The 57,671-nt window shown below is 70.8% G+C and carries 46 protein-coding genes (2 of these 46 running past the window's edge); 17 read left to right on the forward strand and 29 right to left on the reverse strand.

Going from position 1 to position 57,671, the window contains the following annotated elements; genetic code table 11:
* Nucleotides 1-1,533, reverse strand: the 5' portion of a protein-coding gene (locus tag V5F53_RS21275; RefSeq protein WP_393995644.1) for a propionyl-CoA synthetase. The gene continues 378 nt to the left of window position 1, outside the view; the window shows 1,533 of its 1,911 coding nt (coding positions 1-1,533); its start codon is at nt 1,531-1,533; its stop codon lies off the left edge, out of view.
* A gap of 239 nt (nt 1,534-1,772) precedes the next feature.
* Here V5F53_RS21275 and V5F53_RS21280 point away from each other — a divergent pair, with 239 nt between their 5' ends.
* From V5F53_RS21280 to V5F53_RS21290, 3 genes are all read left to right on the forward strand, one after another.
* Nucleotides 1,773-3,401, forward strand: coding sequence for an acyl-CoA synthetase (locus tag V5F53_RS21280; RefSeq protein WP_393995945.1), 1,629 nt, complete (start codon nt 1,773-1,775; stop codon nt 3,399-3,401).
* A 1-nt stretch (nt 3,402) separates the two neighbouring features.
* Nucleotides 3,403-3,615: an alkylphosphonate utilization protein gene (locus V5F53_RS21285; RefSeq protein WP_393995645.1), complete on the forward strand. Its 213-nt coding sequence runs from the start codon at nt 3,403-3,405 to the stop codon at nt 3,613-3,615.
* Nucleotides 3,616-4,339: 724 nt separating this feature from the next.
* The gene (locus tag V5F53_RS21290; protein ID WP_393995646.1) at nt 4,340-6,097 is read left to right on the forward strand and encodes an ABC transporter ATP-binding protein/permease; all 1,758 of its coding nucleotides are present in this window, start codon (nt 4,340-4,342) and stop codon (nt 6,095-6,097) included.
* A gap of 14 nt (nt 6,098-6,111) precedes the next feature.
* On the opposite strand, the gene V5F53_RS21295 is transcribed toward V5F53_RS21290, so the two are convergent.
* On the reverse strand, nt 6,112-6,822 hold the full coding sequence (locus tag V5F53_RS21295; protein ID WP_393995647.1) for a LytR/AlgR family response regulator transcription factor: 711 nt from the start codon (nt 6,820-6,822) through the stop codon (nt 6,112-6,114).
* Complete coding sequence (locus V5F53_RS21300) at nt 6,807-7,904, reverse strand: sensor histidine kinase (RefSeq protein ID WP_393995946.1); 1,098 nt, start codon at nt 7,902-7,904, stop codon at nt 6,807-6,809. Before V5F53_RS21300 ends, V5F53_RS21295 begins: the two co-directional genes overlap by 16 nt.
* A 298-nt stretch (nt 7,905-8,202) precedes the next feature.
* Here V5F53_RS21300 and V5F53_RS21305 point away from each other — a divergent pair, with 298 nt between their 5' ends.
* From V5F53_RS21305 to V5F53_RS21315, 3 genes are all read left to right on the forward strand, one after another.
* Nucleotides 8,203-13,137, forward strand: coding sequence for a Calx-beta domain-containing protein (locus V5F53_RS21305; RefSeq protein ID WP_393995648.1), 4,935 nt, complete (start codon nt 8,203-8,205; stop codon nt 13,135-13,137).
* A gap of 83 nt (nt 13,138-13,220) precedes the next feature.
* A complete protein-coding gene (locus V5F53_RS21310; RefSeq protein WP_393995649.1) occupies nt 13,221-14,957 on the forward strand; it encodes a type I secretion system permease/ATPase in 1,737 nt (578 codons plus the stop codon).
* The gene (locus V5F53_RS21315; protein ID WP_393995650.1) at nt 14,954-16,288 is read left to right on the forward strand and encodes an HlyD family type I secretion periplasmic adaptor subunit; all 1,335 of its coding nucleotides are present in this window, start codon (nt 14,954-14,956) and stop codon (nt 16,286-16,288) included. The genes V5F53_RS21310 and V5F53_RS21315 overlap by 4 nt, the downstream gene beginning before the upstream one ends.
* A 161-nt stretch (nt 16,289-16,449) precedes the next feature.
* Here the strand turns inward: V5F53_RS21315 and V5F53_RS21320 are convergent, their stop codons facing one another.
* The 8 genes from V5F53_RS21320 to V5F53_RS21355 all read right to left on the reverse strand — a co-directional run bounded on the left by V5F53_RS21320 (nt 16,450) and on the right by V5F53_RS21355 (nt 23,834).
* The gene (locus V5F53_RS21320) at nt 16,450-17,325 is read right to left on the reverse strand and encodes an ABC transporter permease (protein ID WP_393995651.1); all 876 of its coding nucleotides are present in this window, start codon (nt 17,323-17,325) and stop codon (nt 16,450-16,452) included.
* Nucleotides 17,318-18,136: an ABC transporter ATP-binding protein gene (locus V5F53_RS21325; protein WP_393995652.1), complete on the reverse strand. Its 819-nt coding sequence runs from the start codon at nt 18,134-18,136 to the stop codon at nt 17,318-17,320. The genes V5F53_RS21320 and V5F53_RS21325 overlap by 8 nt, the downstream gene beginning before the upstream one ends.
* Before the next feature lie 10 nt (nt 18,137-18,146).
* Nucleotides 18,147-19,157: an ABC transporter substrate-binding protein gene (locus V5F53_RS21330; protein ID WP_393995653.1), complete on the reverse strand. Its 1,011-nt coding sequence runs from the start codon at nt 19,155-19,157 to the stop codon at nt 18,147-18,149.
* A gap of 23 nt (nt 19,158-19,180) precedes the next feature.
* On the reverse strand, nt 19,181-20,353 hold the full coding sequence (ssuD, locus tag V5F53_RS21335) for an FMNH2-dependent alkanesulfonate monooxygenase (RefSeq protein ID WP_393995654.1): 1,173 nt from the start codon (nt 20,351-20,353) through the stop codon (nt 19,181-19,183).
* Between the two features lie 146 nt (nt 20,354-20,499).
* Complete coding sequence (locus tag V5F53_RS21340; RefSeq protein ID WP_393995655.1) at nt 20,500-20,889, reverse strand: tetratricopeptide repeat protein; 390 nt, start codon at nt 20,887-20,889, stop codon at nt 20,500-20,502.
* 101 nt (nt 20,890-20,990) lie between these two features.
* Nucleotides 20,991-21,779, reverse strand: a complete 789-nt coding sequence (locus V5F53_RS21345) for an ABC transporter ATP-binding protein (protein WP_393995656.1) — start codon at nt 21,777-21,779, stop codon at nt 20,991-20,993.
* A 31-nt stretch (nt 21,780-21,810) separates the two neighbouring features.
* Nucleotides 21,811-22,656, reverse strand: a complete 846-nt coding sequence (locus tag V5F53_RS21350) for an ABC transporter permease (protein WP_393995657.1) — start codon at nt 22,654-22,656, stop codon at nt 21,811-21,813.
* A 95-nt stretch (nt 22,657-22,751) separates the two neighbouring features.
* Nucleotides 22,752-23,834, reverse strand: a complete 1,083-nt coding sequence (locus V5F53_RS21355) for an ABC transporter substrate-binding protein (RefSeq protein ID WP_393995658.1) — start codon at nt 23,832-23,834, stop codon at nt 22,752-22,754.
* 496 nt (nt 23,835-24,330) lie between these two features.
* Between V5F53_RS21355 and V5F53_RS21360 the strand changes: the two genes are divergently transcribed.
* From V5F53_RS21360 to V5F53_RS21390, 7 genes are all read left to right on the forward strand, one after another.
* A complete protein-coding gene (locus tag V5F53_RS21360) occupies nt 24,331-24,981 on the forward strand; it encodes a transporter substrate-binding domain-containing protein (RefSeq protein WP_393995659.1) in 651 nt (216 codons plus the stop codon).
* 47 nt (nt 24,982-25,028) lie between these two features.
* On the forward strand, nt 25,029-26,141 hold the full coding sequence (locus V5F53_RS21365) for a cytochrome-c peroxidase (protein WP_393995660.1): 1,113 nt from the start codon (nt 25,029-25,031) through the stop codon (nt 26,139-26,141).
* 80 nt (nt 26,142-26,221) lie between these two features.
* Entirely contained in the window at nt 26,222-27,352 is a 1,131-nt protein-coding gene (locus V5F53_RS21370; protein ID WP_393995661.1) for an LLM class flavin-dependent oxidoreductase, read from the forward strand.
* A 1-nt stretch (nt 27,353) separates the two neighbouring features.
* On the forward strand, nt 27,354-28,238 hold the full coding sequence (locus V5F53_RS21375; protein ID WP_393995662.1) for an ABC transporter permease subunit: 885 nt from the start codon (nt 27,354-27,356) through the stop codon (nt 28,236-28,238).
* Entirely contained in the window at nt 28,235-28,957 is a 723-nt protein-coding gene (locus V5F53_RS21380) for an ABC transporter ATP-binding protein (protein WP_393995663.1), read from the forward strand. Before V5F53_RS21375 ends, V5F53_RS21380 begins: the two co-directional genes overlap by 4 nt.
* Before the next feature lie 90 nt (nt 28,958-29,047).
* On the forward strand, nt 29,048-30,040 hold the full coding sequence (locus tag V5F53_RS21385) for an NrtA/SsuA/CpmA family ABC transporter substrate-binding protein (protein ID WP_393995664.1): 993 nt from the start codon (nt 29,048-29,050) through the stop codon (nt 30,038-30,040).
* Nucleotides 30,041-30,081: 41 nt separating this feature from the next.
* Nucleotides 30,082-31,308, forward strand: a complete 1,227-nt coding sequence (locus V5F53_RS21390; protein ID WP_393995665.1) for an acyl-CoA dehydrogenase family protein — start codon at nt 30,082-30,084, stop codon at nt 31,306-31,308.
* A 798-nt stretch (nt 31,309-32,106) separates the two neighbouring features.
* Here V5F53_RS21390 and V5F53_RS21395 read toward each other — a convergent pair.
* From V5F53_RS21395 to cysE, 6 genes are all read right to left on the reverse strand, one after another.
* Nucleotides 32,107-32,967, reverse strand: a complete 861-nt coding sequence (locus V5F53_RS21395) for an NADPH-dependent oxidoreductase (protein ID WP_393995666.1) — start codon at nt 32,965-32,967, stop codon at nt 32,107-32,109.
* Between the two features lie 35 nt (nt 32,968-33,002).
* Nucleotides 33,003-34,406, reverse strand: coding sequence for an LLM class flavin-dependent oxidoreductase (locus V5F53_RS21400; protein ID WP_393995667.1), 1,404 nt, complete (start codon nt 34,404-34,406; stop codon nt 33,003-33,005).
* A 62-nt stretch (nt 34,407-34,468) separates the two neighbouring features.
* On the reverse strand, nt 34,469-35,683 hold the full coding sequence (locus tag V5F53_RS21405; protein WP_393995668.1) for an acyl-CoA dehydrogenase family protein: 1,215 nt from the start codon (nt 35,681-35,683) through the stop codon (nt 34,469-34,471).
* Between the two features lie 41 nt (nt 35,684-35,724).
* Nucleotides 35,725-36,564, reverse strand: coding sequence for a MetQ/NlpA family ABC transporter substrate-binding protein (locus tag V5F53_RS21410; protein ID WP_393995669.1), 840 nt, complete (start codon nt 36,562-36,564; stop codon nt 35,725-35,727).
* Between the two features lie 210 nt (nt 36,565-36,774).
* On the reverse strand, nt 36,775-37,317 hold the full coding sequence (locus tag V5F53_RS21415) for a rhodanese-like domain-containing protein (protein WP_393995670.1): 543 nt from the start codon (nt 37,315-37,317) through the stop codon (nt 36,775-36,777).
* Between the two features lie 172 nt (nt 37,318-37,489).
* The gene (cysE, locus tag V5F53_RS21420; protein ID WP_393995671.1) at nt 37,490-38,305 is read right to left on the reverse strand and encodes a serine O-acetyltransferase; all 816 of its coding nucleotides are present in this window, start codon (nt 38,303-38,305) and stop codon (nt 37,490-37,492) included.
* Nucleotides 38,306-38,588: 283 nt separating this feature from the next.
* Between cysE and V5F53_RS21425 the strand changes: the two genes are divergently transcribed.
* Nucleotides 38,589-39,995: a rhodanese-like domain-containing protein gene (locus V5F53_RS21425; protein ID WP_393995672.1), complete on the forward strand. Its 1,407-nt coding sequence runs from the start codon at nt 38,589-38,591 to the stop codon at nt 39,993-39,995.
* Between the two features lie 314 nt (nt 39,996-40,309).
* On the opposite strand, the gene V5F53_RS21430 is transcribed toward V5F53_RS21425, so the two are convergent.
* The 5 genes from V5F53_RS21430 to V5F53_RS21450 all read right to left on the reverse strand — a co-directional run bounded on the left by V5F53_RS21430 (nt 40,310) and on the right by V5F53_RS21450 (nt 46,070).
* A complete protein-coding gene (locus tag V5F53_RS21430) occupies nt 40,310-41,773 on the reverse strand; it encodes an FAD-dependent oxidoreductase (protein WP_393995673.1) in 1,464 nt (487 codons plus the stop codon).
* A 40-nt stretch (nt 41,774-41,813) separates the two neighbouring features.
* A complete protein-coding gene (locus V5F53_RS21435; protein ID WP_393995674.1) occupies nt 41,814-43,223 on the reverse strand; it encodes an MmgE/PrpD family protein in 1,410 nt (469 codons plus the stop codon).
* Nucleotides 43,224-43,263: 40 nt separating this feature from the next.
* Nucleotides 43,264-44,268 carry an ABC transporter substrate-binding protein gene (locus tag V5F53_RS21440; RefSeq protein WP_393995675.1) on the reverse strand — a complete coding sequence of 335 codons (1,005 nt, stop codon included), beginning with the start codon at nt 44,266-44,268 and terminating at the stop codon, nt 43,264-43,266.
* Nucleotides 44,269-44,296: 28 nt separating this feature from the next.
* Nucleotides 44,297-45,037 carry an ABC transporter ATP-binding protein gene (locus V5F53_RS21445; RefSeq protein ID WP_393995947.1) on the reverse strand — a complete coding sequence of 247 codons (741 nt, stop codon included), beginning with the start codon at nt 45,035-45,037 and terminating at the stop codon, nt 44,297-44,299.
* Between the two features lie 97 nt (nt 45,038-45,134).
* Nucleotides 45,135-46,070: an ABC transporter permease gene (locus V5F53_RS21450; protein WP_393995676.1), complete on the reverse strand. Its 936-nt coding sequence runs from the start codon at nt 46,068-46,070 to the stop codon at nt 45,135-45,137.
* Between the two features lie 247 nt (nt 46,071-46,317).
* On the opposite strand from V5F53_RS21450, the gene V5F53_RS21455 reads away from it, so the two are divergent.
* Both V5F53_RS21455 and V5F53_RS21460 read left to right on the forward strand, forming a co-directional pair.
* The gene (locus V5F53_RS21455) at nt 46,318-47,970 is read left to right on the forward strand and encodes a rhodanese-like domain-containing protein (protein WP_393995677.1); all 1,653 of its coding nucleotides are present in this window, start codon (nt 46,318-46,320) and stop codon (nt 47,968-47,970) included.
* 298 nt (nt 47,971-48,268) lie between these two features.
* Nucleotides 48,269-49,270 (forward strand): glycosyltransferase family 61 protein, encoded by a 1,002-nt coding sequence (locus V5F53_RS21460; protein WP_393995678.1) that lies wholly within the window; start codon nt 48,269-48,271, stop codon nt 49,268-49,270.
* Nucleotides 49,271-49,386: 116 nt separating this feature from the next.
* Here V5F53_RS21460 and V5F53_RS21465 read toward each other — a convergent pair whose 3' ends face one another.
* From V5F53_RS21465 to V5F53_RS21475, 3 genes are read right to left on the reverse strand one after another with little or no spacing between them, the layout of a single operon-like run.
* A complete protein-coding gene (locus tag V5F53_RS21465) occupies nt 49,387-50,232 on the reverse strand; it encodes an ABC transporter ATP-binding protein (protein ID WP_393995679.1) in 846 nt (281 codons plus the stop codon).
* Nucleotides 50,229-51,050, reverse strand: coding sequence for an ABC transporter permease (locus V5F53_RS21470; RefSeq protein WP_393995680.1), 822 nt, complete (start codon nt 51,048-51,050; stop codon nt 50,229-50,231). The genes V5F53_RS21465 and V5F53_RS21470 overlap by 4 nt, the downstream gene beginning before the upstream one ends.
* 15 nt (nt 51,051-51,065) lie before the next feature.
* Nucleotides 51,066-52,478: an ABC transporter substrate-binding protein gene (locus tag V5F53_RS21475; protein ID WP_393995681.1), complete on the reverse strand. Its 1,413-nt coding sequence runs from the start codon at nt 52,476-52,478 to the stop codon at nt 51,066-51,068.
* A gap of 248 nt (nt 52,479-52,726) precedes the next feature.
* Between V5F53_RS21475 and V5F53_RS21480 the strand changes: the two genes are divergently transcribed.
* A complete protein-coding gene (locus tag V5F53_RS21480; protein WP_393995682.1) occupies nt 52,727-53,530 on the forward strand; it encodes a Crp/Fnr family transcriptional regulator in 804 nt (267 codons plus the stop codon).
* A 104-nt stretch (nt 53,531-53,634) separates the two neighbouring features.
* Here V5F53_RS21480 and V5F53_RS21485 read toward each other — a convergent pair whose 3' ends face one another.
* The 4 genes from V5F53_RS21485 to V5F53_RS21500 form a co-directional block, all read right to left on the reverse strand.
* The gene (locus tag V5F53_RS21485; RefSeq protein ID WP_393995683.1) at nt 53,635-54,591 is read right to left on the reverse strand and encodes a HEAT repeat domain-containing protein; all 957 of its coding nucleotides are present in this window, start codon (nt 54,589-54,591) and stop codon (nt 53,635-53,637) included.
* 10 nt (nt 54,592-54,601) lie between these two features.
* Nucleotides 54,602-54,835 (reverse strand): 4Fe-4S dicluster domain-containing protein, encoded by a 234-nt coding sequence (locus V5F53_RS21490; RefSeq protein ID WP_393995684.1) that lies wholly within the window; start codon nt 54,833-54,835, stop codon nt 54,602-54,604.
* 9 nt (nt 54,836-54,844) lie between these two features.
* The gene (locus tag V5F53_RS21495; RefSeq protein ID WP_393995685.1) at nt 54,845-56,581 is read right to left on the reverse strand and encodes a fumarate reductase/succinate dehydrogenase flavoprotein subunit; all 1,737 of its coding nucleotides are present in this window, start codon (nt 56,579-56,581) and stop codon (nt 54,845-54,847) included.
* A 186-nt stretch (nt 56,582-56,767) separates the two neighbouring features.
* On the reverse strand, nt 56,768-57,671 hold the 3' portion of the coding sequence (locus tag V5F53_RS21500; protein WP_393995686.1) for an amidase. The gene runs 512 nt beyond the window's last position; only the last 904 of its 1,416 coding nucleotides appear in the window; the start codon falls outside the window, past its right edge; the stop codon is at nt 56,768-56,770.

Genomic DNA, 57,671 nt, shown 5'->3' on the forward strand with positions numbered 1-57,671 from the left:
GTGGCCGGCGACATTGATGATGTCGTCGGTGCGGCCCATGACGAAGACATAGCCGTCATCGTCGATATAGCCGGCATCGGCGGTCTTGTAGTAGCCGGGATAGTCGGCGAGGTAGCTTTCCTTGAAGCGCTCGTCCTGCTGCCACAGGGTGGGCAGGCAGCCGGGAGGCAGCGGCAGCTTGATGACGATGGACCCCATGGTGCCGGCCGGCACCGGCTTGGCTGCCTCGTCCACGATCTGCACGTCGTAGCCCGGCATGGGCACGGTGGGCGAGCCGAGCTTGGTGGGCAGAAGGCCGAGGCCCACCGGATTGGCGGCGATAGCCCAGCCGGTCTCGGTCTGCCACCAGTGGTCCACCACCGGCACGCCGAGCTGGTCCTGCGCCCACTGCACGGTATCGGGATCAGCACGCTCGCCGGCCAGGAACAGGGTGCGGAAGTGGGAGAGGTCGTGCCCGGCCTTATAGGCGCACTCGGGGTCTTCCTTCTTGATGGCGCGCAGGGCAGTGGGGGCGGTGAACAGCGCCACCACCTTGTGCTCCGCGATCACCCGCCAGAACGCGCCGGGGTCCGGCGTGCCCACCGGCTTGCCCTCGTAGACCAGGGTGGTGCTGCCGGCCAGCAGCGGCGCGTAGACGATGTAGGAGTGCCCGACCACCCAGCCGATGTCCGAGGCCGCCCAGAACACCTCACCCGGCTTGACGCCGTAGAGATTCTCCATGGTCCAGGTGAGCGCCACCATGTGGCCGCCGGTGTCGCGCACCACGCCCTTGGGCTTGCCGGTGGTGCCGGAAGTATAAAGGATATAGAGCGGGTCGGTGGCGGCCACATCCACGCAGGGCGCGGCCTTGCCGGCGGCGGCCGCCGCGGCGGTGGCTGCGGCCCAGTCGATGTCGCGGCCCTCCGCGAGGGTGCCGGGGCCTTCCGGGCGCTGCAGCACGATGCAGGCTTCGGGCTTCACCGCCGACATGGAGATGGCGAGGTCCAGCAGCGGCTTGTAGGGCACCACGCGGTTGGGCTCGATGCCGCAGGAGGCGGCCAGGATCAGCTTCGGCTCGGCATCCTCGATGCGGGTGGCGAGTTCCTTGGCCGCGAAGCCGCCGAACACCACCGAATGGATGGCGCCGATGCGGGCGCAGGCCAGCATGCCCACCAGGGCCTCCGGCACCATGGGCATGTAGACCAGCACCCGGTCGCCCTTGGTCACGCCCAGGTCCTGGAGCACGGCGGCCAGCGTCGCCACCTCGTGCTTCAGCTCGGCATAGGTGAGGGTGCGCTTGGAGCCGGTGACCGGGCTGTCGTAGATGATGGCGGCCTGCGCGCCGCGGCCGGCGGCGACGTGGCGATCGACCGCATTGAAGCAGGTGTTGCCGGTGGCGCCCTCGAACCAGCGGCCATAGACGCCGGCATCGGGATCGAAAACGGTGGTGGGCGGCGTGGTCCAGTCGATCTTGCTGGCCGCCTCGCCCCAGAAGGCGGACGGATCGTCGCGCCAGCGGGCATAGGTTGCGCCGTAGCTGCTTGTCTCACCCATGGACGTCTCCCTTGTCGGCATATCTTTGGTTTGGTTAGTGCCGATGCCCCCGGCGGGGAGCAAGTACGCACTACTGCGTACGACCTTGGTTGGATGGATAAAGGCGTTGTTCTATCATGCCCGCTGATTGCGCCGCCCCTGGCCCCTGGCTAGGTTGCGGCCCTCGCGCGACGCGCGCCGTTCGAAGTTCCTTCTCTCCCACGCGCGCCGCGGGGGCGAAGAGGCAGATGGGGGATACCATGGCGGGCAGCATCTACGACCTGCATCTCGACCGCAATCAGGCCAATTATCAGCCTCTGACCCCGCTCGGTTTCCTGGAGCGCGCCGCCAGTGTGTTTCCGGACCACACCGCCATCATCCACGGCGCCCTGCGTCGCACCTATCGCGACTTTTACGCCCGCAGCCGGCGCCTCGCCTCGGCGCTGGCCAAGCTCGGCATCGGCAAGGGCGACACCGTAGCGGTGATGCTCACCAATACCCCCGCCATGCTGGAGGCCCACTACGGCGTGCCCATGACGGGCGCGGTGCTGAACTCGCTCAACACCCGGCTCGACGCCGCCATCCTCGCCTTCACCATTGATCATGGCGAGGCCAAGGTGCTCATCACCGACCGCGAATATTCGCCGGTGATGAAGGCGGCGCTCGCCATGGCGGTGCGCAAGCCCATCGTCATCGACTATGACGACCCGGAGTTCACCGGCAAGGGCGAGCGCATTGGCACGCTCGAATACGAGGCCTTCCTTGAGACCGGGGACCCGGCGTTCGAGTGGAAGGGCCCCGACGACGAGTGGGACGCCATCGCCCTCAACTATACCTCCGGCACCACCGGCGACCCCAAGGGCGTCGTCTATCACCATCGCGGGGCGCACCTGCTGGCGGTGGGCAATGTGGTGACCTGCGCCCTGGGCAAGCACCCGGTCTATCTGTGGACGCTGCCCATGTTCCACTGCAACGGCTGGTGCTTCCCCTGGTCGGTGACGCTGGTGGCCGGCACCCATGTGTGCCTGCGCCAGGTGCGCGCCAAGCCCATCTTCGACGCCATCGCGGACTACGGCGTCACCCACATGTGCGGCGCGCCCATCGTCATGTCGTCCCTGCTCGGCGCGCCCGAGGCCGACAAGCGGGCGCTGCCCGGCAAGGTGGAGTTCATCACCGCCGCCGCGCCGCCGCCCGAGGCGGTGCTGGCCGCCATGCAGGAGGCGGGTTTCAACGTGGTGCACGTCTACGGCCTCACCGAGGTCTACGGCCCGTCGGTAGTGAACGACTGGCATTCCGAGTGGGACGCGCTGCCCGCAGCGGAGCGCGCCGTGAAAAAGGCCCGCCAGGGCGTGCGCTATGCCGCCATGGATGCGGTGGACGTGCTCGATCCCGAGACCATGCAGGTGGTCCCGTCCGACGGCACCACCCTGGGCGAGGTCATGTTCCGCGGCAACGTGGTGATGAAGGGCTACCTCAAGAACCCCACCGCCACCGATGCCGCCTTCGCCGGCGGGTGGTTCCACTCGGGCGACCTCGGGGTGAAGCACCCCGACGGCTACATCCAGCTCAAGGACCGCTCCAAGGACATCATCATCTCCGGCGGCGAGAACATCTCCTCCATCGAGGTGGAGGACGCCCTCTACAAGCACCCGGCGGTGAGCGCGGCGGCGGTGGTGGCCAAGCCCGACGAGAAATGGGGCGAGACCCCGGTGGCGTTCGTGGAGCTGCGCGACGGCGCCAGCGCCACGGCGGAAGAGCTGCTGGCCCACTGCAAGACCCATCTCGCCAGCTACAAGTGCCCGCGTCACATCGTGTTCGAGCCGATCCCGAAGACCTCCACCGGCAAGATCCAGAAGTTCCGCCTGCGCGAGCTGGCGAAGGAGGTCTGAGGTGGAGGTCAAGGACGCCAACGGCGCGGTTCTGAAGGACGGGGACAACGTCACCCTCGTCAAGGACCTCAAGGTGAAGGGCACTTCGGTGACCCTGAAGCGCGGCACGCTGGTGAAGGGCATCCGCCTCACCGACGATCCGGAGGAGATCGACTGCAAGGTCGAGAAGGTGAAGGGCCTGGTGCTGCGCACCGAGTTCGTGAAGAAGGCCTGAGCGCCGGCTTCACGGCCGGCGCCACCTTCGGGCCGGACGAGCCGTGCGCGGCCCGTCCGGCCGCGGCGGGCGCCGGGCAGCCGGGCGCGACACCGCCCCGGGGGGCGGATGCGCTGGAGCCGGACCCGCCGCCGGGGCTGGCGCGCTGATAGCTGGCGTCCGCACGGCAGCTCTCCCCCAGGGCCCTCAGGATAGTCTCAACGGGGTTCCAGTGGGGCGGGGGGCGTCAGGCGCCGCCTTGCGGTGCAGGCGGCGCCTCCGGACGTGCGGTGGCCGGGTGGCGCATGGGGGCGATGGCCGGGCGCGCAGGCGTGTGGGGCGGGCCGGCGCTGTGCCACACGGACCGCCGGCCGGATGTTGCGTCAAGGGCCCGGCAGGTGCCTGCCCGATGTCGCGCCAAGTGTCGGCGGACTGCCTGTCAAGTGCCCGCCAAGTGCCTGCCAAGTGTCGGCGGACTGCCTGTCAAGTGCCCGCCAAGTGCCTGCCACCTCCGTCAGGCGCCCTTCGGATGCCCCGCCCGTGGCGGGGCCGAGCCTGTGAGAGGGGCGCGGCTGCAAGGGCCGCGGCTGCAAGGGGGGCGGGTGTTGCGGCGGTGCGCCGCGGCCACCGGTGCCGATCGCTTGGCCCTCGGGTTCCCCTGCGCCACCTTTCCAATCCTTCATTCGCCCGCCATGGTGCGGTCAGGTTGGCGGCGACACAACACCGGCGGCCCCCTTTTGCGGAGATGAACCCGGTGCGTGCGCTCCTGTCCCTTCTTGCCGACATCCGCCGGCTCGCCTTGCCTTATTTCCGGAGCGAGGAGCGATGGGTGGCGCTCGGCCTGCTCGGCGCGGTGGTGGCGCTGGAACTGGCATGGGTCTTCGCCACGGTGCTGCTCAACGAGTGGAACGTCGCCTTTTACAACGCCATTCAGGACAAGGACTTCCCCGCCTTCAAGACGCAGCTGCTGGTGTTCTGCGCCATCGCCGCGGGGGCGATCTTCGTGGCGGTGTACCAGATCTACCTGAAGCAGTGGCTCGAGATCCGCTGGCGGCGCTGGCTGACGCGGCGCTACATGCAGGCGTGGCTGTCCGACGAGATCCATTACCGCCTGCGCCTGTCGGGGGACGCGGCCGACAACCCCGATCAGCGCATTGCCGAGGATGTGCAATTGTTCGTCGGCCGCACCATCGGCGTCGGCATCGGCCTGTTGGGCACGGTGGTGTCGCTGGTGTCGTTCTCGGTCATCCTGTGGGGCCTGTCCGGCCCGCTGGCGGTGAGCCTGTTCGGGCATGAGCTTTCGGTGCCGGGCTATCTGTTCTGGGCGGCGCTGGTCTATGCGGCGGTCGGCACCTGGATCGCCCACCTCATCGGCCGGCCGCTGGCGCGCCTCAATTACGACCAGCAGCGCTATGAGGCGGATTTTCGCGTCGACCTGGTGCGCGTGCGCATGAATGGCGAGCAGATCGCGCTGCTGCGGGGGGAGGAGGCTGAGACCCGCAAGCTGGATGGCCGCTTCGGCCGGGTGTGGGGCAATTTCTTCGAGCTGATGAAGGCTCAGAAGCGGCTGACCTGGTTCACCGCCGGCTACAACCAGATTTCCACGATTTTTCCCTATGTGGTGGTGGCGCCGGCCTATTTCGCCGGCCAGATCCAGCTCGGCCAATTGATGCAGACGGCGTCCGCGTTCGGCTCGGTGCAGGGCTCGTTTTCCTTCTTCGTGTCGAGCTATGTCACCCTCGCCGAATGGGTGTCGGTGGTGCAGCGTCTCACCGGCTTCGAGGCCGCCATCGCCAGGGCCCAGGCCGAGGCGGGCAACCCGGCCTTCGCCACCCTTGCCCATGCGGAGGGGCCGGCCCTCGCCCTCAATGACCTGGACGTGCGCCTGCCCGGCGGGGAGGCGCTGGTGGCCACCGGCGCGGTGGAGATCGGGTCTGGCGAGCGGGTGCTTATCACCGGCCCGTCCGGTTCGGGCAAGAGCACGCTGTTGCGCGCCATTGCCGGCATCTGGCCCCACGGCCGCGGCCAGGTGCACCGCCGCGCCGGCCACAAGGTCATGGTGTTGCCGCAGAATCCCTATGTGCCGGTGGGCCGGCTCCATGCCGCGCTGGCCTATCCGGCGGCGGCGGAGAGCCTGTCGCAGCCGCGGGCGGCGGCGGCGCTGCAGGCGGTGGGACTGCCGGGCCTGGTGGCGCGGCTGGACGAGGAGGCGTTGTGGCCGCACCTGCTGTCGCTGGGCGAGCAACAGCGCCTCTCCCTGGCCCGGGCGCTGCTGGAAAAGCCAGACGTGCTGCTGCTGGACGAGGCCACATCGGCCCTGGACGAGGCCTCCGAGGCCCAGCTCTATACGCTGCTGCGGCGGGAACTGCCGGATGCGACGGTGATCTCGATCGGCCACCGCTCGACCCTGCTGGACCTGCACGACCGGGTGCTGCACCTCCACGGCGCCGCGGCGCCGCGCGTGCTGAAGCCGGCGACGGCGCCGGGGCTGCTGCCGGTGTGAGGCCGGGCGGGGGGTCAGCCGTCCCGCCCCTCCATCACCTCGCGCAGGCGGGCGGCGGCGGCGCGGCCGATGACCAGCGGTTCGGCCAGCCCCGCCAGCGTGACGCGCACCGCATCGCGGTCCCGCGCATCGAGCCCGCGCACGCGCTCGCGGTTGATGATGAGCGAGCGCCCCAGGCGGAAGAACGGCGGCGAGGGCAACTGGGTTTCGAACTGGCCGAGGCTGCGCAGCACCATCATCGCCGCCTGCTCGCGCAGCAGCACATGGCTGAAGTCGCCCTCCGCCCGCACCGCCACGATGTCGGCGAACTCACAGAACACCGCGCGGCTGGCCGCGCGCAGCGCGATTCGGCCGCCGGGTTCCTTCCGGTCGCCGGCCATCAGCCGGCGCACCCGCTCCAGCGCAGCGGCGAGGCGCTCCGGCGCCACCGGCTTCAGCAGATAGTCCACCGCTTCCACCGCGAACGCCTCCACCGCATATTCGGCGTGGGCGGTGACGAACACCACCTTGGGCAGGTCATCGCTGGCGGCGAGCAGGTCGAAGCCGTCGCCGCCGTTAAGCTTGATGTCGAGGAAGATGAGGTCGGGACGGGTGGCGGCGATCAGATCCAGGGTCTGGGCCACGCTCTCGGCCTCGCCCACGATGTCCACGTCGTGGCCGGCCATCAGGCGGCGCAGGGCGCGCCGGGCCAGCGGCTCGTCATCGCAGATCAGGACGCGGAGCATGGCGCGCCCTCCAGTCGCAGGACGGCGATGACGCGCGGCGGCTCCGAGGGCCCGGCGCTCCCCGGCACGTGGCGCAGGGCGAAGGCGTGGCGGCCCGGGTAGTGCAGGTCGAGCCGGCGCCGCACGTTCTCAAGGCCGATGCCGTGGTGCGCGCCGTCGCCGCCGGGGGCGAGCCGGCCGGTATTCTCGATCTCCACATGCAGGGCATCGCCGTCGGCGGTGAGGCGAACCGCCACGTCGAGGCGGGTCGAGCGGTCGCCGTGCTCGACGGCGTTCTCCACCAGCGGCTGGAGCAGCAGGTTGCTGATGGGCCGTCCCGCCGCCGCCGGGTCGAGGTCGACGCTGGCGCGCACCCGGTCACCGAAGCGGGCCTGCTGGATGCGCAGATAGGCCGCCAGCCCCTCCGCCTCGGCGGCGAGCGGCACCACCGGGGTGCGCACCCCGGCCAGCAGGTGGCGCAGGTACTGGGTGAGGTCGCGCAGCATCGCCAGTGCCGCCTCGGGATGCTCCGGCACCTCTTCGGCCAGGCCGTTGAGGGCATTGAACAGGAAGTGCGGATCGAGCTGCATCTGGAGTTCGCGGATTTCGGCGCGCTGGGCGTCCAGCTGCGCGGCCACGGCCCGGGCCTGTGCGCCCTGGCGCTCGCGCTCCGCCCGGATCCAGAAATAGAGCAGCCCCCAGGCCATGAAGGCCAGCGTATAGTGGGCGAGCGGCAGCGCCACTTCCTCCAGCGGCCGCCATTCGGGGATGGACCATCCGAGCGTCTGCCGGGTCAGCGCGATCACGGCCACCACCACCGCCGCCGCCAGCGGCGAAAGCGCGGCGACGAGGCCGATGGTGCGCGCCGTCATCCGGCCTCGGGTGCGGGCCCGCCGGTAGGCGAGGCGCAGGCCCCCGGAACACAGCAGCAACAGCGGATAGGTGACGAGCGTGAGACCCGCAGCCGCCACGAAATCGCGATAGGTGAGCTGCCGGTTGACGAGGTCCACCAGGGCGAACAGCCCCCAGCCGACCATCTGGGCCCGCCAGAAGGGTGCGGACGGAAGGCCGCCGGCATCGGCGGGCATCGGCGTGCTGTCCACTCCCAAGCGGGCCTCCCGGCGGGACCGGGGCGCCCGCTCTTCCCCGGATGCGATCAGTATTCAGTGCCACGGGGAGCGTCAATCGCAGGCGCCCCGCCGCATGAATTCGGCGCAGGCGGCGGCAGTGGCGCCGCCGCGGGGCGGCAACGCGCGCCCGGGTTTGCCGCGCTCGTCGATTTTTCCGCCGCGCTCATCGAGTCCCGCCGGCGGTCGTGCTGCTCTTCTGCGGAAGCCATGCCATTTGCTGGACACGGGGTGCAGGCCGGGGGCCGGGAGCAACAGAGCAGGAGCGATGGACATGGCGCAGGGTTCAGAAATCAACGCCACCACCCAGGGCGCCGCGGCTGCGGATGCCGGCCGCATCTTCTCCGCTGCGCTGCCCACCGAGGGCAAGCGGCGGACCATCTCGGATTTCGACCCTGCCACCGATAAGCTCGACCTTGGCGACAACTCCGTGCACGCCTTCATTGTCGTGGACACGGCCGAGGGGGTGGCGTTCATGGACCCCTGGAGCGGCCGCGAGGTGCTGATCGCCGGCGTGTCCCTGGGCCAGCTCACGGTGGACAGCTTCACCCCGGTCCAGAACGACCACCTGCGGCAGGACCTGAGCGGGGCCCTGGCCTGGGAGCACGGCATCGTTCAGGCGCCGCACACGGTCTATGCCCGCTCCCATGAGGTGGGCCAGATCGACCGCGTGGCCTTCGACCCCGCCACCGACGTGGTCGATTTCCGCTACTATGGCAGCCGCGAGCAGATCTACATGGTGGATGGCGCCGAAGGGGTCGTCATCGGCAATTACACCACCGGCCAGGCGCTCATCCTGCGCGACGTGAAGGTGGCGGATCTGTCGGCCGAGAACTTCCTGTTCCACGCCGCCCAGGTGCGCGAGGACCGGGTGTGGCAGCAGCTCGGCTTCGCGCAGGTGCCCGACAGCCAGGTCATCGGCCGCGACGACATTCCCACCGTCGGCACCGACGCCTGGCCCACCGCCGCCGGGCCGGGCGCGCCGCCCTCGGGCGCGGTGGGGACCAGCTCTGTCATCGACTGGAACTATGGCGCCCACGCCGTGCTGGACTTCGATCCGGCCGTCGACACGCTGGACTTCATGTATTTCCGGCCGAGCGAATTCTCGGTCGCCGAAGTGGACGGCTCGGTTGTCATCTCCATTGTCGGTCAGCAGCAGACCTATACGCTGGCCGGCGTCGGCCTCGACGATCTGAGCTATGGCAACATCAAGGCGGTGGAGGACACCACCTTCCAGACCTGGCGTGCCCTCATCGATGGGGCTGCGGCGGAGGGCGGGCAGCTGCCGGACCTGCAGCTTGCCGCTGCCGCGGTGGTGGAGGGGGATGCCGGCACGCGCCTGCTGCGCTTCGAGGTGACGCTTTCGGCGCCGGCGGAGGGCGCGGTGAGCGTGGACTATGCCACCCGCAACGGGTCGGCCGTCGCCAATGCGGATTTCGTGCCGGCCCTCGGCACGCTCACCTTCGCCCCCGGCGAGGTGGCCAAGACCATCGACGTCGTCGTGCACGGCGACACCGTGTATGAGGGCGACGAAAGCCTCGATCTGGTGCTGTCGTCCCCGTCCGGCGCGCGGCTGGTCGGCGGCACCGCCACCGGCACCATCCGCGACGACGATCCGGCGCCGCAGGGCGACCCGGAAATCTCCATCGCCGACGCCACCGTCGCCGAGGGGAGCACCGGCGCTCCGCACATGATGTTCGAGGTGAGCCTGTCGGCGCCGTCCGACCATGCGGTGAGCGTGCGCTACGCCACCCGCGACGGCACCGCCCTCGCCGGCAGCGACTACGAGGCGCAGGCCGGCACCCTCACCTTCGCCCCCGGGCAGACCTCAGCCATGGTGCATGTGCCGCTTATCGGCGACGCGACAGTGGAGGCCGACGAGCGTTTCACGGTGGTGCTTTCCCGCCCGAGCGGGGCCACCCTGGCCGACCGCTTCGCCACCGGCATCATCGTCAATGACGACGCGGCGCCCGCCCCCGGCGGCGGCGCCGTGGCCTTCGCCGTGACCGACGACTGGAAGGCCGGCTTCGTCGGCGAGATGACGCTGACCGCCGATGCCGCGCTCGACGGCTGGACGGTGGCCTTCGACGCGCCGTTCGACATCACCAACATCTGGAACGCCGAGGTCGTCAGCCATGTGGGCGACCACTACGTGGTGCGCAACGCCGGCTGGAATGGCGTGGTGGGCGCCGACGGCACGGTGAGCTTCGGATTCCTGGCCGGGCCGGGGGGTGGAGCGGCAGTGGCCTCCGATTTCCGGGTCAACGGCGTGCCCGTCGACGGGGCGGACCCGCAGCCACCGGCGCCGGTGCTCTCCGTCGCCGACGCCCAGGTGGCGGAGGGCGACGACGGCATGGCGCACCTCGCCTTCACCGTGACCATGTCGGAAGCATCGGGCGTGCCGGTGAGCGTGCATTACGCCACCGCCAACGGCAGCGCCTCCGCCGCCAATGATTATGCGGCGGCGTCGGGCGATCTCACGTTCGCGCCGGGCGAGACCACCAAGACCATCCATGTGATGGTGAATGGCGACACGCGGGTCGAGGCCGACGAGACGCTGGCCCTCACCCTGTCCAAGGCGGCGGGCGCCACCCTCGGCACGGCGCGCGCCACCGGCACCATCATCAATGACGACGTGGCGCCGCCGGTCGCGAAGCCGGTGCTCTCGGTGTCCGACGTGGCCGTGGTGGAGGGCGATCCCGGCAGCGCGGGGACGGCCGCGGGCTGGTTCTCCACCTCCGGCAACCAGATCGTGGATGCCGATGGCCAGGCGGTGAAGATCGCCGGTGTGAACTGGTTCGGCTTCGAGAGCTCCAATGCCGCGCCACATGGCCTGTGGACGCGCGGCTACCAGGACATGATGGACCAGATGAAGGATCTGGGCTTCAACACCATCCGCCTGCCGTTCTCGTCCGAGATGCTGCACGCCACCACCGCGTCGGGCATCGACTATTCCCAGAATCCGGATCTGCAGGGCCTCACGCCGCTGGAGATCATGGACAAGATCGTTGCCTATGCCGAGGACATCGGCATGCGCGTGATCCTGGACCATCACCGCGCCTCGGCGGGGGCCGGCACCTCGGAAAACGGCCTGTGGTACGACAGCGCCCATCCCGAATCCCAGTGGATCGCCGACTGGCAGATGCTGGCGGAGCGCTATGCGGACACGCCTGCCGTCATCGGCGCCGACCTGCACAACGAGCCCTATGCCGGCACCTGGGGCGGCGGCGGCGCCACCGACTGGGCGGCGGCGGCGGAGCGCGCCGGCAACGCCATCGGCGCGGTCAATTCCAACTGGCTGGTCTTCGTGGAGGGCGTCGGCTCCTACCAGGGCGAAAGCTATTGGTGGGGCGGCAACCTGATGGGCGTGCGCGACCGGCCGGTCGCGCTCGATGTGTCGAACAAGCTGGTTTATTCGGCGCACGACTACGGCAATTCGGTCTATGCCCAGCCGTGGTTCCAGGATGCCGGCTTCGCGCAGGACCTGCCGCAGAAGTTCGATGAGATGTGGGGTTACATCTACGGGGAGAACATCGCGCCGGTCTATGTGGGCGAGTTCGGCACCCGCCTGGAGGACCCGAAGGACGCGCCGTGGCTGGAGGCCCTGGTGTCCTACATGTCTGGCGACTTCAACAATGACGGCACCGGCGACCTCCCCGCCGGCGACGAGGGCATCAGCTGGACCTATTGGTCCTGGAACCCCAATTCCGGCGATACCGGCGGCATCCTCGGCGACGACTGGCGCACCGTGCATTCCGACAAGCTCGCCTATCTCGAACCGATCCAGTTCGACCTCGGCGAGGCGGGCGGCGGCGAAGGGAGCGCGACAGGCGGGAGCGCGACAGGCGGGGCCGAGGCGGTGTTCGTCGTCAGCCTCTCGCAGGCCGCCACCGAGACCGTGAGCGTGGACTACCACACCCTGGCCGGAACCGCCGGCGCGGCGGACTTCTCGGCCGAGAGCGGAACCCTCACCTTTGCGCCGGGCGAGACCACCAAGCTCGTGCGCATTCCCGTCACCGGCGACCTGTCCGCCGAGCCGGACGAGCAGTTCAGCCTGGTGCTCACCGATGCGGAGGGGGCGGTGATCGGGGTCGCGCAGGGGGTCGCCACCATCGTCGATGACGATGCCGCGGCGCCGGCGCTGCCCACCCTCTCCATCGCCGATGGCCGGGCCGAGGAAGGCGCGGCCGGCGCGCCGGGCACCCTCGCCTTCACCGTGACCCTCTCCGAGGCGGCGGAGCAGGCGGTGAGCGTGACCTATCACACCGCCGACGGCACCGCGCGCGCCGGCAGCGACTATGTGGGCGCCACCGGAACCGTGACCTTTGCGCCGGGCGAGACCACTGCCACCGTCCGCGTGCCGCTGATCGGCGATGGCGTCGCCGAGGCCGACGAGCGCTTCACGCTGGTGCTGGGCACCGCCAGCGGCGCCACCATTGCCGACGGCACCGCCACCGGGGTCATCGGCGATGACGATGCCGCTACCCCCGCGCCGGGCGGCGACCACCTGGCGTTCACGGTGTCCGATGACTGGAACTCGGGCTTCGTCGGCGCCATGACGCTGACACCGGAGGCCGATGTCGACGGCTGGACCGTGGCGTTCGATGCCCCGTTCGACATCACCAACATCTGGAATGCCGAGGTCGTCAGCCATGTGGGCGACCATTATGTGGTGCGCAACGCCGCCTGGAACGGCACCGTGGATGCGGCGGGCACCGTCAGCTTTGGCTTTGAGGCTTCGCCCGGTGGTGGCGGAGCGGTTGCCAGCGGCTTCACCGTCAACGGCGCGCCCGTCGCGCAGCCGGCTCCCGCACCGGCTGAGCGCGCGGTTGCGAGCATGATGGCGCCGGAGCCGCTGGCGACCGCCGGCGTCGCCGCGGATGGGGGGACCAGCCTGATGCCCTCGACCGGCATACTCTCCGATGACGTGCTCACCGATGACGTGCTGCCGACGACATGGGTGTCCGCCGGGGCGACCGAGGCCGAGACGCCGCATGACGCGGGCAGCGTCATCGCGGCCTTGATGCTCCACATCGGAGCGGCCCTCGACGGCATCGGGGACACAGATGCCCAGCTTCTGGCGCTGCTGGGCGAGGGGATTTTCGCGGGCGTGGGGGAGGGCGGCGGCCCCGTCGCCACCGGCGACGACCTGCCGCCGGTCACCGGCGCCGGCCGCTTCGACACGGCGCCGTTCGGGCTGCTGATCTGAGGCCTGCCCCCGGGCGGACGGTGGCCGTGGCGCCGCCGGCCGGGGCCCGGCTCCCGTGTCCGGCGCGCCGAGGAGGCTTTGCCATGGTGTCTGAATCCCCGTCTTCTCCCGCCGCCTGCGTCGGGGCCGCCCTCACATCGTGCCGGGGCGCCCTCGTCGCCGTGGGCCTGTTCTCTGCCGTCATCAACGTGCTGATGCTGTCGGGATCGCTCTACATGCTGCAGGTCTATGACCGGGTGCTCACCTCGCGCAGCGTTGCGACCCTGGTCGGCCTCTCGGCGCTGCTGCTGGTGGCCTATATGCTCCAGGGCTATCTCGACGCCGTGCGGGCGCGGATGCTGGGCCGCATCGGCGCCCAGTTCGAGGCTGCCGTCGCCCCCGCCGCCTTCGGCGCGGTGCGCCGGCTGGCGCTGCTGGGTGGGGCCGCCGCGGCGCCGGCGCAGCCGGTGCGCGACCTGGACCAGATCCGCGCCTTTCTCACCTCGCTCGGTCCCACGGCCTTGTTCGATCTGCCGTGGATGCCGCTGTTCGTCGCCGGGTGCTTCCTGCTCCATCCCGGGCTCGGCGCCCTGGCCCTGGCCGGCGGTGCCGTCGTGCTGCTGCTCACCCTGGTGGCGGAGCTGAGCGGGCGGGCCACCAGCCGCGCCTTGCGCGCCAGCCGGGCCGCCCGCGAGGCGGTGGTGGAGGCCAGCCGGCGCAATGCGGAGGCGCTGAGCGCCATGGGCATGGGGCCCGCCTTCGCCGCCGCCTTCGCCGAGGCGAACGCCCGCCATGCCCGCGACTGGCTGGCCGGCGCCGACGTGGCGGGCACTGCCGGCGCCATCGCCAAGGTGGCCCGCATGGTGCTGCAATCGGCGGTGCTGGGGCTCGGCGCCGGGCTCGCCATCGCCGGGGAGATGTCCGGCGGCGCGATGATCGCGGCTTCCATCATGACCTCCCGCGCGCTCGCGCCCATCGAGATCGCGGTGGCCCATTGGAAGGGGTTCGTGGCCACCCGCGAGGCCCTGGCCCGCCTGCGGCGCACCCTCGACCTGCCGGCCCTGGCGGACGGCGCGCCCACCGCGCTGCCGGCGCCGGGCCGGGCGTTGGCGGTGGACGGGCTGATCGTCACCGCGCCGGGGCAGGCGGCGCCGCTGCTCAAGGGCGTCGGCCTCAGCCTGGAGGCGGGGCAGGGGCTCGGCGTCATCGGCCCGAGCGCATCGGGAAAATCGACCCTCGCCCGGGCGCTGGTGGGGGTGTGGCCGGCGCTGAAGGGCGATGTACGCCTCGACGGCGCGGCGCTGCCGCAATGGAGCGAGGCGGCGCGCGGCCGCCACATCGGCTATCTGCCGCAGGACGTGGAACTGTGCGCCGGCAGCGTGGCGCAGAACATCGCCCGTTTCGATCCCACGGCGACGCCGGAGACGATCCTGGCGGCGTCGCGGGCGGCCGGCGCACATGCCCTCATCCTCAAGCTCGACCGCGGCTATGACACGCCCGTCGGCGACAACGGAGTGGCCTTGTCCGCCGGCCAGCGCCAGCGCATCGCCCTGGCTCGGGCGCTCTATGGCGAGCCGTTCCTGGTGGTGCTCGACGAGCCCAATTCCAACCTCGATCCCGAAGGCGATGCGGCCCTGACCGCCGCCGTGACCGGGGTGCGCGCGCGGGGCGGCATCGTCATCGTCGTCACCCACCGCCAGGCGGCGCTGGCGGCGGTGGATCTGGTGGCGGTGATGTCGGAGGGCGCGATCAGCAAAATAGGGCCGAAGGCCGAGGTGCTGGGAGCCCTGGCGCGTCAGGCCGGCCTGGCGCGCCTCCCGCGGACAGGAGCGGTCTCATGAGCGGCGCGACGCGGGACGACAGGCTTCAAGACATGCTCCCCGACACCCGCCGCGGGCTGGCGCGCCTCGTGGTCGGCGGCGGCGCGGCGATCGCGCTGTTCGCCGGGACGGTGGGGGTGTGGGCGGTGGCCATGCCGTTGTCCGGGGCGGTGGTCGCCTCCGGCCAGTTCGTGGTGGATGGCCACGTCAAGAAGGTCCAGCATCCGAGCGGCGGCATCGTCGGCGCGCTCCATGTGCGCGAGGGGGACCGGGTGGCGCGCGACGCCGTCCTCATCCGCCTCGACGACACCGTGCCCCGCGCCAACCTCCAGATGCTGGCGCAGCAGATCGACGAACTCCGGGCCCGTCGCGCCCGCCTGCGGGCCGAGCGTGACGGAGACGATGCAGCGGACATGGAGGCGGCCTTCGCCGGACGCGGTGGAGGGGCGGACGTCGCTGCCCTGGTCGGGGCCGAGCAACGCCTGTTCACCGCCCGCCGCGAGACCCGGGCCGGCCAGAAGGAGCAGTTGGAAAAGCGCATCGGCCAGCTGCAGGATGAGATCGCGGGCCTTCGGGCCCAGCAGGCGGCGGGGGAACGCCAGTCGGCGCTCATCGCCGACGAACTGGACGGCGTGCGCGAGCTATACGCCAAGAACCTCGTCTCCCTCAGCCGCAAGGCGGTGCTGGAGCGGGAGGCAGCCGATCTCGACGGCCAGAAGGGACGCCTGCTGGCGCAGGTGGCCCAGGCGGAAGGGCGCATCGCCGAAACGCGCCTGCAGATCCTCCAGATCGACGCCGGGCTGCGCGAGGAGGCGACGGCCGGCCTGCAGGAGGCGGAGAGCAAGCTGGCGGAGCTGACCGAGCGCCGCGTGGCGGCGGAGGACCAGTTGCGGCGGATCGAGATCCGCGCCCCGGTGGCCGGCATCGTGCATCAGCTGGCGGTGCACACCGTGGGGGGCGTGCTGGCGCCGGCGGAACCGGCCATGCTGATCGTGCCGGCCGGAGAGGCGCTCCAGGTGGAGGCGCGGGTCAGCCCCACCGACATCGACCAGATCGCGCCCGGCCGGCCGGCCCATGTGCGCGTGCGCGCCTTCAACCAGCGCGCCACGCCGGAATTGTCGGGCACGGTGGACCGCATCGCCCCGGACACCAGCCGCGACCCGCAGACGGGCGCCGTCTTCTATGCCGTCCGGGTGGCGGTCGCGGCCGGCGAGCTGGCGCGCCTGTCGCCCCACACGGTCGCCGCCGGCATGCAGGCGGACGTCTTCGTGCGGACGGTGGACCGCACGCCGCTGGACTATCTGGTGAAGCCGCTGCGCGACCAGGTCGCCAAGGCGTTCCGCGAGCGGTGAAGTCGTGGCCGCTCGGGCGCGCACCGTTGGGGGAGGGATGGGCGCGGTGGTCGCCCCGGTCGGCGGCGTCCGCCAGGCGGACGCGACCGATGGCCGCCGGCCTGTCGCGCCGCGATCGGATGCCGGCGCGACGCTTGGCCCTTGGCCGGGGGGGAGTGGGATCAGCGCTGCAGGCCCCAGCGCACGACCGTGCGCTGCTCCACGATGCGGAACAGCACCTCCACCAGCAGGCCGATGAGGATGACCGTCACCAGCCCGGCGAACACGCGGTCGGTGAGCAGCTCGTTGCGGCTGCGATAGACATACCAGCCGAGACCGCCGGCGCGGGAGGAGACGCCGAACACCAGCTCCGCCGCGATCAAGGTGCGCCAGGCGAAGGCCCAGGCGATCTTCAGGCCCGAGAGCAGCGAGGGCAGCGCCGCCGGCACCAGGATCAACGCCACGTAGGATGGGCCCCGCAGGCCATAGTTGCGGCCCACCAGGCGCTGGGCTTCGGGCACCTGCTCGAAGCCGGTGAGGGCGGACAGGGCGAACGGCCACAACACCGCATGCACCATCACCAGCAGCAGGCTGGCTTCGCCCAGGCCCAGCCAGAGCATGGCCAGAGGCAGCAGGGCGATGGCCGGCAGCGGGTTGAACATGGCGGTCAGCGTCAGCAGCACGTCCTTGAAGAAGGGCACGGCGATGGCCAGTGAGACGAAGGCGAGGGCGAGCGCCACCGCCAGCAGATAGCCCTTGAGCAGCACCGTCAGCGACGCCACGGTGGCCGGCAGCAGGTCTTCCTGCGACAGCCCCGCCACCAAAGCGGAAATGGTGTCGGTGAAGGTGGGGAACAGCAGCGGGCTGGCCTTCCACTCCGCCGCCACCTGCCAGAGCACCGCCAGGGCGAGGAGGACGACCGCCCGGCGCACCAGGGTGACGCGCCAGACGCGCGCCAGCAGCGCGGCAAGGCGCCCGCGCACCGGTGTCGCGGCGGCGGGGCGGTCTCGCGTCTCGCCGCGGGCGAGGCGGGCGGTGGAGACGGTGGAATCAGTCATGGCGCCCTCCGTCGGCGAACAACAGGGCGTGGACGTTCTGCACCATGGCTTCGAAACGCGGGGTGCCGCGTGCCGAAAGGCCGAGATCGGCGGTGTCGAAGGTGGCGATGGTGCGGCCGGGATGGGCGGCCAGCAGGTGCAGGCGGGTGCCCACCAGCACCGCTTCGTCGATGGCATGGGTGACGAACACCAGCGTGAAGCGCTGCTCGTCCGCCAGCGCCAGCAGGTCTTCCTGCAGGGTATGGCGGGTGAGGGCGTCGAGGGCCGCGAAGGGCTCGTCCATCAGCAGCACGTCGGGGTCGGTGGCGAGCGCCCGGGCGATGGCGGCGCGCTGCTTCATGCCGCCGGACAGGGTGTGGGGATAGGCATCGAGCGCACGGGCGAGGCCCACCTTGACCAGGGCCGCCTCGGCGCGCTCCCGCGCCTCCCGCGCCGACAGCCTGCGGGCGACACGCAGCGGAAACGCCACGTTGTCGCGCACGCTTTTCCAGGGCAGCAGCTGGTCGAATTCCTGGAACACCACGATGCGGTCCGGCCCCGGCCCGGTGACCGGCCGCCCGCGCATCTCCACCGTGCCCGCGGCGGGGGTGATGAACCCGGCCAGCGCCTTGAGGATGGAGGACTTGCCGCAGCCGGAGGGGCCGAGCAGCACCAGCCGTTCCGCCGCCGCCACGGTGAAGCTCACATCCGCCACCGCCCGGTGGCGGCCCGTGGCTCCCTCATAGTCGAGGGTGAGGCCTTGCACGGCAAGCACCGGCCCGCCTGGCGCGGGCGCGGCGGGGCGGAGGGAGGTGGCGGGCGCAGCGGTCATTGCCGCGTCCTCAGGAACCGGAGGCCGCGTGCAGGTCCTCGAAGGTATAGTCCTTCCAGCTGGCGGGCTTGGCCTTGATGGCGCCGATCCGGTTCATGAAGTCCGCGAACTTCAGGGTGCCGAGCGGCACAAGCGTATATTGGGTGTCGGGATCGGAAAGCACCTCGGTGACGAACGCGGGGTCGAGCTTGGACTGTTCCACCTTCACATAGATCCGGGCCGCTTCCGCCTTGTTGGCCTCGACCCATTTGGTCGCTTCCTGGAAGGCATCGAAGAAGGCTTTGTAGGTCTTGGGATTGTCCTGGCGGAACTTGATGGTGCTGTAGGCCACCGTCGGCGTTACCGGGCCGCCGAATACGTCGTAGGAGGACAGCACCTTGTGGATCTTGGGGTCCTTCAGGGCCTGGTTCTGGAATGGCGAATTGGACAGGTGCGCGGTGACCTCGGTGCTGCCCGAGAGCAGGGCGGCGGTGGCGTCCGGGTGCGGCAGGGTCAGCATCAGCGGGTCGAGCGTCTTGGCGTTTCCGGGGCCGAACGCCTGCTCCGCCGCGAGCTGGAGGATGCGGGCCTGCACCGAGACGCCCGCCACCGGCATGGCGATCCTGTCCTTCTCGGTGAAGTCCTTGATGGTCTTTACATTGGGATTGTTGGTGACGAGGAAGTTGGGCTGGGCGCCGAAGGCGCCGATGATCTTCACTTCATTGGCGGTGCCGCGGGTCTTGTCCCACAAGGTGAGGAACGGACCGATGCCGGCGGAGGCGATGTCGATGTTGCCGGCCAGCAGGGCATCGTTGATCGCGGCGCCGCCGGACAGCCGGGTCCAGTCCACCTTGATGTCGAGGCCGAGCGCCTTGCCATGCTTCTCGATCAGCCCCTGCTCCTTCATCACGTGGAAGGGGGTGTAGAGGGTGCCGAACTGCTGGGCGATGCGCAGCGTGCCTTCGGCGCGGGCCGGCAGGGCGGCGACGGCTGCGCCGAGCGCAAGGCCGAAGGCGAAGAGGCGGGTGAGGTGGGAGATCATGGTTCTGTCCTTGGCTCGATCGCTCAGGAGGCGGCGGCGAGGGGCGGCTCGGCGAGATGCGAACCCACGGCGAATTCGTTGACGATGTTGCCGGACACCCTGCGGCGGCGGCCGTCGATGCCGAGCTCGGGGAACAGCAGCTCGGCCACGCGGTAGGCTTCCTCCAGGTGCGGATAGCCCGAGCCGATGAAGGTCTCGATGCCGATGTCCTGGTACTCGCGGATGCGGGCGGCGACGCTCTTGGGGTCGCCCACCAGGGCGGTGCCGGCGCCTCGCCGCACCAGGCCGACGCCGGCCCACAGGTTGGGCGCGATCTCCAGCCGGTTGCGGTCGCCGGGCTGGAGCGCGGCCATGCGCGCCTGGCCCACGGAGTCCATCTCGGTGTTGAAGCGCTGCTGGGCGCTCTCGATCTGCGCGTCGGAGATGTGGGAGATGAGCTTCTCGGCGGCGGCCCAGGCCTCGGCCTCGGTCTCGCGCACGATGAAATGGATGCGCAGGCCGAACTTCAGCCTGCGGCCGCGCGCGGCAGCGCGGGCCTGCACGTCCGCCAGCTTGTCCTTGAGCAGGTGCGGCGGCTCGCCCCAGGAGAGGTAGACGCTGGTGTGCTCGGCCGCCACCTCGTGCCCGACCTGCGAGGAGCCGCCGAACCACAGCGGCGGGTGCGGCTGCTGCACCACCGGAAAGTCGAGGCGGCCGTGGGACACCCGGTAATAGCGGCCGGAGAAGTCCACGGTCTTGCCCGCGACGAGATCGCGCCAAATGGTGAGGAATTCCGACGCCTGGGCGTAGCGCGCGTCATGGTCGAGGAAGATGCCGTCGGCGGCGAGTTCCGCCGGATGCCCGCCCACCACCACGTTGAGCAGGAGCCGCCCGTCGCTGAGCCGGTCGAGCGCCGCCGCCTGCCGCGCCGCGAACGCGGGTGAGGTCACGCCCGGCCGCAGGGCGACCAGGAAGCGCAGGCGCTCGGTGGCGGTGGCGAGGCCGGCGGCGGTGATCCAGCTGTCCTCGCAGCTCTGCCCGGTGGGCAGCAGCACGCCCTTGAAGCCGAGCCGGTCCACCGCCTGCGCCACCTCGCGGAAATAGGCGAATTCCGGCGGACGCTGCCGGGTCTCCGAACCAAGGTAGGCTCCGTCGCCATGGGTGGGGATGAACCAGAAGAAGTTCGGGCTCCCGGGCGCGGGCTGGGCTTGGCTCATCACGGTGACCTCCATGGTTTCCGCTAGGATAGAAGTCATTTATCCATATTGTCAATGGATTTTATATATTATACGGCTGAGTCCTGCGAATTAGCGGCTCGGCCGGGCGGTCGCTGGATCGAGACGCGCGATGGCGCAGGGGAGGGTCAGGGGGCGGGAGAATGGCCGGCGGCGATGAGCGCCGCCTCGAGCCTGCCCTGTTCCTCGCAGCCATCGGGGAAGCACAGCAGACGCAGCAGCTCCAGATTTTTGCCAGCGCGGGTGAAGTCGCCGATGGCGATGAACAGTTCACCCTGGTATTCGAGCGCCGGACGGTGACCGGGATCGTAGAAGAGCGCTTCCTTGTACCAGCGGGCCGCCTCGTCATAGCGCTTCAGATTGCGGGTGGCGAAGCCGAGCAGGTTATAGAGGTCGGCGTGCCGCACGGTCTGCGTCAGCGGCAGCAGCAGGGTGAGAGCGCGCTCGTAGTCGCCGGCGTAGATCGCCGCGCGGCTCTCCGAGAGGTCGGGCAGGTCGGTGGAGGGCGCGGTGTCCATGGCCATCGCCGACCCGGCGCCGGAAAGTGTCAGGGCCAGCGCCAAAGCGCGCGCGCCAATCCTTGGTCCGCGCCATCCGCGCGCCGCGCGCATGCCGGTGCTCATGCCGCGCGGGAGGCGGCGGGGCGGTGGCCGTCCTCGCCCATGGTGGCGAGGATCCGCCGCTTGAGGGCGACGAATTCGGGGTCCGCCCGGTCGCGCGGGAAGGACAGGTCGATGGCCACGTCGGCGACGATGCGGCCGGGATTGGCGCTCATCACCACCACTCGGTTGCTGAGGAACACCGCCTCTTCCACGTCGTGGGTGACAAGGATCATGGTGACACCCTCGGTTTCCCAGATGCGCTGGATCTCGGCCTGCAGGTGCACGCGGGTCAGCGCGTCGAGGGCGCCCAGCGGCTCGTCCAGGAGCAGGATCTCGGGCCGGTTGGCGAGGCCGCGGGCGATGGCCGCGCGCTGCGCCATGCCGCCGGACAATTCGTGCGGATAGGCCTTCTCGAAGCCCTTCAGGCCGACGAGGCCGATATGCTCGGCGATGGCTGCCGCCTTCTCCTTCGCGGTCCAGCCGGAATTCTCCAGGCTGAGGCCGATGTTCTGCTCCAGCGTCAGCCAGGGCAGCAGGCGGTGGTCCTGGAACACGATGCCGCGCGACAGCGCGGTGCCGGAGATGCGGCGGTTGTTGAGCAGGATGTCGCCGCGATAGTCGTCGTCCAGGCCGATGATGAGGCGCAGCAGCGTGGACTTGCCGCAGCCGGAGGGCCCGACAATGGTCACGAAGGCGCCCGGCGCCACGTCGAACGAGACGTTCGACAGCACGTTCACCAGCGGTCGGCCGGGCAGCGCATAGGTCTTGGTGACGTTGCGGATCTCGAGATGTCCGGGGGTCGCCATCGGAAGGCTCCTTGGGTTCGGGGGATGGCGGTCAGCCGTCGTAGCCCTGCTTCCATTTCAGGACGCGCTTCTGGGCGAAGTACATGGAGCGGTCGATGGCGAAGCCCACCAGGCCGATGATGATCATGCAGACCAGCAATTGGTCGGTGAGCAGCAGCCCCTGGGCGCGGAAGATGAGGAAGCCGAGGCCCTCCAGGCCGGACAGGCCCTCCGCCACCACCACCAGCGCCCAGGCGAGGCCCGCCGCATAGCGCAGCGACACCATGATGGAGGGCATGGCGGCGGGCAGGATGACCTTGCGCACCAGCTGCCAGCGGGTCAGCGTGAGCACCTTGGCGAGCTCGATGTAGTTTTTCTCGACGTTGCGGATGCCCTGCAGCGTGTTGAGGAACACCGGGAAGAACACCGACTTGGCGATGACCAGGATCTTGGCCGGTGCGCCGATGCCGAGCCACAGCACGATCAGTGGCAGCCAGGCGATGCCGGGAATGTGGCGGATGGTGTCGAAGGTGGGCCCGAAGAACTGCTCCACCTTGCGCGATAGTCCGGCCGCGACGCCGAGCACAACCGCCACCACCGAGCCATAGACGAAGGCCTGGCCGACAATGTTGATGGAGGCGAGGAAGTCGAGCGCCAGCTTCTGCTTGGTCAGCATCTTCCAGAAGGCGGTAACGACCGTGAGCGGGGCCGGCAGGAACACCGGGTCCACCCATTTGTTGGCCGCCGTGATCTGCCACAGGGTCAAGATGACGAAGGGCAGGATGAAGCCGATGAGGTTCGGCGCGCGGCCCGGCCAGCCGAAACGCCGGGGCGCTGGCCGGTCGACGGTGCCGGCGGCGACGGCTGCGCCTTCAATGGTGTCCGATGTATTGGCCATGGGGTGCTTCGTGCTGTGCGTGGGGCTGCTGGCCGGGGCCCGGCCGGGCGCGGCGGAGCCGGCCGCCGGGGCGGCGCGGCCCCGGCGGCTGGTGCTCAGTTGTAGATGGAGTAGGGGCCGCCGACGAAGAAACGGCCGTCCACGAAGGCGTCGATCTGCGGCTCGGTCAGGCCGCGCTCGGACAGGATGTCGTCGCCATTGGCCACGTACCAGGCCTGGAAGGTCTTGATGGCGGTGCGGGCGCGATCGGCATTGGGCTCGCCGGCCATGAACTCCCATTCACCCGCATGGGTGATCTGGAACTTCGCCACTTCCAGCGGCACGCGGGTCTTGTCGGCGACGATCTCGGCGGCCTCGTCCACATGGTCGAGGGTCCATTCGCGGGTCTTCTCGCGGGCGGCCAGGAAGGCCTTCACCACCTGCGGATACTTGTTCACGAAATCGCGGCGGGCGAAATAGGTGACGCGGCCGGCGTTGTTCACATAGATGCCGTCGTCGGGCGAACGGTCCACCACCTTCAGCTTGCCGGACAGCCAGGCGCCGGTGAAGGCGCCGGCGGCCAGATGCGCGGTGGTGGCGTCTGTGGCGCCGGACAGCACCGAGGAGATGGCGACCGCCGAATTGTCGATGGACGTGTAGCGGATGCGGCCCTGCTTCTCGCGCGAATCGAACGGCAGGCCGGCCTTGGTGGTCACCTCGAACGGCGACGACCAGTAGCAGGAGATGCGCGAGGAGCCGAACTTCTTGCCGTCCAGGTCGGCCACCGAGTTGATCTTGTCGTTGTCGGCGCGGGCGAGGATTGGCGCGCGGTAGCGGTTGGACGGCTCGGAGGTCCAGATGATGACGCCGTCGAGACCATTGGCGCGGTGCACGGTGGCCGGATAGATCATGCGCTGGGCAATGGCGATGGCGCCGCCACCCACGGCCGCCGCTTCCGCGCCGAGCAGGTCGGCCGCGCCGGAGGCGATCAGGTTCACCTTGGTGGTGCCGATCTTGTCGAACTCCTGCTTGAAGATGCCCTTTTCCTGGGCGATCACGGTCCAGGGGGTCAACTGCAGGTTGATGGAGGGCAGCACCTCCTCGGCGCGCGCCGGGGCGAATGCGGCCAGACCCATGGCCAAGCCGAGCAGGCCGGAGGCGAGGCGGGTGCGCACGGGAGGGGAAATTCTGTGGGGCATCAGGATCTCCTGAGAGACGGGCAAAACCGGGCTCGACCGCGAACGGTCTTGCAATTAATTTATTCAATGGATTTTATAGAAAAAATTTCCGGCTGCGCAACAGCTTTTCCATCCGGCATCGGCGCCTGTGGCGCCGTCGCTTGACTGGGGCTGCGGCGGAGCCGGTGTGCCTTGGCCTTTCGTCGTAATGACGCGCCTGCCGGTTCCGATGCCCATGCCCCTGTCGATGTCCGTTCTATTTCCTCCACGTGGTTCCTGGCGGCCCCGATCCTCGCGGCTCTGGCGGCGCCCGCGCGGACGCGTCGTTCCGCGCGCCGGGGGCGGCCTGCTCCTGCTGCTGGGGGTTCTCCTGGCAAGTGTGCCGGCCGGGCCGGACGCCGCGCGTGCGCAGCCGGCGTTTGCGGCGGGGGACGCGGGCAGCGCGGCGGAAGTCGCCGCGCGACCGCTGAGGGTGGGCGTGCCCTGGCTGCCGCCGCCGGATGCGCCGGACAGCCGGTTGTACGCCGAGGAGGGATTCGAGATCGAGCTGGCCACGGAGCTGGCGGACGCGCTTTCCGCCGAGCTGCGCCTGGTGCCGGTGGCGCCCGGGGCGGCGCTTGCCGCCCTCGACGCGGGGCGGGTGGATCTGCTGGTGGCCCGGGCCGGCGCCGACGATCCGCTTCGCGCCCGGGCGACCACGCGGGAGGCGGGATTTGCCTCCGGCCTCGGCGTGGCCATGCGGACCGATCGTCCGCTGGCGTCCTGGGAGGCGCTCAAGGGGCGCGTGGTGTGTGTCTCCCAGGCCAATGTCCAGGGCCAGCGGCTGGCGTCGCAACTGGGCGCGCGGGTGCAGCTGGTGCGGGCGCCGGCGGTGGCGCTGATGCACATGCGTACCGGCGAGTGCGATGCCGCGCTCCATGACGCGACGTTGCTGGAGCCGTTGCTGGTCAAGCGCTCGTGGCAGAAGTTCTCGGCCACCCTGCCGGCGGTGGAGCCCTCGGCGCTGGTGGTGGCCACGGCGCCCGCGCGGCCCGACCTCGAACCGGAGGTGCGGCGCGCCCTGGCCGAGCTCGGCACCCGGGAGCGCTGGCGGCAGCGGCGGGAGAAATGGGCCTCCACGGTCTCGTTCGAGGTCTATCGCGATCAGGTGGCGGCCGATTGCCATTGAACCGGCGGGCGCGGCGGAACGAGATCACGCGGCGATGCCGCCGGCGCGTGCCGGTCGTGCTGGCGCTGCTGCTGGCGGTGGCCGCCGCTCCACCGCTCGCGCGCGCGGAGCCGCCGGCGCTGCCCGGTCCGCAGGGGGCGCTTGGTCCGCAGGGGGCTCTCGGTCCGCAGGCGCTGCGCGCCGCCTATTCCGGCCCGCCGGCGGGCTGGCCGGCGCCCTTGATCGACCCGGGCATCGCATTCGTGGAGCTGGACGCGGCGCCGCCTGCGTCATCGCCCGCGCCGGACCGCGTGGCGCTGGGGGCGCGGCTGTTTCATGACCCGGGCCTGTCGGTGGACGGCACCATCGCCTGCGCGACCTGCCACGCGCCGGAGCATGGCTTCAGCGTGGGAACGCCGCTGGCCCGTGGCGTGGGCGGCGTGGCGGGGCGGCGCCATCCGCCGGCGCTGGTGGCGGTGTCGTGGCAGTCCGCGTTCGACTGGGACGGGCGCAGCGCGGACCTTGCCGCGCGGGTGCTGACGCCGCTGACGGCGCCGGGCGAGATGGGCAACGACACGCTCGGGATGGTGCTGGCCCGCATCGCCGCATCGCCGGATGCGGCCGTCTTCGCACACGTGTTTCCAGGCGAGGGGGTGACGGCGCGCAGCCTGGGCGCGGCGCTGACGGCCTATCTCGCCGGTCTCGACGGGCCCAGCCGGTTCGATCGCTTCGCCGCCGGCGATTCCGCCGCGCTCGATGACCAGGAGATCGCCGGCCTGCACCTGTTCCGTACCAAGGCGCGCTGCGCCAACTGCCATTTCGGGCCGGGCCTTGCCGATGGCCTGTTCCACAATCTACGCCTGTCCTTCTTCGGCGAGCCGGCGGAGGACCTGGGGCGGATCGCGGTCACCGGCCGGCCGGAGGATGCGGGCCGCTTCCGCACCGCCAGCCTGCGGCACATTTCCGCAAGCGCGCCCTATATGCACAACGGCCTGTTCCCGACCCTGGAAGGCGTCGTCCGTTTCTATGATCGCGGCGGCGGCGAGGTGTGGGCGCGCAATGCCGGCGAAGCCGCCCGGCCGCTCTATCCGCATGCCGCGCGCCGGGCCGCGCCGCTGCGCCCGCTCGGCCTCTCGGACGCGGAACAGGCGGCCCTGGTCGCCTTCCTGCGCTGCCTGTGATCCCCGGAAGAAACCCGGACATGGCTTGACATTTTCATACTCAATAATTCTGATGGATTAAGTGAATATGAGGCGAGGCCATGAGTTCCATTCCTTTGCGCATTGGTGTGTGGGCGCCCGTGCACGGACCACGCGCCGCCTGGCAGGACCCGGACGAGCCATTCGACGCGTCGTGGGAGCACAACCGGGACGTGGTGCTGCGGGCCGAGGCGCTGGGATATGACGCGACCCTGGTGGCCCAGCACACGGTGAACCCGCACCTGCCGGACAAGGACCAGATCGAGGCCTGGACCGCCTCCGCCGCATTGGCCGCGCTCACCAGCCGCATCGAGATCCTGGCCGCCATCAAGCCCTATCTGTATCACCCGGTGGTGCTGGCCAAGATGGCCCTGCAGATCGAGAACATCTCCGGCGGCCGGTTCGGCTTCAACCTGGTGAATGCCTGGAACCGGGCGGAGTTCGAGAAGGCGGGCCTGCCCTTCGGCGCCCATGACGAGCGCTATGCCTATGGCCGCGAGTGGATCGCGGTGGTGGAACGGCTGCTGCGCGGCGAGAGCGTCACCCATGCCGGCGAGAACTTCCAGATCACCGACTATCGGCTGACGCCGAAGGACCTCCATCGCGCCCGCCCGCGCATCTATCTCGGTGGGGAATCAGAGCCCGCCCGCGCGCTGGCGGCGGACCACGCCGACGTGTTCTTCATCAACGGTCAGCCCATCGAGGATGTGGAGGCCATCATCGCCGACCTCCGGCGGCGGCCGCGCCGGGGGGCGCCGCTGGGATTCGGCCTCGCCGCCTTCGTCATCGCCCGCGACAGCGAGCGCGAGGCGCACGACTACTACCGCCACCTGCTGGCGCTGGCGGACCGGGACGCCGCCGCCCGCGCCGACCTTTCCGCCCGCACCGATGCCAACGTGGTCATGATCAAGACCTTCGGCAAGTCGCCGCGGGTGGGGACCAATGGCGGCACGGCGGCTGGCCTGGTGGGCACCTACGACCAGGTGGCCGAGCGCATCAGGGCGTTCCACGCCGCCGGCATCGAACTGTTCATGCTCCAGTTCCAGCCGCTGAAAGCGGAGCTGGAGCGCTTCGCCGCCGAGGTGTTCCCCCGTCTCGGCCGTGCCGCGCCGGAGGCGCGCACCGATATCCGGCACGTCTTCGGCGGCCCGCGCCGGGCCGATGCCTCCGCCGCCACGCCGGGGCCCAGGTGACATGAGCCAGTCCGACCAGACCGCCGCATGGCCCAGGCCCGGCATCGGGCCCGCCCGCGCCGCCGGGCCTCGGCGGGCCGCGCACGTCGGCGCGCGTGCCTTCGGCGCCGCCGGTGGCGGCTCGCGCTTCATTCTGCTGTCATGGCTGGTGCCGGTCATCGTCGTGGTGCTGTGGGAGGCGTTGGCGCAGGCCGGCGTCGTCTCGCCCCAGGTGCTGCCGGCCCCCAGCAAGGTGCTGCGCACCGCCTGGCGCCTCGCCACCACGGGGTCGCTGCTGGCCGATCTCGGCACCAGCCTGCTGCGGGCCGCCACCGGCTTCGTCATCGGCGGCGGCATTGCCTTTGCGCTCGGGGTGCTGGTTGGCTTCTCGCGGCTTGCCGAGGCGCTGCTGGACCGCAGCGTGCAGATGGTGCGCGCCATTCCATTCCTGGCGCTGCTGCCGCTGGTCATCGTCTGGTTCGGCGTCGGTGAGGGGCAGAAGGTGTTCCTGGTGGCGCTGGGCGTGGCGTTTCCCATCTACATCAACACCACCCTGGGCATCCGCCAGGTGGACCCCAAGCTGGTGGAGCTCGGGCGGGTGCAGGGGCTCGGCGTTGGGCAGATGATCTGGCGCATCATCCTGCCGGGCGCGCTGCCCTCCATCCTCACCGGGGTGCGCTATTCCCTGGCCACCGCGTGGCTGGCCCTGGTGGTGGCGGAAACCATCGGCGCCGAATCCGGCATCGGCTTCCTGGCGATGGATGCGCGGGAGTTCCTGCGCACCGACGTGGTGGTGCTCACCATCGTCATCTATGCGCTGATCGGCGTGGCCGCCGACAGCATCGCCCGCCTGCTGGAACGCCGGCTGCTGGCGTGGCACCCCAATTTCGGCGGGGCCGGCCGATGAGTCCGCGCGCCACCGCGTCCCGTGTGGACCCATCTCCGGCGGTGAAGGTGACCGGCCTGCGCCGCGCCTATGGCCAGCGGGTGGTCATCGACGGGCTGGACCTTGAGATCGCGCGCGGGGAATTCGTCGCTTTGCTGGGCGAGAGCGGTTGCGGCAAGACCACGCTGCTGCGGGCGCTGGCCGGGCTCGATGCCATCGACGGCGGGCGCATCGAGGCGCCGCGGCGGCCGGCGGTGGTGTTTCAAGAGCATCGCCTGCTGCCATGGGACAGCCTGTGGCGGAACGTGGCGCTGGGCCTTCCGGGCGCGGGGGCGCGGGAGCGCGCCGCCGCCGCCCTGGCGGAAGTGGGGCTCGGCGGCCGCCTGGACGACTGGCCCCGGAACCTCTCCGGTGGCCAGGCCCAGCGCGTGGCGCTGGCGCGGGCGCTGGTGCAGGAGCCGGAGTTGCTGCTGCTCGACGAGCCCTTCGCCGCCCTCGATGCGCTCACCCGCATCCGCATGCATGTGCTGGTGAAGGACCTGGTGGCCCGCCATCGGCCCGGCGTGCTGCTCGTCACCCACGACGTGGGCGAGGCGGTGGCGCTGGCCGACCGCATCCTGGTCATGCGCGACGGCGCCGTCGCCGCCGCCTATCGCGCGCCGGGGCCGGGCCAGCCCGCCGCCACCCGCGCCATCCTTCTGGCCGAGCTCGGGGTCGAGACCGCCCTCGCCCTCGACTGACCGGGATCGCCGCGCGCACCGGTCCGCCCAAGGGCCCGGCGTGCGGCGCGATGCTGTTCCGAACCTGCTCCCGCTGCCCTGGAGGCTGACATGACCTCGTTTTTCCACCCCTCCCGCCGGCAGGTGCTCGGCGCGGGCCTCGCCGGACTTGCCGCGGCCGGCGGCCTGCTGCCGCGCGCCGCCGCCGCCGACACCCGCAACACCGATACGGTGCGCCTCACCTGGGGTTTCCACGGCCTCACCCTGATCGCCAAGGAGCGCGGCACCTTCGAGAAGGCGCTGGCCGATAAGGGCATCAAGGTGGAATGGCTCGGTCCCTTCCCCAACCATGCGCCGACCCTCCAGGCGGTGACCGGCGGCAGCGCCGATTTCGGCTTCGGCGGCTCCACCACGCCGGCGTTCGCCGCCATTATCGCCGGCTCGCCCCTGGTGTTCAGCCAGTTCGTGCTCTACGAGCCGCGCACCACCGCCATCATCGCCAAGGACGGCTCCGGCATCGACAAGGTCGAGGATCTGGTGGGCAAGTCGGTGGCGGTCAACCGCTCCGGGCTCGGCGAGTTCCTGGTGGTGGCGGCTCTGGAAAAGAACGGCATCGACCGGTCGAAGGTGAAGTTCGTCTATCTCAACCCGCAGGATGCCGGCCCCGCCTTCGCCTCCGGCAAGGTGGACGCGTGGTCCATGTGGAGCCCGAGCGTGGACATCGCGCGGCTCGACTACAAGGCCCACGATGTGTTCCTGGAGGGACGGGACCTCGATTTCTTCATCGACTACAGTTCTTATGTGACCAGCCGCAAGTTCGCGCAGGAAAACTCGGAAATCGTCCGCGCCGTCGCCGCCGCCTACGGCGAGGAGGCCAAGTGGACGAACGCCAATGTGGTGGAGGCCGAGACCATCGTTCAGAAGCGGGCCGGCTACAGCGATGCCATCCGCGACCAGTTCATCGCGCGCCAGCGCCATTACACACTCATCCCGGTGTCGGACGCCGCCTTCGTGGCGCAATTGCAGAAGGCCGCCGACTGGCTGACGGCCCGCAAGATCCTGCCCGAATCCATCACCGTCTCCGATCACCTCGCGCGGCTGTGAGCCGTCCGGGGCGCCCTCTTCTTGAGCCTTCAGGACCCGTCATGAACAAGCCTGTCACCGATCTTCCCGTCGTCCTGCCGGCGGGCCCCACCGCCGATCCGGCGCAGTGGAAGCCGCTGTTCGATCATATCGGGGTCGGTGCCTCCGAGCGGGAGCTGAAACGCATCCTGCCGCTCGAGGCGCTGGACCTCCTGCGCAAGGCGCGGTTCGGCGCGCTACGACTCGCCAAGGCGGACGGCGGGGCTGATGCCAGCTTTCGCGAGGTCTACAAGCTGGCGCTGGAGCTGGCGGCGGTGGATGCCAATGTCGCCCACATCTTCCGCAACCACTTCACGGTGGCCGAGCAGTTCACGCGGCTGCCGGAGGGCGACCGGGCCCGCGCCTGGCAACAGGCGGTGCGCGAGGGCGCGCTGTTCGGCCTCGCCAGCACCGAGGCGGGCTCCAACCCGGCCGGCGGCGTGGTGCCTGACACCCTGCTGACCGCCGACGGCGAGGGCTTCCGCCTGAACGGCGTGAAATACTACTCCACCGGCACGCTGTTCGCCGATGCCATGCTGGTGCGCGTGGGCACCACCGACGGGCGCGTCGCCTCGGTCATCATCCCCACCAGCCGTGAGGGCCTGGAGGTGGTGGACGACTGGGATGGCGCCGGCCAGCGCCTCACCGGCTCGGGCACCACGCGCTTTCACAACGTGCGGGTGGAGGCCGACGAGGTCATCTTTGACACGCCGGACCGGGGCTATGGCCTCGCCTATTCCAACACCCAGGCGCAATTGTTCCTCACCACCGTGGTGGCGGGCATCGTCAAGGGTGTTCTGGCCGACGCCATAGCCCTGGTGAAGCGACGCAAGCGCTCGTTCTACTACGCCCCCACCCCGCAGCCGGTGGACGACCTGCTGCTGCAGGAAACCATCGGCAAGATCGCCGCCAATGCCTTTGCGGCCGAAGCCATCGTGCTCGCCGCCGCCGATGCCCTTGGCCGCGCCAGCGATGCCCGTGAGCGGGGCGAACCGGCGGAAGCGCTGGGCGCGGTGGCTGCCCGCGCGGCGGCCGAGGCCAAGCTGGTGGTGGACGACCTGGCCCTGCGCTCCGCCTCGCTCCTGTTCGAGGTGGGCGGCGCCTCCGCCACCGAGCGCAGCGTCAATCTCGATCGCCATTGGCGCAACGCCCGCACCATCGCCGCGCACAACCCCGCGAGCTATAAGGCCCAGGCCATCGGCGCGCTGCTGGTGAAGGGCACGCCGCTGCCCGCCAAGGGGTTCTTCTGACCCGATTGCCGTCCCTCGGCCCGTGTTCCCCAGGCCGAGGGTTCATGCCGTACGCAGGTCACCACGGCCCGTGAGCCATGCTCACGGGCCGTGGTGACGGCGAGCACTAGCTCCGGCGCCACGGGAGGGACGCGCATGGGGCGGGCAGGCGCCGGTGCGCGGCGCCTGTTCCATCGGAAGCGATGATGCCAAACAAACCCCTCGGGCGGTGGTCTGCCGGGGCACGGGCGGTGCCGCAGGCGTGCCGGCGGGTCTCGCCGGGCCGGCATGGGCGCGCGACCTTGCCGTGCTTCCCGATTCTTATACCATCGGCCCCGGTCTTCGGCTGGTGCCAACTAGATCCGCTCAAGCGCCGCGCGGGCTTGACCAAAGGCCCATGAGTCACGCTCATGGACCTTTGGTATTATGCCATCGGTCTCGGTCTTCGGCTGGTGCCAACTGGATCCGCTCAAGCGCCGCGCGGGCGTGATCAAAATCCCATGAGTCAAGCTCACGGGCCGTTGGTATGAGTGGGGTCGGAATGCGTGAGGCGCGGGTCGCGGACGTGTTGGCCGGGCTGTGGTGCAGCATGCGCGGCCGTGGGAGCCGCCAGTCTGCCCGAAGCGCAGGGCTCCCGCCGGGTCGCGAGGCGGGGTGACGAAGCTTCGGCCGGGGCGCCCTTTTCTCGGCAGTCGCGGCGGCGGGGCCGCTGTTCACCGCATATGTCGGCCAGCCATCGACAGGGGCGTCCTGTCTGTTAATGGCTGGCCGGATCGCGGGCAGCGCCGCCGCCGGATGGCGCGGCGTGTCGGTCCGCGATCAGCGCAGGCCGAAGCCGAGGGCGGCGAGGGCGTCGCGGATGCGGTCACGACCGCTCAGGGCTTCGGCGCCGCGCACGCGCGTGAGGGCGGCGCTGGTCCAGCCCACCTGCGGCAGGTTCTGGCCCTGCTGGAAGGACTTCAGCGTGTCCTCATAGGCTTCGAGGGCGTCGGCGGGGAGGCTGGCATCGTAGCGCTCGCGGTGCACGACCAGGCGTTGCGAGAGGCGCGGCTTGACATCCGCCGGGCGGGCCGGATCGGGATAGCCCACGCACAGGCCGAACACCGCGAGCACGTTGGGCGGCAGGCCGAGCAGCTCAGCCACCTCCTGCGGCCGGTTGCGCAGGGCGCCGATATAGACCCCGCCCAGCCCGAGGGATTCCAGCGCCACCAGGGCGTTCTGTGCGCCCAGGGCGGCATCGATGATGCCGACGAACAGGGTCTCCAGGAACGACAGCGCCTCGGTGGGCGCCCCGGCGCGCCGGCCGATCTCCTCCAGCCGGGACAGGTCGGCGAGCCACACCAGCACCAGGGGGGCCTCGATCACATGCTTCTGGCCGCCGGCAATCTCGGCAAGGCGGGCCTTGGTCTCCGGACGTTCCACCGCCACGACGCTGAAGGCCTGGAGGTTGGACGAGGACGGCGCGGACTGGGCCGCTGCGGCCAGGGTTTCCAGCAGTCCCGCCGGCAGCGGCTGGCTGGAGAAGGCGCGCACGGTGCGGTGCGCCAGCAGGCCGGCGATGGTGTCGGTGAGCAGGATGGCGGGCGGGGCTTCCCTGGCGCCGTAGCGGGCGACCAGAAGGTCATGCGCTGCGGCGGCGGGGGTGGCCTCGGCGCGGGCGGCGGAGGAGGTGGGGGGCATGAAACGGTCTCCGTGGCGGGGGATGGGGCGCCGGGTCAGGCGCCCGCCGTGGCGGGGATGGGGGCGGCCTGCGCGACGCGGAAACGGGCGCCGGGATGGGTGTCGTGCAGCAGGGCGCCCCGGCCGGGGAAAAGCTTCTGGCGCAGGGTACCTTCGCCATAAGCGGTCTTGTAGACGCCGCGAGCCTGCAGTTCCGGCACCACCAGATCCACGAACGCTTCCAGCGTCTCGGGGGAAACCAGGCGGTTCAGGTTGAAGCCGTCCACGTCCGTCTCCTCCACCCAGGAGATCAATTCGTCGGCCACCTCCTGCGGCGAGCCGACGATGAATGGCGCGCGCGCACCGGTCGCGGACAGGCTGGCGAGGTCGCGCACCTTGAGCGGAACGGCGCTGCGCAGGGTGATGTTCTCCAGCGTCGACTGGATGGCGTTGCTCTTCACGTAGGATACGGCCTCGTCCGGGTCCAGCCCGGAGAGATCGACGCCCGTCCAGCCCGACAGCAGGGCGAGCTGGCCGGCGGTGTCCACATAGCGCGCATAGTCGGCAAGGCGGGCCTCGGCCTCCGCCCGGGTCGGGGCGACGATCACCGTTGCGCCGGCGAACATGCGGATGTCGTAGGGGTCGCGGCCGGCGGCCTGGGCCTCCTGGCGGATCGCCTTGACCGATTCGGCGAGGATCGGCTTGGTCTGGCCCTGCAGGAAGATGCCCTCGGCGTGGCGGGCGGCGAACAGGCGCCCCCGGCCGGAGGTGCCGGCCTGGAACAGCACCGGCGTGCGTTGGGGCGAGGGCTCGGTGAGCTGGATGCCGTCCACCTGGTAATAGGGGCCATCGTGGCGGATGCGGTGCACATGGGCGGGGTCGGTGAACAGGCGGCCGGTGCGATCGCGGTGCACGGCCTTGTCCTCCCAGCTGCCTTCCCACAGCTTGTAGACGGCGTCGAGGAAGTCTTCCGCGGCCTCGTAGCGGGCGTCGTGGGCGCGGTTGGCGTCGAAGCCCATGCCTTTGGCGCCGCTCTCCAGGTAGCCGGTGACGATGTTCCAGCCGACACGCCCGCCGGTCAGGTGGTCGAGCGTGCCGAAGCGGCGCGCGAACTGGTAGGGGTGCTCATAGGTGAGGTTGGCGGTGACGCCGAAGCCGATGTGCCGGGTGGCGTGGGCCATGGTGGGCACCACCAGGGTCGGATCGATCTGCGGGGTCTGCGCGGCCGAGCGCAGCGCCGCGTCGGGGCTGGCGCCGAACACGTCATAGACCCCGAACACGTCGGCGATGAAGATGCCGTCGAACAGGCCGCGCTCCGCGGTCTGTGCCAGCTTCACCCAATAATCCAGGCGGTTGTAGTCCGCCGCGGTGTCGCGCGGATGCGACCACAGGCCGGCCCAGGTGTGGCCGGGAGAGGCCATGTTGAAGGCATTGAAGCGCAGTTCCCGGGGGCGGCTCATGGCAGGCTCCTCATCTCAGGGTCCTCACGGCAGGGGTGGTCCGGCGCGGCGGGGCCGGCGCGTCAGCTGTAGAGCGGGGTGGGGGTGATGGTGCCGTTGAGGGCGTAGTTGCCGACCTCGCGGGCCTTGTAGACCACCGGGTCATGCAGGGTGTGGGTGCGGATGTTGCGCCAGAAGCGGTCGTAGCCATAGGCGCTGGCGGTGGCCCGCGCGCCCATCAGCTCGAACACCTTCGAGGTGATCTCCAGCGCCGTGCGGCTGGAATGGACCTTGGCCGCGTAGATGGCGGCGGCCGCGAGGTTGCGCTGGTCGGGCGTGATGGCATTGCCCAGGGCGACCGCCTCCTCGAAGCGCGCACCGGCCACGTCCACCAGGGCGCGGGAGGCGCGTAGCTCCACGTCGAGGGTGCCGTAATGCTCGAGGATGTAGGGGTCGTCGCTCGCCTTTGCGACGCCGGAGGCCTGCCACGGGCGGGAGACGGTGCGGATGTAATGATTGGCCTCGTCCAGCGCTCCTTCGGCGATGCCGAGGTAGAAATTGACGATAAGCAACTGGTGGAACGGCACCACCAGGCTGGTGCGCGGCGGTGGCGGCGCGGCGGGGTCGCCCAGCAGTTCGTCGGCGGCCACGGCGACCGCCTCGAAGGTGATGGTGCCGCTCTCCGACAGGCGCTGGCCGAAGGCGTCCCAGTCATTGCCGTGGGTCACGCCAGCGCGGTCCCCGGGCACCACCAGCACGGCGAAGCCGTCGCCCAGCTCGGCGCGCAGGGTGATGCGTTCCGCCAAGGCCGCGTTGGAAGCGAAGGTCTTGCGGCCATCGAGGCGGAAGCCACCTTCCACCGCGGTGAGTCGCGATTCCGGATCGCGCGGGTTGGAGGCGCCGCCCCAGAACCATGTGTGCGCCACCGTCTCCCGCGACAGGCGCTCGGCCTGTTCCGGGCTGGCCCGCCACAGGGCATTGGTGAGGTGGAGATAATGATAGGCCAGCAGCTGGGCGATGGAGGCATCCGCCCGGCCGATGATGCGGGTGACCAGCAGGGCGTCGGTGAAGCGGCCGCCGCCGCCGCCATGCTCCACCGGCGAAAGCAGGGCGAGCAGGCCGGCGTCACGCAGCAGGCCGAGTTCGCGGTGGGGGGTGCGGCCGGCGGCGTCGCGCGCCGCCGCATCGGGCCTGAGCGCATCGGCGACGTTCTGGGCAACGGCGATCCAGTCCGCCGCCGCCAGGGGGCGGGCCGGGACCAGGGGCAGGACGGCGGAACGGGTGGGCGCAAGTGTCATCACGGAAGCTCCTGGGGTGAGGGGCGGGCGGCGCGGGGCGCTCACCAAGCGGGCAGGATGGTTCCGTTGAACTTGGCCTTGATGAAATCCTTCACCGGCTGCGAGCGGTAGATCTCGATGAACTGCTTGATGCTCGGATCGTCCTTGCGGTCCTCGCGGGCGGCGAAGATGAGCGTGAAATAGGGCTTGGCCGCAGCATCCGTGGTCTCCGCCACCAGCGCCTTGTTGAGGTCGAGGCCGGCGAGATAGGCATAGTTGGAGGAGACGAAGGCGGCCGCCACATCATCCAGGGAGCGGGGCAGCTGGGCCGCGTCCAGCTCCACGATCTGCAGCTTCTTGGGGTTCTCCACCACGTCGAGCACGCTGGCATTGAGGCCGGCGCCGGGCTTCAGCTTGATGAGGCCGGCCTTTTCGAACAGCAGCAGGGCGCGGGCGGCATTGGTGGGATCGTTGGGAATCGCGATCTTGGCGCCGTCCGGGATGTCGGCGGCCTTGGTGTATGTCTTGGAATGGATGCCGGCCGGGACCAGGATCGATTCGTCGAGGGCCACCAGGGTGTAGTTGCGGGCCTTGATCTGGTTGGCGAGGTAGAACTTGTGCTGGAAGTTGTTGAGGTCGATGTCGCCGGCCTGCAGCGCCGCATTCGGCTGGTTCCAGTCGGTGAACTCGATGATCTCCGCTTTCAGGCCCTGCGCGGCGGAGAGGCGGGCCGCCTCGCGCAGGATGTCGCCGTAGGGGCCGGCGGAAACACCCACCTTGAGCGGCTTGGCTGTGGCGGGCGCCGGGGTGGCGCTCTGTGCGCCGGCGGCTGTGCCGAGGGCGACGAAGGCGAAGCCGGAGAACGCCAGGGCGAGAAAGCGGGAGCGGGAGAAGAGCGTCATGGGTCCGTCGGGGTCTGGGCCGGCGCCGGCCGGCGTGGAGGGCGAAACGCCCGGTCGATCAAGAATAGACTAACTTGATTGAGTTAGTAAATTAAAGATCGAAGCGCACGGGTTCCGGATGTGCGCGCTGTGTGCCGGCGACTTGAGGCGCGAGGGGCCGTCCGGGTGGCTCTCGCGCGCCGCCGAGGTCGGCGCGCGGTTCCGGCGCGCTCAGCCCGCAGTGACCCTGCGGTTCCAGGGCGCGCGGGCCAGCAGCAGGCCCATGCCGCAAAAATCGGTGATGCCGGCGAACACCAGGCCCGCGCCGACGAAGCCGGACAAGGCGATGAAGGCCGGGTGCACCAGCCACGCCAGCAGCGCGCCGATGAGCACCAGGGCACCGGCGACGATGCGCACCTGCCGTTCCAGGCTGATGACCTTCACGGCGCCCCGCGTTACCGGATAGCCGGCGGCGGCCCAGGCGGAGGTGCCGCCCTCCACCACGGTCACGGCGCTGAAGCCCGCTTTCTCGAACGCGGCGGCGCCGCGCCTGGCGCGGTTATCGGTGCGGCAAATGACGTGGACCCGGGCGGCGCGCGGGGCGATGCCGGCGCCGTCGAGGGCCGCCGGGTCGAGGCTGTCGAGGGGGACGCTCCGGGCCTCGGGCACGTGCAGTTCGCCATATTCGGCGGGCGTGCGCACGTCGATGAGCACCAGACCCGGGTCGCTGGCGATCCGCGTCCGGAGGGTGTCGATGGAGATGACTTCGGCCATGTGGGCCTCCCGTTTCAGCTCTGCGGCGGCACCTGGCGCACCGCCTGGTCCCTCCGGGTTCCCCCGGCGACGGGGGCAGGCGCGGCGCGGACCTTTGAATGCCGCGTACGGTGATCGCGGGGCGGCGCCGGCGCAAGGCGCGCCGAAGACGCGCGGATGCCGGGCGCGCTGCTCAGATGCCGTCGCCGAACATCTGGTCCATGCCAAAGGCCGGGGCCTTGGAATTGGAGGCGCCGATGACCTTGGCCGGAACCCCGGCGACGGTGCTGAACGGGGGCACGTCGTGCAGCACCACGGCGGCGGCGGCAACGCGCGAGCCCTCGCCCACCTTGATGTTGCCGAGCACCTTGGCGCCCACCGAGAGCAGCACGCCGCGCCCGATCTTGGGATGCCGGTCGCCCCGGTCCTTGCCGTTGCCGCCGAGGGTGACCGACTGGAGGATCGAGACATCGTCCGCGACGACGGCGGTCTCGCCGATGACGACGCCGGTGGCGTGGTCGATGAACACGCCGGTGCCGATGCGGGCCGCCGGATGGATGTCGGCCTGGAACACCTCGGAGATGCGGCTCTGGAAGTTGAGGGCCAGGGTGCGGCGGCCATCGGCCCACAGCCAGTGGGCGACGCGATAGGCCTCCAGCGCCGCCAGGCCCTTGTAGTAGAGGAAGGGGTCGAGATAGCGCCGGCAGGTGGGGTCGCGATCGTAGATGGCCCGCAGGTCCTCGGCGAAGGCGGTGCGCAGCGACGGGCGCGCCCGCAACGCCGCCGAGAAGATGTCGCGCACCGCGAGCCGGCTGAGGTCGCCGCCGCCGAGGCGATGGCCCAGGCGGTAGGCGAAGGCGCTGGCCAGGTCCGGCTGGTCGAGCACCGTGGACTGGAGCACGCCCGCCAGCAAGGGCTCCTCGTCGAGCGCGAGGCGGGCCTCCTGGCGCAGGCGGGACCAGACTTGCTGCTCGCCGTCGTTGGCGACGAGGTCCAGGGCGATGTTCATGTCAACCTCCCGTCCATGGGGTGGCATCCCGATGGGGCTTTCGTCCCGCAAGCCGCGTTCCGGGGCGTGGCCGTCCCTTCGGCATTCCGGCCGGCGGCGGGCCCGGTCCTGCATGGCGATCACCAGCGGATGCACCGTCATGGTCTTCAGACTCCGCCTTGAGGCCGGTCCGCGGCTAATTCCGAGGAGAGCAAAGCAGGGGTATCGCACGTAGTCAATAAATTCAATTGAATTTATATACAAATGAGGAAAGCATAGGGTGGTGATCCCATGAGGTGCTCCGATGACCGCCGTCGCATCCCTGGCGCCGCTCGCCGTCTCCGGCCTTCCCCGCGCCCCTTTCCCGCTTCTGTCCGCCGCCCTGCTGCGCCAGCGCCTGTCGGCGCCCGGCGAACTGGCGGTCGTCGATGTGCGCGAGGCGGGCGCCCGCGCCCGGGAGGGGCACCTGTTGCAATCGGTGCCGCTGCCCCTGGGCCAGATCGAGCTGAGGGCAGGCGTCCTGCTGCCGCGCTTCGGCGTGCCGGTGGTGGTGACCGATGGCGGAGACGGCGGCGCGGCGGAGCGGGCGGCGTGGCGCCTGTCGGACCTGGGCTACAAGGACGTGTCGATCCTGGACGGGGGCGCGGCGGGCTGGGCGGCGGCCGGCGGGGCGCTTTATACCGGCGCGAACGTGTTGTCGCGGGCGCTCGGCGCGGTCGTGGCGCAGTCCGGGGCCGCTCCGGGCCGCCGACCGGGCGCGCGCCGCGTTCGGGGCGATGCGGTCGTCGGTCGGGCCGTGGGCGCGCGGGCGGTGGAGCGCCGCTTGCGCGCCGCCAGCGCCGCCGGGGCCTGCGCCCTGGCGGGCACGGGGCGCGCCGGAACCGGGGATCTGGCCGCGCGCTTCGGCATCCAGACCCTCGACGCCGCCGGGCTGAGGCGGTTCGAGGCCGAGCGTGGCGGTCGGTGCCTCTATCTGTTGGATGTGCGCAGCCGCGCGGAATATGAGGCCGGGCATCTGCCCGGCGCGCTGTGGGCCGAGGGTGGGCGGCTGATGCTGGCCGCCGAACGGTGGATCGGCGCGCGCAACGGCCGCATCGTGCTGGTGGATACCGCCGGGGGGCCGCGCGCCGCCGTCGCAGCGTCCTGGCTGATCCAGCTCGGCATCGGCGATGTCCATGTCCATGTCATGGATGAGCGCGCCTCCGACCTGCTCCGGGGGCCGGAGCGGGCGCCGGTGCTCGGTGCTCCGAGCGCGGTCCCCCGCATCGGTCCGGCGCGGCTGAAGCATCTGCTCGACCGCGCCGCGGTGGTGGTGCTGGATCTCGACACCAGCCTCGCCTATGCCCGGGGCCATGTTCCCGGCGCCAGGTTCGCGGTGCGCTCGCGCCTGCCGCAGGGGGTGGAGAGGCTGCCGCATCGACCGGTGGTGCTGACCTCGGCCGACGGGCGCCTGGCCGCCTTCGCCCGCGCCGACCTGCTGGGCGCCGGTCGGGAAGTGTGGGTGCTCGAGGGTGGAACGCAGGCTTGGCGCGCCGCCGGCTTTCCGCTGGAGGTGGGCGCGACGCATCTCCTGCATGCGCCCGACGATGTCTGGTCCGGCGCCGTGGCCGGCGGGCGGCCCGTGGCGCGCCGGCGGGCCTGGGCGGGGGACATGGACCTCCTGCGGCGCATCGCGCGCGATGACACGCTCACCTTTCGGCTCTGGCCCTGAGCCGTGGCCAAGGCGCGGCGGCCAGCCCCTTCGTCCGGGCGCCCGCCGCGACGGGTGCCCGCCGCGACTTGCCGGACCGTCCAGCAGTGACGAGGGCGGCTGTTCTTGTGCCGGCGCCCGGCAAAGTCCTCAACCTCGCGCGTGGCGTGATTGGTCAAGGGGGCGAGGGGGAGCGGGAGGGGCTCGGCCCGGGGCTGAGGTGCGGCCTGCGGGCGGCGCAGCACCAAGACGCATCCTCGGCCCCGCTGCAGGGCCGGCTCGAGGGCTATGGTCTTGAAACCGCGCCGCCGCGCCCTGCGCGGCGGCGCTGGCCATCATTCCGCGGCTTGCGCCGGCGCCGCGAGGGCGGTCGCATAGGCGTCGCGCGGCAGGTCGCCATCTCCCACGGGTGCCAGGAAGCGGGCGAGGTGCAGGGCCCGGTCCTTCACGAACAGGTCGCGGCCGATGGTCGCCACCAGGCGCGGCACATTGTGGCGCAGGCTGGCGATGTCGCCCACCGGGCGGCCGGTGCTGGTCATGGCCGAGAACGCCAGGAAGTGGATGTCGTCCAGGAACGGCGCGGCGCCGGCGTCCCGTGCCACCAGCTGGAAGCCGGGGCCGAGGTAGGGGGCGGCGGCCAGGGCCTCGTCGTCGGCGTTCGCGGTGTCCACCTTGTCCGACCAGCGGGCGATGGCGGGGGCGAAATCGGCGAACGCGGGGGTGAGGCGCGCGTCGGCGTGATAGCCGGTGCCGAGCAGCACGAAGTCCACGTCGAATGTCTCGCCCGAAGCGAGGGTGACGCGCGCGCCGGCGCCGTGCGGCTCGGTTTTCGCCCAGGCGGCGCCGAGATGGATGCGAAAGTTCGGGAAGGCCACCGCGCGCTTCACCGCTGGCACGGGGGGGAAGGAGGCGCGGCGGCGGAAGTGGTGCATCACCGCCCAGCGGTCGGCGTCGGGCAGGGCATGAAAATGCTCCCAGGCGCCGAAGAAGGAGAAGGGCTTCATGGCCGAGCTGCGGGCGAGATCCTGGCCGCGGGCGAACAGGTGCACCTGGCGCGCGCCCGCTTCCAGCACCGCCCCGGCGGCATCGAAGGCGGAGGCGGCCGAGCCCAGGATCGCCACCGTGCGGCCCTTCAGTGCCTCAGGGTCGAAGGCGTGGGTGTGGGCGTAGAGGGGTGCCGGCAGGCCCTGGCGCACCACGTCGGGTACCAGCGGGCCGCCGGTGCTGGCGATGCCGGTGGCGAGCACCAGCTTGCGCGTGGTTTCGCTGAAGCGCGCATCGCCGGACGAGAAATGCAGCCGCAGATGCCCGTCCTCGGGCTCGACGCGCTCCAGGGTCACGCCGTCGCGCACCGGGATGCCGGCGGCGGCGCGGAACCAGTCCACATAGTCCGCCCACACCGTGCGCGGCACCGCCGGCAGCGCCGCATAGGCGTCGCGGCCAAAGGCGGCCTCATACCAGGCCTGGAAGGAGAGGCTCGCGAGCCCCAGCTCCGGGCCCGGCGGCACCTTGGGGGTGCGCAGCACGCTCATGCGCGCCGGTCCGCGCCAGATGCCCGCACCGCCGGCGGGGGCCTGGTCGATGACGCTGACCCGGCCGATGCCGGCGCGGCGGAGGCCGAAGGCGATGGACAGGCCGCTCTGCCCGGCGCCGACCACCACCACGTTATGGTCGATGCCGGCTGGAGGCGGCACCCAGTCGGCGCCGGTCTCGCCGATGCGCTCGAGGTCGCGGCCCGCCTCCGCGACCAGCTCTGCGAGGGCCTGGTGGTTGGGGGTCAGGATGTGCGGCGTGGTCATGAAAGCCTCTCTGGGGATGGAATGCGGGAGCCGCGTCGGCTCAATGCAGCTGCTCGAACAGGGTGGAGAGATCGTCCACGCCCTCCAGCCGCTCGATGCGCTGGATGAGCGCCTCGATGCGGCGCTCGGGCAGGGCGGCGCTGCCGGAGGAAAAGCCGTCGATGAGCTTGGCATAGCGCTCCGCCTCCGGCAGCGGGGCGTCGGCGCTGCCGGGAAGGCTTTCGACACGGGCGTGGAACCGGCGTCCGTCATGGGTTTCGAGGGCGACGTCGGCGGGAGCGAGGGGGCCGGAGCGGGTCTCGTCCACCCGGACCGACAGGCGCTCCACCACGTTTGCCACCCGGGGGTCGAGCACCGCCGCCGGCGCCAGGTCGCCAAGCTCGAAGCCGCCGCGCAGAAGGATGGTGGCGACGCCGTAGCGCACGTTGAACTGAGCCGCCAGCTGGGGCGGCGTCTGGTTCACGCCCTTCGCGCCGGCCGTCGGTGCGAAGGGCCCACCCACCAGGCGGGCCATTTCGGCGGAGAGCACGATCTCACCCCGCGCCACCGCGTCCGCGGTGAGGGCGTGGGTGGTGACGATGTCGGTGGCGGCCTGAAGCGCCGCCTGGCTGCTCGCGCAGGCGGGAAAGCGCCTGAGCGTGGTCGCTGTCAGGTGAAAATCCGTGCCGAAGCCGGCCAGCGCGACCTCCGCCGCCCCTTGCTCGAACAGGGCGAACAGCCCGTAGGGTCCCTCGAACGCCGCCTGGGGCCCGGTGATGCCGAGCGCCGCCAGCTCAGCTGAGGTCACGCCGTCGCGGGCCGCGAAGGCTGCTTGCAGGCGGGCGGTCAGGCTGTGCTCCAGATGACTCTGGTGCGTGCCGCCGGCCTGGCACAGGGCGATGCCGAGGGCGTTGTGGGTGCGCCGTGGATCGAGGTCGATCAGGCGCGCGGCGGCCAGCGCCGCGCCGAACACGCCGGCGATGGAGGTGGGAAACCAGCCCTTGCGGGTGGTGCCGGCAGCGGCGAGGCGGATCGCCAGCTCGGTGCCGAGGGCGAGGGCGGTGATGAGTTCGCGTCCGCTGCGGCGCTGCTGCTCGGCCATGGCCAGCGCCGCCGGAACCACCGTGGCGTCGGCATGGATCTGCCCGCAGAGGCTGTCGAAATCGAGCGCCGCGGCGAGGGTGCCGTTGAAGAAGGCGGCGATGGCCGGCTCCCGGCGGGTGGCGCGGTGGGTCCACAGGCTGGCGTGGCCCGGCCCGCCGCGTAGCGCCAGCGCCCGTGCCGCCGGAACCCCGGCGGCGTCCCGTGCGGCCCAGGCGACCGCGAGCGTGTCCAGCAGGGAGCGCTTGACGCTGGCCACCACCTCCGCCGGCAACTGGGCGTAGCCGATGCCGGCGGCCACCTCCACCATGGCGGCCGTCACGTCGGTTCGGGGGAGGGCGGGCGGCGTGCGCTTCACCGAAATGTACATGGCGGTGCCTTTGCGGGGGAAGTGGCGCGCGACGGCGCGCTCAGTTGCCGCCGGTGGTGGCGGCGTTGAAGGCGCGATTGAACTCGACGTTCACATCGATCTTCTTGGGGATGGCGCCGGCCTCGAACAGGATGTCGGCGATCTTCTGCTCGCGCTGCGCCAGCGCGTCGTCCAGGGGCTGGAAGGTGGCGTTCTGGTACAGGGCTGTCAGCTTGGCGCGGGTCGGCGTCTGCTTGACCTTGTCGATGTAGATCTGTTCCACGGTGTCGAGATGCTTGCCGTACCAGTCCCAGTGGGCGCGGACCCGGGCGAGGAAGTCGGCGAGGGCCGCCGTCTTGGCCGGGTCCTTCAGCACGTCGCCGCGCGCCGTGAACACGTTGAGGGCGGGGATGGCGAGGTCGTCGCTGGTGACGATGACCTTGGCGGTGCCCTTCTCGATACCTTCCGCCACCGGCGCGATGGAGCCGGAATAGGCGTCCACCCGGCCGGAATTGAAGGCGGCGGCGGTGGCGTTCTGGTCGCCGAGCTGGACCGGCTCGTAATCCTTCGGCGTCAGCCCTGCCTTGAGGCCGGTGAGCACGTATTGCAGGTAGTTGAAGCCGCCGAAATTATAGGCCCACTTCTTGCCGCGCAGGTCGGCGGGGGTATTGATGCCGGCGTCGGCCCGCGCCACCGTAACGATCGGCGGGTATTTGGCGTCGGTGGCGCGCCATCCGGCGACGATCTGCAGCGGCGGGTTCTCGGCCTTCCAATCCTCCTTGGCCTTGCCCTGCTCGATGATGAGCGAGGTGTCGCCCATGTGGCCGACGTCGATGTTCTTGGAATAGAGCGCGGACAGCTGCGCGGCGGGGCCCGGCAGGATGACCCATTGCACCTCGTAGGGGGCGCCCTCGAGCACCTTGGATGCCTCGACCGTGGAGGGCACGGTGAGGTCCTGGTAACCGACAAGCAGTTTCACCTTCTCGGCCTGGGCGAAGGCGGGGCCGGCGGCAAGCACAAGCGTGGCGGCCAAGACGAGGCGGCGGGTGAGGGACGGCAGTGTCACGAAGAAAGGCTCCGGTGCGAGAATAGGGTCAGTCGTGGGCGGCGGTGTCGGCGGGGGCGACGCCGAGCTCCGCCAGGAGGCGGGAGCGCAGGGCGACGAAGCCGGGCTCGCCGCGCTGGCGCGGGCGGGCAAGGTCGAGCCGGGCGTCGAAACGCACCTTCCCGCCGGACAGGACGATGACGCGGTCCGACAGGAGGATCGCCTCGTCCACGTCGTGGGTGACCAGCACCACCGCCGGCAGGTGCCGGCGCCAGAGCTGGGCCACCAGGTCGTGCATGCGGATGCGGGTCAGCGCGTCGAGCGCGGCGAACGGCTCGTCCAGCAGCATGAGATGGGGTTCCCGGGCCAGGGCGCGGGCCAGCGCCACGCGCTGCGCCTCGCCGCCGGAGAGGGTCTTGGGCCAGGCGTCGGCGTGGCGGCCGAGGCCCACTTCCTCCAGGGCGGCGGTGGCGGCGCGGCGGGTGGCGGCGGTCTGCGGCGCGCCGAGCAGAACGTTCTGCCAGACCCGTTTGGCCGGAACCAAGCGCGGCTCTTGGAACACCACCGAGCGCGCGGCCGCCACCTCGACACGGCCGCCGTCGGCGGCGTCGAGCCCCGCCAGGATGCGCAGCAGCGTGGTCTTGCCGGTGCCCGAGGGGCCGAGCAGGGAGATGAACTCGCCGCGCCGCACGTCGAGGTCGAGGCCGTCGAGAACGGCGCGCCCGTTGAACACCCGGCGCACGCCCGACAGGTGCACGGCCACGGGCGCGGCAGCGAACGGATCGGCGATGCCGAACGGAGCGGGGCTGGCGCCCAAGGAAACGGAGTTCACGGACACGGAGTTCACGGACACGGAGCCCACGGGCACCGAGCCCAGAGGGGCGGGGCTATGCAGGGACAAGGCTGGGCCTCCACGGCAGGGCGAGGCGTTCCACCACGCGCATGATCAGGTCGATGACGATGCCCAGCAGCGCGTAGACGATGATGCCGGCGATGATGATGTCCGTGCGCTGGTTCTGGTTGGCGTTGATGAGGATGAAGCCGATGCCGGAGCGGGCGTTGATCTGCTCCGCCGCCACCAGGGCCAGCAGCGCCACGCCGGCGGCATAGCGCAGGCCGACCAGGATGGACGGCAGGGCGGTGGGGACGATGACCCGCTGGGCGATCAGCCGGTGCGAGAGGCCGAACACGGTGGCGGCCTCGATCAGCTTGTGGTCCACCCCGCGCACGCCGGCATAGGTGTTGAGGTAGACCGGGAAGATGGTGGCGCCGAAGATCAGCGCGATCTTGGCCTCCTCGCCGATGCCGAACCAGATGATGAACAGCGGGATCATGGCGATGAAGGGAACAGTCCGCAGCATCTGCAGCGCGGCGTCGGACAGCTCTTCGCCGATCCGCCACAGCCCGGCCAGCAGGCCCAGCACCAGCCCGGTGGTGGCGCCGAGGGCGAGGCCGGTCAGCGCCCGTGCCAGCGAGGCCGGAATGGCGCTCTGCAACTCTCCGGTGCGGATGAGCTCGGCGAAGGCGGCGACGATGTCGGTGGGAGACGGCAGCGTTTCGGGGCCCACCAGGTGAAGGCTGCTCACCGCCTGCCACACCGCCAGCAGGGCGGCGGGCACCAGCGCGCGCAGCAGCAGGCGCAGCAGCGACCACAGGCCGGAACGGCCGCGCCCCGACGGCGCCGGGCGCGACAGGTCCACCAAAGTGAGCTTGCCGCCGAATCCGGCCACCGCCTGCGGTCCAGCGGCGGCCGCCAGAGGCGACGACGCGGCGATGGCCGGAAGACGGGGGGCGGGTTTGGAACGCGGAGGGGTGGCGGACAAGACGGGTCTCCGAAGCGCGGCGGCATCGATAACTATGATAATATCGATTAAATAACTCAACTAAATTCCGCGCCGGGGACGGGCGACCGCCTGGGCGGCTCGGAAGGGGCGCGGTGGCCGGTCCGCTATCCCGGGGGCGATCGGGGATATCCGGCGGCATCTTCCGTGATGGCAATAATTATATTAATAACATAGATAAACTAAATTACATATCAGCGTGCCGCCCGAACGGGCGGGAAAGGCCGCCATGACCGCTGTTGCTTCCGTCCGTCGTTCCACGCCCCCGTCCACGCCCCGAATTGGGGCGCCGGCGCTGCGGGCAGCTTTGGCCGCCCCCGGAGAGATCGCGGTGCTGGACGTGCGGGAGGAGGGCCTGTTCGGCGAGGGGCATCCGTTTCTGGCGGTGAACGCCCCCTACAGCCGGCTGGAGCGGGAGGTGCCCGCGCTGGTGCCGCGTCGCTCAACGGCGGTGGTTGTGTTGGATGACGGTGACGGGCTGGCCGACACCGCGGCGCGCCGCCTGGCGGCGATCGGCTATGGCGATGTGCGGGTGCTCGATGGTGGGGTGCCGGCGTGGGTCGCGGCCGGGTTCGAGGTCTATAAGAGCGTCAACAGCCGCTTCAAGGCTTTCGCCGAAGTGGTGGAGCACGCCTTCGACACCCCATCCATCGCCGCCGCCGAGCTCGATCACCTGCGGCGGGAGGGCGCCGACCTCGTGGTCCTCGACAGCCGCACGCCGGAGGAGTTTGCGCGCTTCCATGTGCCCGGCGCGGTAAGCTGTCCGGGGGCCGATCTGGTGCTGAACTTCGACCGTTTCGTCGCCTCGGAAGACGCGTTGGTGGTGGTCTCCTGCGCCGGCCGCACCCGTGGCATCATCGGTGCGCAGTCCCTGATCGACGCTGGCGTTCCCAACCGGGTGCGGGTGCTGAAGGGCGGCACCCAGGGCTGGCGGCTGGCCGGGCTCGCGCTCGAGGCCGGTGCCGTGGAGGCGCCGCCGGCGGCAACGGCGCCCCGCGCCCGCGCCCGGGCCGAAGCGGTGCGTGCGCGTCACGGCGTGCCGCTGGTGGACCCACGGACGCTTGCCGGCTGGCTCACCACCGAATCGGACACGCGCACGACCTATCTGTTCGATCTGCGCGCGGCCGGCGCGCGGGCCGCCGCTCCCCTGCCCGGGGCGGTGGCGGCGGCGGGCGGGCAATTGGTGCAGGCCCTGGACCGCTGGGTGGGGGTGCAGCACGCGCGCCTGGTGCTCGCGGACGATGACGGCGTGCGTGCCCGGATGACCGCCCACTGGCTGATCCAGCTCGGCGAGGATGTCCATGTCCTCGATGACGCGGACCTCGACAGCGCGCGGGAGCTGCCGCCGGCGGGAGCGGCGGCGCCCGCGCGCGCCACGGTGGAACTGGTGTCGCCGGCCGCCGCCGCGGCTTTGCTGCGCGAGGGGGCAGTGGCGCTGTCGCTGGATGACAGCGCCGCCTTCCGCGCCGGCCACGCCGCCGGGGCGGTCTGGACGATCCGGCCGCGCCTCGCCGCGCTGCCGGCGGCGCTTCTGGCCGCGCCGGTGCTGGTGCTGTTCGCCGCCGCTCTCGATCTGGCGGCGCTCGCGGCGCTGGATCTTCGGGAATTGTCGTCGGCGCGGGTGGTGGCGGTGGACGGCGGCGTCGCGGCCTGGCGCGCGGCGGGTCTGCCGGTGGAGGTGACACCGGCGGTTCCGGCCGATGCGGAGCGCATCGATTACCTGTTCTGGGCCCACGACCGGCACGACGGCAACGCCGACGCCATGCGCACCTATCTCGGTTGGGAAGAGCAATTGCCGGCCCAGGTGGCGGCGGAGGGGGGCGGCGGCTTCCGGTTGCTGGAACCTGCCTCCGGGGTGGATGCGGAACACGCGACGGCGTGAAAGGCGGGCGCGGGACGCCGTCCGCTTGCGCCGTCCGAAGGAGGATGCGGAGGCACGCCTCGTTTCAACATGCCGCCGTTCACGTGACGGCAGCCGGGGGAGGGCCCGCAACGCGCAAGGGCACGCCCGTGCCACGGCCGGGCCCATGGGCTGGGCCTTGGGCTGCACGCCCTGCGCGGGCGTGGATCGGCGCGCCGGGGCGCAGTCTGGACAAGTCGTGCCCTCGACGGTATGACGAAGAATGCTTCTGACCGTTGATCGATATGAAGATCTCCCTACCGTCGGGAGCTTCGGGGCCATGCTTGCGAGCGACGTCGACTGCAAGCTTCTGCTTCCCTCGCGGCAAGTGGCGATCGATCTGGAGCCAGCTATACTATCTGGGTCCCCCGGTAATAGCCTGTACAGGCATTACGATCATGGCAGCTCTGAAATCGCGAAGATCCACAACGTCACTTATCTGCCGAAGCGCATGTTCTTGGATCGCTCCCATGCGCGTATTCTCAAGGGAAGCTTTCGCCGCCCCCGCATCGCGCCGTCGCAGGTGGAGGTCGAGGGCCCGTCCGAGGTGGCCGAGCGCCTGGAGGGGGTGACCTATTCGATCGACACCCGGCATGCGGGCTATGGCCACATGCTGCTGGAGGCGATCAGCCAGATGTGGGCCCTGGGCGAGGTCGCCCCACGGCAGGTGCTGGTCAATCCGCGTGTCCTGCGACGCTACAGACCCTTCCTGGAAGCTGTCGGGCGCCATCGCTATGTGGCTGGAAAGTCGGCCTGCGTGCTCGATACGCTCGTGCTGGTGTCCCCGGCCTATGTGGTGGATGAGAGCATCACCCAGGCTTACGTCGAGATGTGCCGGCGCATCCGGGATGCGTTCGACCCCGATGGCGGTCCCGGCGGCCGGATCTATGTCTCGCGCAGGGGCGTGTCGAAGCGCGTTCTGGAGAACGAGGCGGAGGTCGAGGGGCTGTTCGCGGCGGCCGGGTTTGCAATCCTGAGGCCGGAGACCTTGTCCCTGGCGGCCCAGGTCCAGGCCTTCGCGCGCGCCGCCGTGGTGGCGGGCCCGGTGGGCAGCGCCATGTACAATGTCGTCTTCTCGCGGCCCGGCACCCGGCGCATCATCCTGGCGCCATCGGATTTCGTCACGCGCAACGACATGCTGCTGACGGCGATAACCGAGGAGGCGCCGTTCTACATTTTCGGCACGGGCCAGGGCGGCAGCAAGCCGGACGCCATGACCGCGCCATGGTCGATCCCGTCCGAGCGGGTGCGGCAGGGCCTGGCGGAACTGGGATTGGCTTGAAACCACAGGCCCTTGAGCTGGTTCTCAGGCCTGTGTTCAAGTTCGCGCGCCGCGCATCCGGGCGCCTGCGGATCGCCGCCTCCGGGGGGCGGTGTCCGGTCGGCGGATGGGCGCGGTCAGCCGGGGCCGGCGTTGCCGCCGATGGGGCTGAGCCGGGGCAGCGGGGCGGCCGCCCCGCGCGGGCGCAGCAGGTCCAGGCAGTGCCGCTTCAAGTGGCCGAACGCCGGTTCGGCGACGATCTCGGCGTGCCGTGGCCGGCCGAAGGGGACAGCGATGTCCTCGACGATCCGCCCCGGGCGCGGGCTCATCACCAGCACCCGGTCGGCCAGGAACAGCGCTTCGTCGATGTCGTGGGTGACGAACACGATGGTGGTGCGCACGCGGGTCCAGATGTCCAGCAGCAGCTCCTGCATCATCATCCGCGTCAGGGCGTCGAGCGCGCCGAACGGCTCGTCCATCAGCAGCAGGCGCGGCTGGTTCACCAGCACGCGGGCGATCTCGACCCGCTGCTGCATGCCGCCGGACAAGTGCTTGGGAGAGCGCCCGCCGATGTCGCCGAGGCCGACCAGCGACAGCATCTCCTCCGCCAGGCGATGGCGTTCCGCGCGCGGAACGCCGCGCATCTTCGGACCGAAGGCGACGTTGTCGCGCACGCTTTTCCAGGGAAACAGCGTGTGGTGCTGGAACACGATGCCACGGTCGGGGTGCGGGCCCGCCACGCTTTCGCCGTCCACTTCCAGCCGGCCGGCGGCAAGGGGGAGGTGGCCGGCAAGCGCGCCGAGCAAGGTGGATTTGCCGCAGCCCGACGGCCCCAGCACGCAGATGAAGGACCCGGCGGCCACGGTGAAGCTCACCTCCCGCACCGCCTCGAAGGCGCGGTCGCCCCCTCCGAGGCGGATCGACACGCCATGGGCGTCGATGCGTCCCTGGGCGGGCGGCGCCGCTCCCGCGCGCGGGCTCACCGGCGGGCCTCGTCGGCGGCGTGCCAGGGGGTCGCCAGCGCCCCGGCGCGGCGCAGGAGCGCGCTCGATCCCATGCCCAGCAGGCCGATCAGCACCATGCCCACCACGATGTGGGGGTAATTCTGGATGGTGTAGGATTCCCAGGTGTAATAGCCGATCCCGAATTGGCCGGAGATCATTTCCGCCGTCACCAGGCAGAACCACGACGTGCCCATGCCGATGGCGAGCCCGGTGAAGATGCCGGGGGCGGCGGCGGGCAGGACCACGTCCCACAAAATGGCGCCCCGGCCGGCGCCGAGGCTGCGCGCCGCCGCGACGAGGCGTGGGTCGACGCTCTCCACCCCGTGGATGGTGCTGAGCAGGATCGGGAACAGCGCGCCGGTGAAGGTGATGAAGATCATCGACAGCTCGGATGAGGGAAACATCAGGATGGCCAGCGGAATCCATGCCACCGCTGGTATCGGACGCAGCAGCTCGAGCGGCGGCATCAGCATGTCGCCGGCAAGCCGCGAGCGGCCCACCGCCACGCCGATGCCGATGCCCGCCAGCGCCGCCAGGGCAAAACCGCTGAGCACGCGCCACAGGCTGCTCGTCACGTGGGCGAGCAGCTTCGATGAGGCCAGCAACTCCAGCCCCGCTTCCGCCACCTCGGTCGGCGGCGGCACGTTGCGGAAGGTCACGAGGCCGAGGTCGAGCGGCAGCGCCGCCGCCAGCTGCCACCCGCCGAGGCACAGGAGCAGCGAGGCCGCGCGCAGCAGCCAGCGTCCGGGCCCGGTCCAGGCGGGGCGTGGGGAAGGGGAGGGCCCTGGGCGTGCCATGCGCGCGGCCGGGGCTCAGTTGCCGGCCGCGGAGGAGGCTTTCACCCCGGGAAAGTCCAGCACCGCGCCGCCCTTGACCTGCGCCCAGTCGACGGCGCTCTGCTTCAGCAGGAAGGCGCTGACCTCGCCGCTGTCGGCGCGCACGAACCAGGCCTGGGGCGCCAGCAGCTTGATGCCGCTGTCGCGGTCCTGGGCATAGACGGCGCGCGCCACCTTGCCCTCGGTCTCCAGCGTCTTCAAGGCCTTGATGGCATTCTCTGCGGATGCGTAGGAGCGGACCCGGGGCTCGTCCCTGACCCAGATCTGAGCCACCCGCCGGGGGTCGGTGATGGCGGCGCCGGTCAGGGCGTCCTTGGCGTCGAGAGGCAACGGGGCATAGTTCTTCAGGCTCGCCTCATAGTCCCGGCCGGATGCCTTGAACGCCTCGCGGATGTAGCGGTCGGCCACGAAGGTGCCCACGTCGATGCCCTGGTCGGCCCGCTTCAGCAGTTTCAGGGTGTCGATGGAGGTGGAAACGGCCTGCCTGTACTCCGGCTTCCAGGTGAGGTCGCGGGTCTGCAGCCCAAGCGGGCCGTGGAAGAGATAGTTCACCTCTGCATCGATGCCTGTGGTCTTGGCGATCAGCTCGGAATACTTCTCCGGTTCCTGCGCGATGAGGTCGTCGGCCTCCAGCGCGGCGCGAAGATAGGCGGAGACCACCTCCGGATATTTCTCGGCATAGGCGGCATCCACCAGTACGCCGTGGAAGGTGGGTCCCTCGGCCTGGGAGCCATCGTAGATCTTGCGGGCGAAGCCGCGCCAGGGGAACAGCTCGGCGAACGGCACGAAGTCGGCATGGGCGTCGATCTGGTTGGACTGAAGCGCGGAGCCCGCCACCTCCGGCGCCTGGGTGATGATGCGCACGTCGGTTTCCGGGTTCCAGCCCTGGGCCTTGATGGCGCGCAGCAGCAGGCCGTGGGCGGTGGAGGCGAAGGGCACGGAGATGGTCTTGCCCTTCAGGTCCGCCAGCGACTGGACCTGGGAGATGGCGGGCACCACGATGCCGTTGCCGGACCCCTTCACGCTGCCGGACAGCACGCCGATGAACAGGCTCCTGCGGCCGGCCTTCTCGTGGGCCACCCCGTTCAGGGAGCCGGGAAAGTCGGCCATGATGCCGAAATCGAGCTTTCCGGCGATCTGTTCGTTGGTGATCGGGGCGCCACTGGTGAAGTTCTTCCAGACGACCTCATAGGTGGCGTCCTTATATTTCCCGTCCTTCGGGAGGTATTTGTCGAGCAGGCTCAGCTCGCGGATCAGCAGGCCGCCGGTGGCGGTGTTGATGGTGGTATCCTGGGTGCCGATGGCGACCCGGATGGTTTCGGCCTGGGCCGCGGACAGCAGGCTCGTCGCGGCGAGCAGTGCGGCGACGAACGTCGAGCGAATGCGCATGGTCTACCTCGTGACGGCATGGGCGGCCTCGCCGACGGGTGAAAACACACTCTCAACCCGGTAAAACTGGCGATCCCGCGACTTCCCTGTGGTCACATGGGGCGGGGCGGGCATGAAGCAATTAATTTGCTGCGGGCGGCCGCGCCTTGGTTGCTTGCTGGTTGCTCCGGCCGGTTCCGGTGGCGGCGTCAGTCTTGTTTTTCATTAAATCAATTGATTATATATAATAAATACGGAGGCGGATGGTGATGGAGCTGGAGCCCGTGGACGGGCGGACGGTTCGCGGCGGGCGCCGGCGTCGCGCGCCCGAGGCGGGGCCGTCGGCGGCGATCCTGCCGGGCGAGCGCGCCTTGTTCCTCAGCGAGAGCGTGGACGGGCTGGACGAGGGCGCGCATTTCCTCGACCGCCTGACCGCGCCGGAGCGGGAGCGGCTTCGCGGCGTGGGGCGGCCGGTGCTGCTGGCGGCGGGCGAGGCGGTGTTCGCCCAGGGTGAGCCGCATTCCGGAATCTTCATCATCGAGGAGGGCCGGGTGCGCGTCTTCTACACCGCGCCGTCGGGCCGGGAGATCACGCTTGCCTATTGGACGCCGGGGCATTTCTGCGGTGGACCGGAAATGGCCGGGGGCGGCGCCCACATCTGGTCCGGGGTGGCGCTGGAGCCGTGCCGGCTGACGCTCATTCCGAGCGCCGCCCTGCACGCGCTGGTCACCCAGGTGCCCAATTTCGCCTTGTGCCTGATCGAGGGGCTGGTGGCCAAGGGCAAGAGCTATTCCGCCATGGCGCAGATGCTCGGCACCCGCTCGGTGATCGAGCGCCTCGCCCAGTTCCTGCTCAATCTCGGCGATCTCCACGGGGTGCGCGAGGGCCGTGCCATCGTCATCCACCGCCGCATCACCCATGACCAGATCGCGGCCATGGTCGGCTCTACCCGGCAATGGGTGACGATGATGCTGAAGCGGTTCCAGAAGAAGGGCGTGGTCTCGGTCACGCCCGGCGCCATCCGCATCGACCGGCCCGACCTGCTGCTCGACCTCGTGTCCAAGGACGGGTGACGGGCCGATGGCGCGGCGGCCCCGGCCAGCCCGCGTGAGGGGGCACGATCCGCGCTCCGGCGTGCGCCGGGTTCCGCCGCGTCGGCGCGGGCGCGTTCGGTCGCTTACGCGGCGAGCCGGGTGAGCGCCCAGCGCACGGTCTTGCGCACCTCGGGATCGGGATCGTCGCTGTGGGCGTCGAGGGCTGCCAGCGTCGCCGGATCGGCGATTTCGCCCAGCGCCGCCGCTGCCTCCTTGCGCACGATGGCGATCTCATGGCCCAGCAGCGGCGCGATGGCGCCCACCGCGTTGCGCGCCTTGAGCGCGCCGAGGCTGCGCAGGGCCTTCTGGCGCACCTGCCAGAAGGTGTCGCCCAGCGCGGCCGCGAGCGCTGGCGCGGCGCTGGCGAGGCCGGCGCGGCCCAGGGTCTCCGCCGCCGCCGCCCGCACCCGCCAGTCGGCATCGCCCAGCGCCTCGGCGATGGCGGCCGCTGCCGCCTCCTGCCGGGTGAAGGCTAGGGCGCCGATGGCCACCGCCCGCACCTCGGCATCCGGGTCGCGGGCGGCGGCGATCAGCGCCGGCAGCGCGTCCTCGCGCTTGAGATAGGCGATGATGCCGATGGCCTGAAGCCGCACCTCCGGTTCCGGATCGGCCAGGGCGGCGCGCGCAGGGGCGAGCGCCTCGGGCAGGCGCAGGCCCCGCAGGGCGCGCAGGATCGCGGCGCGCACGAACGGCGCCGGGTGGGTCGCCAGCGGCAGCAGCGGTTCGCCCGCGAGCGGCGCCTTCAGTTCGGCGAGGCTGGCGGCGGCGGCGCGCGCCACCTCCGCCTCCGGCTGTGTCAGCAGGCGGGCGAGGCCGGCGGCCACCTCCGGCCCGTCGAACTCGCCCAGGGCCTGCGCGGCCTGGACGCGAACGCCGGCGTCGTCGTCGACGGCGGCCGAAAGCAGCGGGCCGACCGCGTCCGGACTGGCGGTTCCGGCGAGCGCGATGACGGCGAGGCGCCGCACCGCGGGGTCGCGGTCGCCAAGCCGCGCGGCGATGGTCTGCACATCGCCGAAATCCTCGAAGGGCTCGAACACCACGGCGGCAACCTCAGCGCAGCAGGTAGGGGATGTGGACGGTGACCGCGCCGGTCGGGCAGTCCGCCTCGCACGGCATGCAGTACCAGCATTCGTCGTATTTCATGTAGGCCTTGCCATTGACGGCGCTGATGCGCAGCACGTCCAGCGGGCAGACATCGACGCACACCGTGCAACCCTTGTCGGCGATGCATTTGGCGGCGTCGATCACCACCGGCAGCGCGGTGGGGGAGGATGCGAGGGGCATGCGGGGGCCTCAGGCGGGCTTGCGCAGGCGCAGGCGGTCATAGGCCGTGCGCTCCGCGTCGTCGATGGGAACGATGTAGGGCTCCACGGCGCGCTTGCGCGACACCATGCGCCCGTCCTGCTTGCTCAGCAGGGTGTGGCAGAACCAGTTCTCGTCGTCCTTGTCCGGGTGGTCGGCGCGATTGTGGTAGAGCCCCCAGCGGCTCTCGGTGCGAAACAGCGAGGCATGGGCGGCCATGTCGGCGCAATCGAGGATCGAGGATGCCTCCAGCGCCCGCATGAGCTCGTGGGCGTCGCGGGCGACCATGGCGGTCTCCAGGTCTTCGCGGATCTCGGCGAAACGGGCCTGGCCGATGCGCATGCGGGCCGTCACCTTCGGCGGCTGCAGGTAGTCGTTCACGAAACGGCGGGTCTTGTACTCGATCTGGCCCGGGGGGATGCCGTCGGTGCGCCGGGTCGGGGCGAGCACCCGCTCGCGCTCACGCGCCACCTGCTCGGCATCGTAGTCCGGCAGGTCGATCTCCGCGATGTAGCCGGCGGCGTGCTCGCCGGCCACGGCGCCGTTGGTGAAGGCGCCGAGCATGTAGTTGTGCGGCACGTTGGCCATGTCGCCGGCGGCGTAGAGCCCTTCCACCGTGGTGCGGGCGAACGCGTCCACGAACACGCCCGAGGCGCTGTGGCCGGAACAGAAGCCGATCTCGGAAATGTGCATTTCCACCATGGCGGCGCGATAATCGGTGCCGCGCGCCGCGTGGAAGCGCCCGCGCGAGGGCCGCTCCACCTTGTGCAGGATGTTCTCGATCTCGCCGACGGTGTCGGGGTGAAGGTGGGTGAGCTTCAGGAACACCGGCCCCTTGCCCGATTGCAGCTCGTTGTAGAATTCCTGCATCATCTGGCCCGACCAATAGTCGCTCTCGATGAAGCGGTTGCCCTCCGCATTGGCAGTATACGCGCCGAACGGGCCGGCGACGTAGGCGCAGGCGGGCCCGTTATAGTCCTTGATCAGCGGGTTGATCTGGTAGCATTCGAGATTGGCGAGGGCGGCTCCCGCGTGGAACGCCATGGCATAGCCGTCGCCGGAATTGGTGGCGTTCTCGTAGGTGCCCCACAGATAGCCCGAATGCGGCAGGCCGAGCCGCCCGGCCGCGCCGAGGCACAGGATCACCGCCTTCGCGCGCACCACCAGCAGCTCGGCGCTGCGGGTGTTGACGGCGATGGCGCCGGCGATCCGCCCATCACGCGCGGTGAGCAGCCGGGTGGCCATGTAGCGGTTCGAGATCAGCACCTGGGCACGGCGCAGCTGGCGGTAGAGCGCCTTCTTCACCGTGTCGCCATTGGGCATGGGCAGCACGTAGGTGCCCATGTGGTGGACCTTCTTGACGTCGTAATCGCCGTTGCCGGTCATCTGGAAGCGGATGCCGAAGCTGTCCAGCTCGCGGATGATGTCGAAACAGCGCTCGGCATATTTGTAGACCGGCGCCTGATCGACGATGCCGTCGTTGGCGATGGTGATTTCCTTGGTGTACTGCTCGGGCGTGGCATGGCCCGGCACCACCGCGTTGTTCAGCCCGTCCATGCCCATGGCGATGGCGCCGGAGCGCTTCACGTTCGCCTTTTCCAGCAGCACGACGCGGGCCTCGGGGTTCGCCTGCTTGGCCTTCAGCGCCGCCATCGGGCCGGCGGTGCCGCCGCCGATCACCAGCACGTCGCACGCGACCTGCGACAGGCCGTCCTCGATGTCATCCATCTCGTGTGTCCTCAGCGCCGCGCCAGTGGCGGCGGCGCGATCCGGGGCGTAGACCGCCGCCACGCGCGGCGCGGGCGCGGGGGACGGGAGCTGTCGCGGATCATCGCAGATGCGCCGGATGCGATCGCGCAAGAAATTGCCATGGGCCACCGCCCCCATTCCGGCGCGTGCCGAACGGACGGCCGGTCACGCCGGGTCCACGGGCCGCGCGAACGGCAGCGCCAGCTCCAGCACCCGGGCCGCGCGCAGCACGCGGTCGTCGCGATATTTGGCGGCGACGAGCTGAAGCCCGATGGGCAGGCCCGCCGCCGTGAGCCCCACCGGAACCGAGGCCGCCGGCTGCTGGGTGAGGTTGAACGGGGAGGTGAAGGGCGAGGGGACCGGGCGCGCCGGCCCCCCGGCGCCGTCGCTGTCCGCCAGCGGCGCGGCGCGGGCGGTGGTCGGGGTCACCAGCAGGTCGTAGCGCTCGTGGAACAGCGCCAGCCGCCGCCCCAGGGCCTCGCGGGCCTCCAGCGCGCCGAGATATTCGACCACGCCGATGGTGCCGCCCTGGGCGGCGATCTCGGCCAGGCCGGGCTCGACCAGATGGCGCCGCTGCTGCGGCAGGGTGGCGAGCAGCCGGGCGGCGGCGGCCGACCACAGGGTGCGGAAGATGGGGCGCGGGTCGGCGATGCCGGGATCGACCTCCTCGACGATGGCGCCGCCGGCTTCCAGCAGGCGGACGGCGCCGGCGACGGTCTCCGCGATCTCGGGATCGACCTCCGCAAAGCCGAGGGTGGGGCTGAAGGCAATGCGCAGCCCGGCGACACCCGCCTCCAGCGCGCCGGTCCAGTCGATGGTCTGCGGCGGCAGGGCGTGCCAGTCGCGCGGGTCGGGCTGCGCGATGATCTCCAGCAGCGCCGCCGCATCGGCCACCGTCCGGGTGAGCGGGGCGACATGGAACAGCGTGCCGGTGTGGGCGGAGGGATAGCCGGGCACCCGGCCGAAGCTCGGCTTGAAGCCGAACACGCCGGAAAAGGCGGCCGGCAGCCGGGTCGAGCCGCCGCCGTCGGTGGCCACCTGCAGCGGCGCGAGGCCCAGCGCGGCGGCA

It is taken from the genome of Xanthobacter cornucopiae, assembly GCF_043195065.2.
In the GTDB taxonomy this organism is placed as follows: Bacteria; Pseudomonadota; Alphaproteobacteria; order Rhizobiales; family Xanthobacteraceae; genus Xanthobacter.

Coding starts and splice junctions, on each gene's coding strand:
- V5F53_RS21400 (WP_393995667.1), bottom strand. CDS start 34,406: ATGAGCCGCCCCCGGGAACTGCGCTTCAATGCCTTCAACATGGCCTCT.
- V5F53_RS21370 (WP_393995661.1), top strand. CDS start 26,222: ATGAGTTCCATTCCTTTGCGCATTGGTGTGTGGGCGCCCGTGCACGGA.
- V5F53_RS21405 (WP_393995668.1), bottom strand. CDS start 35,683: ATGACACTTGCGCCCACCCGTTCCGCCGTCCTGCCCCTGGTCCCGGCC.
- V5F53_RS21350 (WP_393995657.1), bottom strand. CDS start 22,656: ATGGCCAATACATCGGACACCATTGAAGGCGCAGCCGTCGCCGCCGGC.
- V5F53_RS21325 (WP_393995652.1), bottom strand. CDS start 18,136: ATGACCGCTGCGCCCGCCACCTCCCTCCGCCCCGCCGCGCCCGCGCCA.
- V5F53_RS21330 (WP_393995653.1), bottom strand. CDS start 19,157: ATGATCTCCCACCTCACCCGCCTCTTCGCCTTCGGCCTTGCGCTCGGC.
- V5F53_RS21425 (WP_393995672.1), top strand. CDS start 38,589: ATGACCGCCGTCGCATCCCTGGCGCCGCTCGCCGTCTCCGGCCTTCCC.
- V5F53_RS21495 (WP_393995685.1), bottom strand. CDS start 56,581: ATGGATGACATCGAGGACGGCCTGTCGCAGGTCGCGTGCGACGTGCTG.
- V5F53_RS21340 (WP_393995655.1), bottom strand. CDS start 20,889: ATGGACACCGCGCCCTCCACCGACCTGCCCGACCTCTCGGAGAGCCGC.
- V5F53_RS21345 (WP_393995656.1), bottom strand. CDS start 21,779: ATGGCGACCCCCGGACATCTCGAGATCCGCAACGTCACCAAGACCTAT.
- V5F53_RS21305 (WP_393995648.1), top strand. CDS start 8,203: ATGGCGCAGGGTTCAGAAATCAACGCCACCACCCAGGGCGCCGCGGCT.
- V5F53_RS21455 (WP_393995677.1), top strand. CDS start 46,318: ATGACCGCTGTTGCTTCCGTCCGTCGTTCCACGCCCCCGTCCACGCCC.
- V5F53_RS21320 (WP_393995651.1), bottom strand. CDS start 17,325: ATGACTGATTCCACCGTCTCCACCGCCCGCCTCGCCCGCGGCGAGACG.
- V5F53_RS21480 (WP_393995682.1), top strand. CDS start 52,727: ATGGAGCTGGAGCCCGTGGACGGGCGGACGGTTCGCGGCGGGCGCCGG.
- V5F53_RS21310 (WP_393995649.1), top strand. CDS start 13,221: ATGGTGTCTGAATCCCCGTCTTCTCCCGCCGCCTGCGTCGGGGCCGCC.
- V5F53_RS21315 (WP_393995650.1), top strand. CDS start 14,954: ATGAGCGGCGCGACGCGGGACGACAGGCTTCAAGACATGCTCCCCGAC.
- V5F53_RS21430 (WP_393995673.1), bottom strand. CDS start 41,773: ATGACCACGCCGCACATCCTGACCCCCAACCACCAGGCCCTCGCAGAG.
- cysE (WP_393995671.1), bottom strand. CDS start 38,305: ATGAACATCGCCCTGGACCTCGTCGCCAACGACGGCGAGCAGCAAGTC.
- V5F53_RS21355 (WP_393995658.1), bottom strand. CDS start 23,834: ATGCCCCACAGAATTTCCCCTCCCGTGCGCACCCGCCTCGCCTCCGGC.
- V5F53_RS21390 (WP_393995665.1), top strand. CDS start 30,082: ATGAACAAGCCTGTCACCGATCTTCCCGTCGTCCTGCCGGCGGGCCCC.
- V5F53_RS21295 (WP_393995647.1), bottom strand. CDS start 6,822: ATGCTCCGCGTCCTGATCTGCGATGACGAGCCGCTGGCCCGGCGCGCC.
- V5F53_RS21470 (WP_393995680.1), bottom strand. CDS start 51,050: ATGGCACGCCCAGGGCCCTCCCCTTCCCCACGCCCCGCCTGGACCGGG.
- ssuD (WP_393995654.1), bottom strand. CDS start 20,353: ATGAGCCAAGCCCAGCCCGCGCCCGGGAGCCCGAACTTCTTCTGGTTC.
- V5F53_RS21410 (WP_393995669.1), bottom strand. CDS start 36,564: ATGACGCTCTTCTCCCGCTCCCGCTTTCTCGCCCTGGCGTTCTCCGGC.
- V5F53_RS21385 (WP_393995664.1), top strand. CDS start 29,048: ATGACCTCGTTTTTCCACCCCTCCCGCCGGCAGGTGCTCGGCGCGGGC.
- V5F53_RS21380 (WP_393995663.1), top strand. CDS start 28,235: ATGAGTCCGCGCGCCACCGCGTCCCGTGTGGACCCATCTCCGGCGGTG.
- V5F53_RS21375 (WP_393995662.1), top strand. CDS start 27,354: ATGAGCCAGTCCGACCAGACCGCCGCATGGCCCAGGCCCGGCATCGGG.
- V5F53_RS21415 (WP_393995670.1), bottom strand. CDS start 37,317: ATGGCCGAAGTCATCTCCATCGACACCCTCCGGACGCGGATCGCCAGC.
- V5F53_RS21435 (WP_393995674.1), bottom strand. CDS start 43,223: ATGTACATTTCGGTGAAGCGCACGCCGCCCGCCCTCCCCCGAACCGAC.
- V5F53_RS21290 (WP_393995646.1), top strand. CDS start 4,340: ATGAACCCGGTGCGTGCGCTCCTGTCCCTTCTTGCCGACATCCGCCGG.
- V5F53_RS21460 (WP_393995678.1), top strand. CDS start 48,269: ATGCTTGCGAGCGACGTCGACTGCAAGCTTCTGCTTCCCTCGCGGCAA.
- V5F53_RS21490 (WP_393995684.1), bottom strand. CDS start 54,835: ATGCCCCTCGCATCCTCCCCCACCGCGCTGCCGGTGGTGATCGACGCC.
- V5F53_RS21280 (WP_393995945.1), top strand. CDS start 1,773: ATGGCGGGCAGCATCTACGACCTGCATCTCGACCGCAATCAGGCCAAT.
- V5F53_RS21395 (WP_393995666.1), bottom strand. CDS start 32,967: ATGCCCCCCACCTCCTCCGCCGCCCGCGCCGAGGCCACCCCCGCCGCC.
- V5F53_RS21475 (WP_393995681.1), bottom strand. CDS start 52,478: ATGCGCATTCGCTCGACGTTCGTCGCCGCACTGCTCGCCGCGACGAGC.